Origin of the sequence: Sphingopyxis italica (assembly GCF_011926545.1) — a bacterium.
Taxonomy (GTDB): Bacteria; Pseudomonadota; Alphaproteobacteria; order Sphingomonadales; family Sphingomonadaceae; genus Sphingopyxis; species Sphingopyxis italica.
Genome location: NZ_JAATIT010000003.1, coordinates 503,112 through 560,782, shown reverse-complemented (window position 1 = coordinate 560,782; position 57,671 = coordinate 503,112). Strand labels below are relative to the sequence as shown.

The following is a 57,671-nucleotide window of genomic DNA, read 5'->3' as shown; positions in this document are numbered from 1 at the left end:
CGGCGCGAGATGGGCCAGCCCAAGGGGCGGCGGATCATCGCGATCCTGCTGCTCGAGGATCTGGCGATCGTGCCCTTGCTCGCGCTCACCGCCTTCCTCGCACCGGGCGGCGAAGCGGTGTCGATGACCGACCGCCTGGTCGCGGTCGCGATCGGCCTGGGAGCGATCACCGGGCTGATCCTCGCGGGCCGCTATCTGCTCGACCCGATGTTCCGCCTGCTCGGGCGCGCGAAGGCGCGCGAGGTGATGACCGCCGCGGCGCTGCTCGTCGTCCTTGGCGCCGCGCTGGCGATGCAGCTCGCGGGGCTGTCGATGGCGATGGGCGCCTTCCTCGCCGGCGTGCTCCTTTCCGAATCTTCCTTCCGCCATCAGCTCGAAGCCGACGTCGAACCGTTCCGCGGCGTCTTGCTCGGCCTCTTCTTCCTCGGCGTCGGCATGGCGCTCGACCTCAATATCGTCGCCGCCAACGCGGGGCTGATCGCGATTTCGGTCACCGCCTATATGACGCTGAAGATCATCGTCATCTACATCGTCGCGCGGCTGTTCAAGAGCGGCCATGCCGAAGCGGTCGAGCGCGCGGTGCTGATGGCGCAGGGCGGCGAATTCGCCTTCGTGCTCTATGCCGCGGCGGCGGGCGTCGGGATCATCGATGCGGAAAGCAACGCGACCCTGACCGCGATCATCATCGTGTCGATGGTGCTGACCCCGATCATGATCATCCTGCACGATCGCTTCATGCCGCGCGTGGAGGACACGGCGGAAGACCTCGACGTCGCCGACAATCTCAGCGCCAGCATATTGATGATCGGCTTCGGGCGCTTCGGCCAGATCGTCAGCCAGCCGCTCTTCGCCAACGGCTGCTCGATCTCGCTGATCGACACCGACACGATCGCGATCCGCGAATCCTTGGCCTTCGGTTTCAAGATTTATTACGGCGACGGCACACGGCTCGACATCCTTCACGCCGCCGGCGCACAGAAGGCGCGGATGATCATCGTCGCGACCGACGACCGCGAAACGACGCTCAAGATTGTCGAGCTGGTGAAGGCCGAGTTTCCGCATACCCCCTTGCTGGCGCGCGCGTTCGACCGCGAACATGCGATCGAGCTGGTCCACGCCAACGCCGACTATATGGTGCGCGAAACCTTCGAATCGGCGCTGGTGATGGCGGAAGAGGCGCTGCGCCGGCTCGAAGTCGACGAGGAAGCGATCGGCGACATCATGGAGGAAACGCGGCGGCGCGATCAGGAACGGTTCGATATCGAAATCTGCGGCGGCGTCTACGCCAGCCGGCATCTGATCCAGGGCAATGTCCCGGTCGAGGATCGCGATCAATATATCGTCAAGCCCGGCAGAGGGCGCTGACCGGACCTTTATCCCCCGCCCGCCGCGCTCGGCAGCCGCGACGGGGGATGAGGTTTGTTGTGCACAAGAAGAACATTAAGAGAACAAAATAGGATCGTCAACCCCTTTGTCACGCTTTTCCTTCCAGTCCTGCCCGTTGACGTAAACGTCAATCGCGACCAATGCGTAGCAAACGAAGGAAAGGGAAGATGATGGCCGAGCAACCGAAGTTCGATCTGACGGGACGCGTCGCGCTGGTAACCGGAGCGTCATCCGGGCTCGGCGCGGGCTTCGCCAGGGCGCTTGCCGCCGCGGGCGCTAAGGTCGTGCTCGCCGCTCGCCGCGCCGACAAACTCGCCGAGCAGGTCGCGGCGATCGAAGCGGCGGGCGGGCAGGCGGTCGCGGTCAGCATGGACGTCACCGACGAAGCGTCGACCAAAGCCGCCTATGACGCCGCCGAGGCCGCTTTCGGCACCGTCGATACCATTGTCGCCAACGCCGGCGTCGCGACCGAGAAGATGGCGATGGGGCTGTCGGTCGACGAGGTCGACTTTCTGCTCGCCGCCAACGTCCGCGGCGTCTTCCTGACCGCGACCGAAGGCGCCAAGCGGCTCGACAAGGCGGGCAGCCGCGAAAGGCAGAACGGCCGCATCGTCCTGATCGGGTCGATCACCGCCGAGAAGGTCTTTCCCGCGACCTCGGTCTATGGCGCGACCAAGGCGGCGGTGCGTCATTTGGGCAAGGCGCTCGCGCGCGAATGGGCGCGGCGCGGGATCAGCGTCAATGTCATCCAGCCCGGCTATTTCGAATCCGAAATGACCGCCGAATTGTTCGAAAGCGACACCGGCGCCGCGATGGTGAAGAGCTTTCCGCGCCAGCGGATGCGGCCGCCGAGTGACCTCCACGCGCCGCTGCTACTGCTCTGCTCGGATGCCGCGCTCGGCATTACGGGCAGCGTCATCACCATCGACGACGGGCAGACATTGTGAGCGAACTGCTGGTCGAACGCCGCGGCGCGGTCGAGATCGCGACGCTCAACCGGCCCGAACGCCTCAATGCGCTGAACGAGGGACTGGTCGACGAACTCAATGCCTATTTCGGCGGCCTCGCCGACCGCCCTGAGGTGCGCGTCGTGATCCTGCGCGGTGCCGGGCGCGGTTTTTGCGCCGGGCTCGACATTCAGGAAGACCGGTCGTCGGGCGAAACACCGGTGCTCCGCACGCTGCGCACCCAGACCAGCATCGGCAACATCTATCGCAAGATGCGCGCCTGTCCGCAGCCGGTCATCGCGCTCGGCCAAGGCGCGGCGTGCGGCGGCGGGCTGTCGCTGCTGCTCGCCTCCGACGTGCGTTACGCGGCGCCGTCGTTCCGTTGCAACGCCGCCTATATTCGCATCGGCCTCGGCGGCTGCGACATGGCGTCGAGCTATTTCCTGCCTCGTCTGGTCGGCGCCAGCCTCGCGTCCGAAATGATCCTGACCGGCCGCTTCATCGACGCCGAGCGCGCGCTGCGCGTGGGGCTCGTCAGCGAAATCGTCGAGGAAGAGGCATTGCTCGATCGCGGCCTCGCGCTCGCCGACGAGATGCTTGCGACCGCGCCCTATGGCCTGCGTCTTTCGAAACAGGCGCTGAACCTCAACATCGACGCGCCCAGCCTCGAGGCCGCGATGGCGATCGAGGATCGGCAGCAGGTGATCCTTTCGGCGACCGAAGATCATCGCGAGGCGCTCGCCGCCTTCCTCGAAAAACGCGCCCCGGACTATCGCGGACGATAAGGTCAAGCGATCCCGCATCGCCCATTGACTCGGCAATATATTGACATAGTAAGTGCCATATCCCGAGGGGGTGGGAGTGATGGCAGTACGCTGGAGGACCACTAGGCTGGGTCGCATAGGCGGGTCCCGGCGTGCTGCCATCATCGCTATCGCCGCCCTGATCGGCGCTTTTCCCGTGCAGGCGCAGCCCGCCAAGCCTGCGCCGGATCATCCGAACATCGTCATCCTGCTCGCCGACGACTGGGGCTTTTCCGACGTCGGTTCCTTCGGCGCCGAATTCGCGACCCCGAACATCGACGCGCTCGCCTACGCCGGGGTGCGCTTTTCGAACTTCCATGTCGCGGGGTCCTGCTCGCCGTCGCGCGCGATGCTGCAGACGGGAGTGATGAACCACCGCAACGGGCTCGGCAACATGCCCGAGACGATCCCCGACGAACATCGCGGCAAGCCCGGTTACGATACGGTGCTGAACCACCGCGTGGTGACGATCGGCGAGCTTTTGAAGGCGGCGGGTTACCGCACCTATCTCACCGGCAAATGGCACCTCGGCAGCGACGCGACGCGGCTGCCGCACGCGCGCGGCTACGACCGCGCCTTCAGCCTCGCCGACGCCGGCGCCGACAATTTCGAGCAGCGCCCGATCGAGGGCATGTACGACAAGGCGAACTGGACCGAGAACGGCAAGCCCGCGACGCTGCCCAAAAATTATTATTCGTCGCGCTTCGTCGTCCAGCGGATGATCGACTATATCGACGAGGGGCGCGCGAGCGGCAAACCCTTCCTCGCATCGATCAACTTCCTCGCCAATCATATCCCGGTGCAGGCGCCCGACAGCGACATCGCGCGCTATTCGGCGATGTACCAGGACGGCTGGACGGCGCTCCGCGAAGCGCGGGCGAAGCGCGCAGCGGCGCTCGGCATCGTCCCTGCGGGCGTGCCGATGGTCACCATGTCGACGACGCCCGACTGGCGGACGCTCGACGCCGAGGAACGCGCCGCGGCGGTGCGCGTGATGCGGGCCTATGCCGGCATGGCGACCGCGATGGACCGCGAGGTCGGCCGCCTCGTCGCGCATCTGAAAGCGGCCGGCGATTACGACAACACGATCTTCGTCTTCCTGTCGGACAATGGCGCCGAGCCGACCAATCCGTTCAGCAGCCTGCGCAACCGGCTGTTTCTGGGCATGCAATATGACCTTGCGACCGCGAATATCGGCCGGCGCGGCAGCTTTTCGGCGATCGGGCCCGGCTGGGCGAGCGCGGCGGCGTCGCCGCTATCGGGCTATAAATTCACCGCGTCCGAGGGCGGGCTGCGCGTCCCGCTGATCATCGCCTGGCCGGGCCATGCCGACATCCGCGCGGGCGGCATCAGTGACGGCCTCGCGCATGTCACCGACATCTTGCCGACGCTGACCGAGCTTGCCGGCGTATCCGGTCATGGCGGACGCTGGCGGGGCGGGGCGGTCGAGCCCGTGACGGGCCGCAGCCTCGTGCCGATGCTGAAGGGCGGCGCGGGAAGCGTCCACGGCGACGCGCCGCTCGGCTATGAACTGTCGGGCAATGCCGCGCTGTTCCGCGGCGATTACAAGCTGGTGCGCAATCTCGCGCCGACCGGCGATGGTGCGTGGCGGCTGTTCAATCTCAAGGCCGATCCCGGCGAGACGCGCGACCTCGCCGCCGCCGAGTCCGACCGCTTCAGGACGATGATGGCCGACTACCGCGCCTATGCGAAAGCGAACGGCGTGCTCGACATGCCCGCAGGTTATACCGCCGACGAACAGATCAACCGTTATGCCTTCGAACATCAGGGTAAGCCCCGTCTGATCCGCTTCGGCCTGTGGGTCGGCGCCTTCGTCCTGCTGCTGTCGGGCCTGATCTGGGCGCTCCGCCGCGGGCGCCGCGCGAAAAGCGGATAGGCATTCAGTCGACGGCGATCGCCGCCAGCTGCGCCTCGACCATCCGCACCATCACCGCGCCCGCATCCTCGGCCGACAGGCTCTGGTCATGGCGCAGCGTGCGCCAGCTGTGGAACGACAGCGCCGCGCACAGCGCCTCGACGCCGATCCGGTCGGCGCGCACGTCGGCGGGCAGCAGGCGCAGGATCAGCTCGCGCTCGAGCATCACGACGCGGCTATATTGCCCCATCAGGAACGGCGACTGATACCGCTTGATATTGGCGGCGAGGCGAAAGGGCAGCGTCGTTTCGAACACCCGCACACGCCGGGCGACGAGTTCGCGGATATTATCCCGCCAAGGCTGGGCGGGATAGGGCGCCATCACGATCGGCATCACCTCTTCGGTGATCGTCGCGGTGATCTCGGCATAAAGCGCATCCATGTCGTCGAAATGACGGAACACGGTGCGCAGCCCAATGCCCGCCTCCTCGGCGACGCGCGCCGCGCTCGGCGACAGGTCGCCTTGGGCGATCAGCTCCATCATCGCTTCGACGATGCGCCGGTGGCTCGACCGCCCGCGTTCGCGGCGGCCGTCGACCCGCGGCGGTGCAATCTCTTGCGCGCTCGATTTTTCCGACCCTGTCGCCATGGCGTTCCTGCTGGCCCGACTTGGCGCCGGGGTCAAACAATCTTGCGTATCGGCTCATATAGTGACACATATAGTGCCAATAGTTTTCGAGCATGCCGACGCCGCGATATGGGGGATGATGATGAAGAAACGATGGCTCGCCTTCTCCGCATTGCTCCTCGCCGGCGCGGGGGGATATTGGGCGTTCGAGGCGAATAAATATCGCATTCCCGGCATCCTCCAGGACTGGAAGGACCCGGTGCAGCCAAACCGCGCGATCGCGTGGCAGCAGGGGCCGGCCAAACCGCCGGAGGGAAAGCGACCCCCGAACATCATCCTGATCGTCGCCGACGACCTCGGCTATAACGACATCAGCCTGGGCGGCGGCGGGGTGGCGGGGGTCGTCAAGACGCCGAACATCGACGCGCTAGCGCGCGATGGCGTCAATTTCACCACCGCCTATGCCGCGAACGCGACCTGCTCGCCGTCGCGCGCGGCGATGATGACCGGGCGCTATCCGACGCGCTTCGGTTTCGAATATACGGCGGTCCCGGTCGAGTTCGCCGAAAATCTGGCGCATGGTGAGGGCGTCGGGCCGCACCGCGCGATCTTCCACGACGAGCTGATCACCCCCGACATTCCCGCCTATCCCGACATGGGCGTCCCCGCGAGCGAAGTGACGATCGCCGAGGCGGTGAAGGCGGCGGGCTATCACACGCTCCACATCGGCAAATGGCATCTCGGTGAAGCACGGAAACTCCAGCCGCAGGCGCAAGGCTTCGACGAAAGCCTAGCGATCCTCGCGGGCGCGGCGATGTTCCTGCCCGAAGATGACCCGGACGGCGTCAACGCCAAGCTGCCCTGGGACCCGATCGACCGCTTCATCTGGGCGAATTTGCGCCACGCGGTCACCTTCAACGGCAGCAAGCGGTTCCACCCCAAGGGGCATATGACCGACTATTTCGCCGACGAGGCGATCGAGGCGATCGAGGCGAACCGGAACCGGTCCTTCTTCCTGTATCTCGCCTTCAACGCGCCGCACACGCCGCTCCAGGCGACCAAGGCCGACTATGACAAGCTGCCGCAGATCAAGGATCACAAGACGCGCGTTTACGGCGCGATGATCGCACAGCTCGACCGGCGCATCGGCGACGTGATGGCCAAGCTGAAAGAGGCGGGGATCGACGACAACACACTTGTCATCTTCACCAGCGACAATGGCGGCGCCTGGTATAATGGCATGCCCGATCTGAACGCGCCGTTCCGCGGCTGGAAGGCGACCTTCTTCGAAGGCGGCATCCGCGCCCCGCTGTTCATGCGCTGGCCGGGCGGCATCGCGGCCGGGACGCAGCGGGCAGACGTGACCGGGCACCTCGACATTTTCGCGACGATCGCCGCGGCCGCGGGCGCGAAACTGCCGAATGACCGGACGATCGACAGCGAAAATATCCTCGCCGGACCCGCGAAGCGTCCCGCGATGTTCTGGCGCTCGGGCGATTATCGCGCGGTGCGCGCGGGCGACTGGAAATTGCAGGTGACGAAGCGACCCGAAAAGGCGCGCCTCTACAACCTTGCGGCCGATCCCACCGAGCGCCACGATCTCGCCGCGAGCGATCCGCAACGCGTCGCCGAACTCAGCGCGATGATCGAGGCGCAGAACAGGGGCATGGCGAAACCGATCTGGCCCGGCCTCGTCGAAGGACCCGTGCGCATCGACGTGCCGCTCGACGCGCCGTGGAAGGACGGTCAGGATTATATCTACTGGACCAACTGAGGCGCGCCGGGCCCGGCAGCACGGTATCAGCGAAAAGCGGACCGCGCGGCGCGTGAGGTAATTGGCGGCGCGCATCCTTTGTGGCAGGTCGGGGCATTCCTCCCCTCGCGCACTGGAGACATCATGCGAGCCCTGCTGCTTTCGATCGCCTTGCTTACAACGTCGGCGCCTGCCTTCGCACAGGATGCTGTCGTCGATACCCATGTTCATCTGCACAAGGGCGAGGCGTCGCTCGCCGAATATCGGGCGCAACTGAAAGCCGCCGGCCAGTCGGTCGACGCCTTCGGGGCGATGTGGTTCGGCGGCCCGAATCAGGCGCTCGCGGGCAATCCGGCGGACATAGCCAGTCGCAATGACGCCCTGATCGCGCTCGCCGCGAAGAACCCCGACATGATCGCGATCGCGACGGTCCACCCCTATGACGGCGACGCCGCGCTCGCCGAAGTCGACCGCGTCGCCGCAGGCGGCGTCCGCCTGCTCAAAATCCACCCGCACACGCAGAAATTCGACGCCGCCGACCCGCGCGTGCTGACGCTCGTCAAGCACGCGGGCGACAGGGGCATGATCGTCGTCATGGACAATGCCAGCATCGTCCCCAGCGATAATGAGAAGCTCTTCAACCTCGCGCTCTCGGCGCCGAAGACGAAGTTCATCTTCGGCCATATGGGCGGGCTCGGCTTCCGCTTCTGGAATATCCTCGCGCTCGCGCGCACCGCCGAAAATCTCTTCGCCGACAATATCTATTTCGACATTTCGGCGAGCGTGATCCTCGCGGCCGATTCGCCGATCGAGGAGGAATATGTCTGGACGATCCGCAACGTTGGGGTCGATCATGTGCTGATCGCGTCCGATTTCCCGCAAATCTCGCTACCCAAGACTCTTGAGGCTTTCGCGAAGCTCGACCTCACCGACGCGGAGCGCGCGAAGATCCGCTCGGGCAACGCGCGCAAGCTGCTCGGACTCTGAGCGATGCCGACTCATCTTCCCGCTCCCGCTTCTGTGGACATCGCCGGGCACGCCGTCGCGCCTATCGCGTGGGGCATGTGGCGCTTTGCCGGCGTCGATCTTGCCACCGCCCGCGCGCGTATCGACGCGGCGTTCGAGGCGGGGGTGACGCTGTTCGACACCGCCGACATCTATGGCTTCGACACGCCCGGCGGCTTCGGATCGGCCGAAACCCTGCTCGGTGACGTCTTCGCCGAAGCCCCCGGGCGTCGCGAGGCGATGGTCCTCGCGACCAAGGGCGGGATCATCCCGGGCGTGCCCTATGACAGCAGCGCGCCCTATTTGGCGTCGGCGATCGATGCCTCGCTTCGCCGCCTGCGCACCGATCGGGTCGAGCTGTGGCAGATCCACCGTCCCGACCTGCTCGCGCACCCGCAAGAAATCGCGCGCACACTCGAAGACGCGCACGCCGCGGGCAAGGTCGGAGCGATCGGCGTCTCCAACTTCACGCCGGCTCAGACGTCGGCGCTGGCCCGCTTCCTTCCCGTTCCGCTGGTCAGCCATCAAAGCGAATTTTCCCCGCTCCACCTCGCCCCGCTCTTCGACGGCCTCTTCGATCAGTCGATGGAACAGGGCATGGCCTTTCTCGCCTGGTCGCCGCTCGGCGGCGGTCGGCTCGGCGATCCGGCGGATGAGCGCGGCCGCGCGATCGCCGCGCTGCTCGACGCCAAGGCCGCCGAATATGGCGTCTCGCGCGCCGCGGCGACCTATAGCTGGGTCATGGCGCATCCCGCGCGTCCGATCCCGATCGTCGGCACGCAAAAGGTCGAACGGATCGGGGAAATCCCGCAGGCGTTCATCCCGCGCTGGACGCGCGCCGAATGGTATGCGGTGCTGCAAATCGCGATGGGAGAGCGACTGCCATAAAGGTTACGCCCGATGCTTCGCCCCAGACCCGCAATAACAAGATTTTTGAAAGAGATGCCCCGCCTCCACATCGAGACGTAGGAGAGCGGGAGGCGAGGCGAGCGCGCTTAAGCAGGGCGCGGCTTTCCGGTCAATGAACGAAGTGCGAATTGCGGGTGATCGGGCAAGACTTGTTTGCCCAGCGCGCGGTGATATGCCTTCGCGCCATGGAACGCACCGCCTCCTGTCACTGCGGCAAGCTCGTCCTCACCTGCACGGGCGATCCCGCGAAGGTGTCGCTCTGCCATTGCTTCGATTGTCAAAGGCGAACCGGATCGCTCTTCAGCGTTGCCGCCTTTTTTCCCCGCGAGCGCGTGGCATTGCCCGTCGCGGGCGCCATGGCGTTCAAGCGTCCGTCGGCCAGCGGGCGCGACGTATCCTTCCATTTCTGCCCCGATTGCGGCTCGTCGCTGTGGTGGGAACCCGAACGTCTCCCGCACCTGATCGGCGTCGCGGCGGGGGCGTTTGCCGATCGCGACTTTCCGATGCCCGAACAGGCGGTCTGGGCCGAGCAGCGCCACGCGTGGCTCGATCTGCCGCTGCCCGAGCATCTGCGCAATCCGGTAAAGACAGCCCCGGCGACTGATCGCCCTACCTAACCCGCCCAGACCTGCGCATAGAGCGCCGCCATCTCCTCGGCATCGGGCACGCGCGGATTATTCGCGGGCGATCCCGACGCCGCCGCCTGCGCGCACATCGTCGGGACCAGCGCGTCCCAGCGCGCCGCGTCGATCCCCCACGCCGCCGGCCCCGGCACCTCGAGTTCGCGGTTCAGCGCCGCGAGCTCATCGAGCAGCCGCGCCACCGCCGACTGGTCGCCCTCGGCCTCGTCGGCGACCTCCATCGCCCGCGCGCAGTCGGCATAGCGGTTGAGCGCCGCGGGCGCCGACCACGCCGTCACCGCGGGCAGCAGCATCGCGTTCGACAGCCCGTGCGGCACATGGAAATGCGCACCGATCGGCCGGCTCATCCCGTGGACCAGCGCGACCGAGCTGTTCGAAAAAGCGATTCCCGCCTGCGTCGCGCCGAGCATCATCGCCTCGCGCGCCGCCGCGTCCATCGGGTCGGCGCACACCCGCCGCAGATGGGGCGCGATCGCGCGCATCGCGAGCAGCGCCATGCCGTCGCTGAACGGGTTCGCGCGCTTTGACACATAGGCCTCGATCGCGTGCGTCAGCGAATCGATCCCGGTATCGGCGGTGAGCCGCACCGGCTTGGTAAAGGTCAGCTCGTAATCGACCAGTGCCGCGACCGGAAGATAGGCGAGCCCCGGGCACAGCATCTTTTCGTCGGTCGCCTCGTCGGTGATGATCGTGAAGCGCGTCGCTTCCGACCCCGTGCCCGCGGTCGTCGGGATCGCGATCACCGGCAGCCCCGGCGCGTCCTGCACATGCGGCGCCTTGTAATCGGCCATCGCCCCGCCGTGCCGGCCGAGCAGCGCGATCGCCTTGGCGCTGTCGAGCGGGCTGCCGCCGCCGAAGCCGACGACGCAGTCATGCTCGCCCTCGTGCAAGAACGCCACGCCGGCATCGATCGACGCCACCGTCGGGTCGGGCACGGTATCGGCGAACACCCGCGCGGCGATCCCCGCCGCCGCCAGCCCGCTTTCCAGCTCATCGACGCGCCCGCTGCTGACGAGATAGGCGTCGGTCACGATCAGCGGCCGTGACAGGCCGAGACTTGCGAGCACTTCGGGCAGCTGTTTCGACGCGCCGCCCCCGATGCGAAAGATGCGGGGCAGGGCGATGCTGGCGACACTCAAAGGACCATCTCCTTGGCGATCTGACGGCGCGCGTCAGGCGCCGCAGGATTCGCGCACAATCAGGTGCGTCGGCAAATAATCAAGATATTGTTCGGCCTGCGGGTCCATGACCTGCGACACCAGCCGGCGGCCCGCCTCCAGCGTGTCCTGCTGGATCGTCGTCAGCGCGGGAGTGCTGAGCCGCGCGAGCAGCATGTCGTCATAGCCGACGACCGACACGTCCCTGGGCACCGACAGATTGGCCTTGCGCAGCGCGCGGATCGCGCCGAGCGCGATCAGGTCGCTCGACGCGAAGATGGCGTCGGGGCAGCGCCCGCGCGCGAGAAGCTGGCCGAGCGCGCGCTCGGCCGATTCGAAACCGAAATCGACGCGCACGTCGAGCGCGGGGTCGGCATCCAGCCCATTGGCCTCGAGCGCCTCGACATAGCCCTGCCGCCGCTGCATCGCTTCGGGGTCGCTCGATCCGACGAAGGCGATCGCCTTGCGCCCCAGCCGCGCCAGATGCAGCGTCGCGCGGCGCCCGCCGAGCACATTGTCCGACCCGACCGAACGATATTTCTGCCCCGGCAGGTGCGCACCCCAGACGACGAAATTGCTGTTCGCGTCGGCAAGCTGGTTGAACCCGTCGTGGAGCATCGACTGGCCGAGGAAGATGACGCCGTTGGCGCGGCTGCTGTTCATCACGGTCAGCAAATCGTCGATGTCGCGCGGCGCGGTGTGGCTGACGGTGAAGTCGCAATCGCGCGCGCGCGCCGCTTCGCCGATGCTCGCGAGCAGTTCGAGGAAGAAGGGATGCGACAGCGGCAGCGGGCGGCCCTGCATATGCGGGGTGACGACGACGATCGAGCCTTCGGCGCCGACCGGCGCGGCGGCCATATGGCTGCGAAACGGATAATTATGCTCGCGTGCGAGCGCCCAGACCTTCTTCTTGGTATTCAGGCTGATCAGCGGATGGTCGTTGAGCGCGCGCGACACCGTCGAGATCGACACGCCGGCCATCCTTGCCAAATCTTCCAATCTCGTATTGTTGGTGCCCATAAGCTTGCCATTCATGTTCGACGCCGACATGCGTTAGCACGATTGGGGGGAGGGAATGCAAGATTTGCATGTCGATGACCCGCGTAACTGTGGCGGGAATAATGATTCGCGGCGTTTCGACCGGGCGAATTTGCATATCTGGAACATGTGCTTTGCATTGTTCGGCATCCAGATCGTCTGGGCGCTCCAGAATGCGAACACGACGCGGATATTCCAGACGCTCGGCGCCGACGTTGCCGCGCTGCCCGCGCTGTGGATCGCGGGGCCGATCACCGGGTTGATCGTCCAGCCCATCGTCGGCCACCTCAGCGACGGCTCGCGATCGCGCTTCGGCCGGCGGCGGCCCTTCCTGATCGCCGGCGGGCTGCTGACGGCGCTGGCGCTGCTGATCATGCCCAATGCGGCGACGCTGTGGGCGTCGGTCGCCGCGCTCTGGCTGCTCACCGCGTCGAACAATATCAGCATGGATCCGGCGCGCGCGCTCGTCGCGGACAATCTGCCCGAGGCGCAGCGCGCGAGGGGCTATGCGATCCAGGTCTTCTTCATCGGCGCGGGCGCGGTCTTCGCCTCGTCGCTGCCATGGATGCTCGTCAACTGGTTCGGCGTATCGGGCGCGGCGGAGCCGGGCGTCTTGCCCCCCGCGGTGCGCTACGCCTTTTACATCGGCAGTGCCTGCCTGCTGCTTTCGGTCTTCTGGACCGCGGCTTCGACCCACGAACGGCCGGCGGTCGTCGCTCCAGCAACGGAGGATGAGCCCGATAGGCCGGTCGATGCTCCGGTGGACCGGGCGAGCGGACGCCTGCTCGCGCTCGCCGGCGCGGGCTTGCTACTGGTCGCCATCCTGCTTCGCTGGCGCTGGGAAGTGTTCGTTCTCGGGGGCTCGGCGCTGATGATCGGGGTCGGACAACTCGCGGCGACATGGCGCCGGGCGCGCGGCGCCGACGCGCTGGGCCTCCTCCAGATCGGCGAGGATTATGCGCGCATGCCTCTGGCGTTGAAACGCCTCGCGCTGGTGCAATTCTTCACCTGGTTCGCGCTCTTCACGCTGTGGATCTACGCGGCGCCAACCGTCGCGAGCCGCTATTATGGGAGCAGCGACCCGGCATCCGCCGCCTATTCCGCGGCGGCCGACTGGGTCGGCATCCTGTTCGCGACCTATAATGGGGTCGCGGCGATCGGCGCGCTCGCGCTGCCGGCGCTGGCGGCGCGGATCGGCGAGCGCGCCACCTATGCTCTCTGTCTGCTATGCGGCGCGGCGGGGATGGCGGGCTTCGTGCTCGCGCCCGGCCCGGAGTGGCTGTGGATCGCGGCGGCTGGCATCGGCGTCGCCTGGGCCGCTATCTTGTCGCTGCCCTATGCGATCATCGTCAATAGCGTGCCGCCCGGAAAAGTCGGCGTCTATCTCGGCATCCACAATATCTTCCTTGTCGTGCCCCAGCTCGTCGCCGCGATCTGCCTCGGCGGCGCCGTGCAGCATCTGTTCGGCGGCCAGCCCGCGCCGGCGCTGGCGCTGGCCGCGCTTTTCCTCGGCGCCGCCGCGCTTGCCGCCCTGGCGATTCCCGCCTCGCGATCCTGACATCCGATCCGTTCGCTTCGCCGCCTTATGCAATAATTTGCATAAAGCAAATCGAGCGCAAACGTATGCGGTGCTTTCTTCCGATGCGCCTATTGAGAGCCAAAATCCCAAGTAATCCTATGATTTAAGGTCGTATAATCTCGATATCCGCCTCTCGCAAAAGACGCTTGCCATTTGTGCAACAATGCGCAAAATCATGCAAATGATGAGCGGGGAGCTTTCTCGCCGTCGGCTAAGGGAAGCCTCCGCAAAAGGGGGCGCCATGGGAAGGGGAGAGCGATGAGGCTCAAGGGATTCGTAAAATGTCGCGGGCGTATGCTGTTGGGCGCTTCGCTGCCGGTAGTGACCGCCGGCCTGTTGATGGCGTCGCCGGCGCTGGCGCAGGATGCGCCGCCCGCCGAAGACAGTGCGGCGGCGAGCGACGAGATCGTCGTCGTCGGCGTGCGCGCGGCGCTGCAGGACGCGCAGGACCGCAAGCGCGATGCGCTGACCGTCGTCGATTCGATCACCGCGACCGACATCGGGGCCTTTCCGGACAATTCGGTCGCCAGCGCGCTTCAGCGCGTTCCCGGCATCACCGTTTCGCGGCTGCAGTCGACCGACGACAGCACCCACCCTTCGGGCGAGCCCGCCGGGGTGCTGATCCGCGGGCTGACGTTTGTGCGGACCGAGATCAACGGCCGCGACAGCTTTTCGGCCGACAGCTATCGCGGGCTCAACTTCAACGACATCTCGCCCGAGCTGATGTCGCGCGTCGATGCCTATAAGAACCAGACCGCCGACATGATCGAAGGCGGGATCGCCGGCACCGTCGACCTGCGCACGCGCCTGCCGCTCGACGAGAAGGGGCTGGTCGTCGCCGCGAACGCCAAGGCGACCTATGGCGACCGCTCGGACAAGTGGAACGGCGAATTTTCGGTGCTGGTCAGCAAGACCTTCGACACCGACATCGGCCGCTTCGGCCTGATGGCCGACTATGCGCGCAGCCACCTCGTCACGCGCACCGAAAGCGTGATCATGGACAAGATCCGCACCTATTGCTCGGCGGGCGCGGTCGATGCCGAAGGCAACGGGATCGTCAATCCCGACGGCAGCGTCGCCTGTACCGCCAACCCGTTCGGCGGGACGGGCTGGGCCTATCTTCCCGACGGCATCCGCTATTCGCAGGTCGATTACGACCGCACGCGCGAGGGGATCGCGCTCGCGGGACAATATGAAAGCCCGACGGGCGATGTCCGCGCGACGGTGCAGTTCATCAAGTCGTCATACGACAATGCGTGGCTCGAAAATGTTTCGCACGCGAAGCTCGAGGGCACCTATTACGGCACCCCGGCGTTCAATCCCGTCGGATCGTCGATCCTCCGCACCCCGACCGGCAATGCGGGCTTCACCTTCGGCCCCGACGGCATGCTGCGCTCCGCGACGCTCAGTCAGGGCTATGGCAGCTGGCGCGGCAGCTTCGGCAGCGCGGCCGAGATGATCGACACCGGCTCGGCGGTGCCCGGGCTGCCGTTCGTCAATTATTGCGGCCCCGGCTCGACCTGCGCCGTTCCCGATCGCAACGGCCTTTATTTCGAGAATGAGGCGCGCAATTTCGACCATCGCGAAAGCACGCGCGATCTGTCGGCTAACCTCCAGTGGGACGTGACCGACCGGTTCAAGCTCAACTTCGATGCGCAATGGATCAAGGCCAGGACGACGAACGACGACATCCTCGTCGCGACCGCGTCGGCCGCCGATTACGAATATAGCGTCAACAAGGACGGCACACCGAACATTAAGCTGCTGCCCGGAACCAACATCAACTATGCCGACGGCGGCCTCGCCAATCCGCACAATTACTGGATGCCTTTCATCCAGGCGCATCTCGAGGACAATGACGCCGAGGAACTCGCGCTCAAGGCCGACGCCGAATATGATTTCGACGGCAATGACTGGATCGACTCGCTGAAGGTCGGCGTCCGCTACACCGACCGCAACCAGAATGTCCGCTATTCGACCTTCAACTGGACGCCGATCGCGGCGCCGTGGAACTGCAACGGGCCGGGATTCAACGTCGATAACAGCTCGGCCGCGCCCTATCCCGCCGGCTGCGGCGCGCGCGCCGATTTCAACGGATATGGCCAGGGTCTGTTCGAACCGGTCAGCCTCGGCGGCGGCTTTTATAACGGGGGCGTCTTCGACAATGGCGAACTCGTCTATCTGAGCCGCGATGCGCTGCGCGACCGCGACCGGCTGGTCGATGGCCTCCGCGGATCGAACGTCAATCCGCCAATCCTTCCCGGCTGGACCCCGATCTGCGACCGCACCGAGGCGACGGTCGGCTGCTTCACCCCGTCGGAGGTGATGGAGGTCACCGAAAAGACCAAGGCGGCCTATGCGATGCTGGGCTTCGGCGGCGACAATGCGATGCTCGGCGGGATGAACGTCCGCGGCAATATCGGCGTGCGCGTCGTGCGCACCGACATCGACAGCGTCGGCAATGTCGGCTTCCCGCAATCCTCGATCTTCACGCCGGTGCTCAACCGGCCGTGCGGGACGCCGCTGCCGCCGGGCGACGTCGTCAATCCGGCCTGTTTCCTGACGCCCGAGATTCAGGCCTTCGCCAATGGCGCGGCCGTGCCGAACAATCTGAAGGCCGATTACACGACGGTCCTGCCCAGCTTCAACGTTCGCTTGGGGCTCGACGACAATAATTTCATCCGCTTCGCCTATTCGCGGGCGATGGCGCGGCCCGACTTCGGCCTGCTCCGGAATTTCGTCGCGATCCAGACGCCGTCGTTCGATGGATCCGCCGACAGCCCGAACATCATCCGCGACGGCGCGGGCAACATCACCGGCTATAATTTCACCTTCCGCGCCGAGTCGGGCTTTGCCGGGCTGAAACCGATCCTCGCCGACCAGTTCGACCTTACCTTCGAACATTATGCCGGCAGCACCTCCTTCCACGCCGACATCTTCTATAAAAAGCTGCGCAACACCGTCGCTTATGGCGAATTCGAACGTCTCTTCACCAACAACGGGTCCGAACAGACGGTGCTGATGCGCGGACCGCGCAACGTGAAGGACGGCGGCGAGCTTTATGGCTTGGAAACGGGTTTCCAGACCTTCTTCGACTTCCTGCCCGGCCTGCTCAGCGGCCTCGGCGCGCAGGCGAACTACACTCATGTCCGGCAGAGCGGGATCAGCAATTCCAATCTGGTGACGCAGGGCGCACTCGACGGCGGCGGCACCGGCGGCTTTGGCGCCGGGCTCGACGTGTCGGGCGGCCGCGGCGTGGTGATGGACTCGCACCGTCTCGCGGGCATTTCGAAGCACACCTTCAACCTTGTCGGCCTCTACGAAAAGGGACCGGTCGCCTTTCGCGTCGCCTACAACTGGCGCTCGCGCTTCCTGACCAACAACCTCGACTGCTGCATCGGCCTGCCGGTGTTCCAGAAATCGGTCGGCTTCCTCGACGCGTCGCTCCGCATCTCGCCGACGCCGTGGCTCGAGCTGTCGGTCGAGGGTCAGAATCTGCTCAACACGACGGCGGTTTATCAGCAGCAGATCTTCGGCGACACGCCGCTGACCCCGGGGGCGAAGCCCGTCTATCGCGATGCGAACTGGGGCCGCGTCGATCGCCGCTTCCAGTTCGGGGCGCGCGTCAAATTCTGATGCCGTCGGAGCGCGGCCGGCCATGCGCCGGTCGCGCTCCGACGCCGGATAGAGGGAGGTTGGACCGGCCATGACGTCTGAGCCCTATCGCATCGTCATTTTGGGCGGCGGCACCGCGGGCTGGATGTGCGCGGCGGGCCTCGCGGGCCTGCTGGCGGCGGCCGATTACGACATCACCCTGATCGAAAGCGACGAGATCGGCACCGTCGGCGTCGGCGAGGCGACGCTGCCGCATATCAAGAGCTTCAACGACAGGCTCGGCATCGACGAGGCCGAGTTCATGCGCGCGACGCGCGGCACGATCAAGATCGGCATCGAGTTCGTCGACTGGCTGCGGCCCGGCGCGCGCTACATTCATCCGTTCGGCACCTTCGGCGATCGCTGGGCGAGCGCCGATTTCCAGCATCACTGGGCGCGCGCGCGGCTCGCGGGCACCGACGGCCGCTCGCTACAGGATTACAGCTTCGCGGTCGCCGCGGCGCGCGCCAACGGCTTCGAACATCCGAACGACGACCCGAAATCGATCCGCTCGACCTACAGCTATGCCTATCATTTCGACGCCGGGCTCTATGCCGCCTATTTGCGCAAATGGGCGACGGCGCGCGGCATCCGCCGCATGGAGGGCAAGGTCCTCGATGTCGTGCGCGATACCCAAAGCGGCGATGTCGCGAGCCTGACGCTGGCTTCGGGCGACGAGGTCGCGGGCGATCTCTTCATAGACTGCTCGGGCTTCCGCTCGCTCCTTCTTGGCCAGACGATGGGCGTGCCGTGGCTCGACTGGAGCGCGTGGCTCCCCTGCGACCGCGCGCTGGCGGTGCCGTGCGCGAGCGTCGCGCCGCTCACCCCCTATACGCGCGCGACGGCGCAGCGCGGCGGCTGGACCTGGCGCATCCCGCTTCAGCACCGGATCGGCAACGGCCATGTCTTTTCCAGCGCCTTCTGCGGCGAAGAAGAAGCGCGCCGGACCCTGCTCGACGCGCTCGACGGCGCGGCGCTCGACGAGCCGCGGCTGCTGCGCTTCCAGGCCGGACGCCGCGCGGCGGGCTGGGCGGGCAATGTCGTCGCAATGGGGCTCGCGAGCGGCTTTCTCGAACCGCTCGAATCGACGAGCATCTTCCTGATCCAGGCCGCGACGACCGACCTCGCCGGACTGGTGCCGCGGCGCGGCGAGCGCGTCGACCCGCGCATGGTGCGCGAATTCAACCGCCTGTTCGAAATCCACCACGACCGCATCCGCGATTTTCTGGTGTTCCACTACACCGCCAATGAGCGCATCGGCGAACCGCTGTGGGACCATGTGCGGACGATGCCGCTCCCCGACAGCCTCGCGCACAAGCTCGCGCTGTTTCGCGAAAGCGCGGTCGCGCCCGATTACAAGCTTGGCCTTTTCTCGCGCGACAGCTGGCTGTCGGTGCTCGAGGGGCAGGGCGTTCTGCCGTCGGCGGCGAGTCCGCTAACTCGTCGCCTGCCGGCGGCAGACTTGCAGGCGCGGCTCGACGATCTTGCGATGCGGATCGCGGTCAACGCCGCCGACATGACGCCGCATGCCGATTTCATCGCGGGCTATTGCGCGTCGGAGGCGGCGAGCCCGCCCGCGGCGAGCGCGGCATGAGCGGCGCGCGGGGCATCACGCTGGTCGGCCGCGATGCGCCGCTGTGGCTTGCCGCGGCGGCGCTGCGGCGCGCGCTGGGGCCCGCGGGTGTCGCGGTGCGCGCGGTGGAATTGCCAGCGGAAGCGGGGGCGGCGGACCTTTATCCGACGCTGCCCGCGATCGAGGCGCTGCACAATCAGATCGGCATCGACGAGGCGGCCTTGCTGCGGAACACGCGCGGGGCGTTCACGCTCGGGCAGAATTTCGTCGATGCGAGCGGCGCGGGACGGCCGTCCTTCCTACACAGCTATGGCGCCCATGGGACGGCGATCGACGGCGGCGATTTCTTCCCGCATTGGGTCAGGGCGCGCCATCACGGCCTCGGCGTCGGGCTCGACGATTTCTCGCTGACCGCGAGCGCGGCGCTCGGCGGGCGGCTGTTCTTCCCCGACACCGACAGCGAGGTCTACGGCCGCAGCGATTACGGCTATCATCTGCCCGCCGCCGCTTACGCCAAGAGCCTGCAGGCGATCGCGCGGCATCTGGGTGTCGAACTCTTCGAGGCGGCGAACATCACCGTCGAGCGTGGCGACGGGATCGCGGCGCTGTTGCTCGACGACGGTAGGCGGATCGAAAGCGCGCTGTTCGCCGATCTGACGCGCGAACGTCTGCTGTCTGGCGGCGATGGTTTCGAGGCGTGGGACACGCCCGGCGACCGGGTGCTGCGCGCGCTGGCGCCGCGCCCCGCCGCGCTGCCCGCCTATGCCGAAATTCGCGCGAGCGAGGGCGGATGGACCGGACTGTTCCCCAGCCTGACGCATATCCACATCCAGCATGTCTTTTCGCACGCCTTGACCACCGACGAAGCGGCGCTGAAAGCGGCGGAAAAGATCGTCGGCCTGCCGCTCGGAGGGGTGACGATCCGCCCGTTCGCGGCGGGCGTCGCGGCGGAGCCATGGGGGGGCAATGTTATCGCCCTCGGCGATGCGGCGTGCGTTTTCGATCCGGTCCACGGGTTCGCGTTGCACGGACTGCAACTCGCTATCGTGCATCTGCTTGCCGCCTATCCCGCCGACGGCGCCGGCTATGAAGCACGGCGCGCCGAATATAATCGCGTCCTGCGCTCGCATTTCGCGCGCGTCGCCGATTTCCAGACGGCGCACCATGCGCTTCAGCGCTATTCGGGCGCCTTCTGGGACGCGGCGCGCGCGCTGCCGGTGCCCGACGAACTGACGCACCGGATCGACCTCTTCACCGCACGCGGCGAACTTCCGCCGCTCGAGGATGAGAGCCTGCCGCCCGACAGCTGGCGCGCGCTGCTCGTCGGGCACGGGATCATCCCCCAAAGCTGGCGTCCCGCCGCCGACCGGCTGCCCCCCGAAGAGGTGAAGGCGCATTTCCGCAAGATGCTCGGTTTCGTGCGCGAAGCGGTGCTGCGCCAGCCGACGCACGACGCCTGTCTCGCGCGCATCCTGCAGCCTGCGCATGACTGAACCCGCGCGCCTCGATCGCGTCGTGGTCGCTTGTTCGCCGCTCGCCCCCCTGCCGCGCATCGCGGCGCGCGCCGCACCCGCACCCGCCGACTTCGCCGCGCTCGTCACGGCTGGCATTCCCGTCGTCATCAAGGGGCTGATCGACGACTGGGTCGCGCTGGCGGCCGGGCGCCATTCGCCCGGCCGCCTCAACGCCTATCTGGCGGGCCTGGATCGCGGGACGCCGGTGCCGGTGATGGAGGCACCCGCGCGGGCGCGCGGACGTTTCGCCTATCGCGCCGACATGCGCGAATTCACCTTCACCAAGCGCCACGCGCCGCTGCGGAGCACGCTGGCGCGGATCGAAGGATTGATCGGACAAGACAATGTGCCGACGATTGCGATCCAGATGCTGACGCTCGCCGACGCGCTGCCCGATTTCGTCCGCCAGAACCCGATGCCGCTGCTGCCCGCCGACGTCGGGCCGAAGCTGTGGCTCGGCGGCGCGGTGAAGACGCAGACGCACAACGACCGCGACCATGGTCTCGCCTGCGTGATCGCGGGGCGGCGGCGTTTCACCCTGTTCCCGCCCGATCAGGTCGCGAACCTCTATATCGGGCCGCTCGACAATCCGCCGCCCTTGTCGCTCGTCGATCCGGAGGACCCCGATTTCGGACGATTTCCGCGCTTTCGCGATGCGCTCGCCGCCGCGCGCGTCGCGACGCTCGATCCCGGCGATGCGATCTTCATCCCCCGATATTGGTGGCATCATGTCGCCTCGCTCGATCCCTATAATGCGATGGTCAATTATTGGTGGGGCGATGCGGCGACGGGTGTCGAAAGCCCGAACACCATCTTCCTCGCCGCGCTGCTCGCGCTCAAGCAACTGCCGCCGGGCGAGCGCGCCTATTGGCGGGCGATGTTCGATACGCATGTGTTCGGCGATCCCGACGTGTCGGCGGCGCATATCCCGGCGGCGCTGCGCGGTGCGCTCGGTCCGATGCGCCCCGACGAGCACGCCGCGTTGCGGCGGCAGCTGACCGCCGCTTTCCGGGCATAACGATCTTCCCCCCAGTATGAGAGACGCGATGAACCTGAAGACGCTTCCCCTGTTCGGCCTGTCGATGCTCGCCATGGCTTCGCCTGCGGCGGCGCGCGAATGTGCGCAGTCCCCCGGCAAGATACTCGAGCTGTGCGTATCGGTCGAAAATGGCGAGGCGCGCTATCGGGTGACGCGTGGCGGCGTGACGGTCATCGCGCCGTCGCGGCTCGGGCTGCGCTTCGCGGGAGAAGCCGATCCGCGCTTCGCGGGCCTCGGCACCGCCAGGCGAAGCTCGGTCGATACGACATGGGAACAGCCGTGGGGCGAGCAAAGGCTGATCCGCGACCGTCACAATCAGCTGTCGGTGACGCTCGCCGGCGACACGCCGCTCAACCGGGCGGTCGGGGTGACCTTCCGCCTCTTCGACGACGGCTTCGGCTTCCGTTATGATTATGGCGCGATCCCCGCCGGGCAGGCGGTGTCGGTGGTCGCCGACCACAGCCAGTTCCGCACCGTCGGCGCGTATCAGGCCTGGTGGTACGAGGGGCTGGGGCAGGAACGCGACGAATATCTCTATAAACAGACCGACGCGCGGCGGATCACGCTCGCCGAAACCCCGCTGACGCTGAAGGGTGACAACGGCCTCTATCTCAGCTTCCACGAAGCGGCGCTGGTCGATTTCCCGTCGATGCTGCTGCAAGGCGATGGCGCGGGCACCTATAATGCCTGGCTGATGCCCTGGCCTGACGGCATACTCGCGAAAAAGACGGGGCCGTTTACGACGCCGTGGCGCACCGTCCTCGTCGGCGAAACCCCTGGTGCGCTCGCCGACAGCCGGATCACGCTCAACCTCAACGAGCCGAGCAAGGTTTCGGGCATCGGCCAATGGTTCAAGCCCGGCAAATATGTCGGCATCTGGTGGGAAATGCACCTCGAGAAATCGACCTGGGGCAGCGGCCCCAAGCATGGCGCGAACACCGCCAACGTGAAGCGATACATCGACTTCGCCGCCCAATATGGATTCGACGGCGTGCTCGTCGAGGGGTGGAATAAGGGTTGGGACGGCGACTGGATCGCCAATGGCGACAAGTTCAGCTTCACCCGCGCCTATCCCGATTTCGACCTTGCGGAGATCACGCGCTACGGCAAGGCGAAGGGGGTCAAGCTGATCGGCCATCATGAAACCGGCGGCGGGGTCGAAAATTATGCGCGGCAGCTGGACGCCGCGCTGAAACTCTACGCCGACCACGGCGTGTCGTTGATCAAGACCGGCTATGTCCGCCACAGCGGGACGATCAAGGATGGGGCTGGCGGGATGCAATGGTTCGCGGGCCAATATATGGTGCGCCACCATCTCGACGTCGTGAAGCGCGCCGCGGAGCATCGCATCGCGATCAACACGCACGAGCCGGTGAAGGACACCGGGCTGCGCCGCACCTGGCCCAATTGGGTAAGCCGCGAGGGCGCGCGCGGGCAAGAATTCAACGCCTGGGGCAATCCGACCAATCCGCCCGAACATATGACGATCCTGCCCTTCACGCGGATGCTCGGCGGGCCGATGGATTATACGCCCGGCATCTTCGACATCGCACGCGGCGGCACCGAGCTGACGCGGCGGGTGCAATCGACGCTCGCGACCCAGCTCGCCGAATATGTCGTCATCTATTCGCCGATCCAGATGGCGGCCGACCTCCCCGAAAATTACGAAGCGCGGCCGGACGCGTTCCGGTTCATCCGCGACGTGCCCGCCGACTGGGAGCGATCGCACACGCTCCAGGGCGCGATCGGCGACTATATCGTCGTCGCGCGACAGCAGCGCGGCGGCGGCGACTGGTATCTCGGCGCGATCGGAGACGAAGAGGCGCGCGAGCTTCGGCAGCCGCTGGCCTTCCTCGCGCCGGGTGCGCGCTACGAGGCGCAGATCTATGCCGACGGTCCCGGCGCCGATTATCGCAGCAATCCGGGCGCGCTGACGATCGAGAAGCGGCAGGTCACCCGCGCCGACACGCTGACGCTAAGCCTCGCCCCCGGCGGCGGGACCGCCATCCGGTTTCGCCGCGTCGAATAGGATCAGGACCTAGAACGGAAAGAAGAACTGGATGGCCATGATCGCCACCACGCAGGTGATGATATTGAGCGGCAGGCCGATGCGCACGAAGTCGAGATAGCGATAGCCGCCCATCTGATAGACGATGACATTGGTCTGATAGCCGAAGGGCGTGGCGAAGGCGGCGCTCGCCGCCATCATCACCGCGACGAGGAAGGGCCGCGGGCTGACGCCGAGACTGTCGGCGAGCGCCACCGCGACGGGCGTGATGAGCACCGCGACGGTCGCGTTGGACAAAAGTTCGGTGAGGATCATCGTCAGGAGATAAAGGATGATGAGCGCGATCAGCGGGTTGAGGCCGTGAACGCTGTTGATGAGCAGCTCGGATGCTTCGGCCGCGAGCCCGCTCTGCTCCATCGCGATGCCGATCACCACCATGCCCGCGATCAGGATCAGGATTTCGGGCCTCAGCCCGCTATAGGCCTCGTCGGCGCTGATCACGCGCAGCAGGATCAGCAAGACGGCGCCCGCGAAGGCGGTCGCCGCGATCGGTGCCACGCCCATCGTCGCGAGCGCGACCGCCGCGACGAATGTCACGAGCGCGATCGCGGCCTTCAGCGGCTGGAGCGGGCGTTTCACCTCGAACAGGCGGGCATCGCCGATCTGTGCACTGCCGATATGCGCTTGATCGATCTCGGCCGGCGCGCCCTCGCGTTCCTCGGCCGCGTAACGCCCGCCGAGCAGCCGGCCGCTCACCAGAAAAAGGTAGAGCCCGCCGGCGAGCGCCATCGGAATGCCGACGGGCGTGATTTCGAAAATGCCGAAACGCGGCTGCCCCGCGACGCTCGCCATGTCGTCGACGAGCAGGTTGGTCGACGTGCCGATCAGGGTGCAGCAGCCGGTGAGGATGGTGACGTAGGACAGCGGGATCAGGAAACGCTTGGGTGAAAGTCCCAGCGAGGTGGATACGTCGCGAATCACCGGCGCGCCGAGGACGACGATCGGCGTCGAGTTGAGAAAGCAGGATACCGAGCCGATCATCGAGAGCAGCAGCCAGATACCGCCGGTGCCGAGCCGCCGGCACATCGCGACCGCCGATGCGATGGCGCGGTCGAGCAGCCCGGCGAGTTCGAGCGCATAGGCGATGACGAACAGCGACGCGAGGGCGATGATCGCCGGACTGGCGAAAGCGCTCTGCACCTCGACCGGCCGCACGACCCCCGTCATCAGCAGCACCGCCGCGCCGGTCAGCGCGACGACATCGGCTCGCACCTTGTCCCAGATGAGCGCCGCGACCACTGCGGCGAGGACGAACAAGGTCAGGATCTGGTCCACCGACATCGATCCTGCGTCATGCGGCATCGCTCCCAAGTCAATGTCCAACGACAAAAAAATTTTGCTTGGGGTCTGGAGGATGCGCGCGGATTTGCTATCGAGGGACGATGCAGGAACCCAGCGTCAGAACCAGCCGGCTCGCCATCGCCGGCGGACTCGCCGCAATTCTCGTCGTCGGCGGTGGCGGCTTCTTTCTCGGCCGGACGACCGCGCCGGTGCCCCCGGCGCCCGTGCCCGTCGTCGTTCCGGCGCCCACCCCGGCGCCCGTCCCCGAAACGCCCAAAGACCTCGGACGCGGCGACCTCATCGCGCTCACGCAGCGTGCGGCGGATGCTTTCGCGTCGGGCGAGGCCATGCCAAAGGCGGTGGCCGACGCTGCCGGGCGCCGTTTCGAACTGCTGCTGCCGTTCGGATGCGGGGGGCCGAGCGAGGCCGAAACCAGCCTGCCTATGCAGTGGCGCTATGACGAAGCGGAGGGGACGCTGCGCGTGTCGGTCAAGCCGACGATGTGGAGCAAGGCCGACTGGAATCTCGACAACCGGGCGACCACCGGCGCCGCCGAAGGCTTCTGGATCACGCGGCCCTGGTCGAGCAGCGGCGCCTGCCCGCCGCGCGCGGGACAGGCCTTCTCGCGCGGCGTCGAACCGCTCACTTTACCTGGGCAGACGCTCGCCATCGCTCAATTCTTCGAAGGCGATGCGGATCGCGACGGGCGCCGCAACGGGCGGCCGTTCGAAACGGTGACGCGCGTCGCCGCCGATAAATTCGACGGTTCGCGGGGATTCCGTCTGCGTATTGCGGGCCGGATCGAAGCCATCGCCGGGAATGCGCCGATCCGCTGCATCCAGCCCGCCGGGGCCGAGCAGCGCCCGATCTGCGTCATCGGCGCGCGTATCGACACCGTTCGGCTCGAAAACCCGACGAGCGAGGAGGTCCTCGCGACCTGGACGATCGGGCGTTCGGGCCAATAGCCCTTTCGCCGGACCGGCGACGCTGAGTCAAAACGCGCTGCCGTCCCGCCAGCGGGAAGGGTCTATGGATGCTCGGGAATCAGCAGGCTCGACCCCGTCGTGCGCCCGGCTTCGAGGTCGGTGTGCGCGCGTGCCGCATCCTCCAGCGAATAACGCTGGCCCACGGTGATCTTCACCGCGCCGCCCTCGATCATCTCGAACACGCGCGCGGCGCCCGCGGCGCGCTCGCCGGGAAGGTGGTAATAGTCGAACAGGGTCGGACGGGTGACGAACTGCGATCCATGTTGCGCCAGGATGCCCAGGTTCACGCCGGTCACCGGGCCACCGGCATTGCCGTAGCTGACGATGAGCCCGCGCCGCGCGGTCGCTTTGAGCGAGGTCGCCCACGTCGCCATGCCGATGCCGTCGAAGGTGACAGGGACGCCTTGGCCGTCGGTGATTTCGCGGACGTGCGCGGCGACATCGTCCTGCTTGTAGCGGATGACATGGTCGGCGCCGGCTTCGCGCGCGGCGTGCTCCTTCGCTTCGGTGCTGACCGTGCCGATCACCGTCGCACCAATCGCCTTCAGCCACTGGACGAGGATCAGCCCGACCCCGCCCGCCGCGGCGTGGACGAGCACGGTCGTGCCCGCTTCGACCCTGGCGCAGCGGTCGACGAGCGCCTCGACCGTGCAGGCCTTGAGCAGCGCGGCGGCGGCGGTTTCATCGTCGATGCCGGGCGGCAGCTTGAACAGCGAGGATGCGGGGACGAGCCGTGCCGACGCATAGGCATTACGCTGCGGCCCGAAGGTCGCGACCCGGTCGCCGGGCTGGAGGCCGTGAACGTCGGCGCCGATCGCGATCACCTCGCCGGCGGCTTCGACGCCCAGCCCGCCGGGGAGGTCGATCGGATAGGTCCCATCACGGTGATAGGTGTCGAGATAGTTGAGCCCGACCGCACTCTGGCGGACGAGCACCTCGCCGGGGCCGGGATCGCCGAGCGTCACCTCGCGCCAGTCGATGACCTCGGGTCCGCCCTGGCTTTCGATAAAGGCTTCGATCGCTTGCATGCGCCGCTCTCCTGCTCTCCGGTCCATCTGGTGGACCGGAGAGAAGAGCGCAAGGTCGGTGCGATGAAAGCCCCTCCTCTAAAGAGGAAGGGATGGTTCGCTACTTGCTCGGACGACGCGGGCTGCGCTGGCCGTACGGCTTGGGCTTGTAGCGGTCGTTGCCACCCGGGCCGCCCGGGCCACGCGGGCCCGAACGATCACCGAAACCACGATCGCCGCCGGGCGCCCGGCCGAGCGTGTTGCGCGGAGCGCCGTCGCGCGGGCCCTTATCGCGGCGCGGCGGATAGGTGGGGCCGTCGGGCGCGGGGGTGATCGACACGCCGCTATCGTCCTCGCCATCCTGATTTGCGGTCCGCACCACCGCCTCGGCGAAGCGGTCGGCGATCGCGCGCGGGATGTTGAACATCGTTTCCTTGGGACCGATGCGGATCGCGCCGATTTCGTTCTTGCTCACATGGCCGCGGCGGCAGAGCAAAGGCAGGATCCAGCGCGGGTCGGCGTTCTGGTGGCGGCCGATGTTGAGGCGGAACCAGACGCTGTCCTCGAAGCCGTCGCGGCGTTCGCCGCCGCGTTCCGGCCGCTCGAAACGCTCGCCGCGCTCGGGGCGGCCGGCGGCGTCGCGGCCGCGCGGACCGTTGTCGAGCAGATCCTCGGGCGGCGGCATCAGCGCGCGGTGCGCCTGAACGAGCGATGCGGCAATGTCTTCGGGCGTGCGCTCGGCCATCAGGCGCTGCGCGAGTTCGATATCTTCGGCTTCATGCTCGACCGGCGTCAGCAATTTCTCCATCAATCGTTCCTGGTCGCGCGCGCGCACATCGGCGGCGGTCGGCGCATCCATCCATTCGGCGTTGATCCGCGCGCCGCGCAGCATGCCGTCGACGCGGCGGCGGCGCGGATAGGGGACGATGATGACTGCGGTGCCCTTTTTGCCCGCGCGGCCGGTGCGGCCCGAACGGTGCTGGAGCGCCTCGGCGTCGCGCGGGATTTCGACATGGATGACGAGGCTGAGCGTCGGCAGGTCGATGCCGCGCGCGGCGACGTCGGTCGCGACGCAGACCTTTGCGCGGCGGTCGCGCAGCGCCTGCAGCGCCTGGTTGCGCTCGTTCTGGCTATGCTCGCCCGACAAGGCAACCGCGGAGAAACCACGCTCGACCAGGCTGGCGTGAAGGCGGCGCACATTGTCGCGCGTCGCGCAGAACAGCATCGCGGTTTCGGCGTCGTGCAGGCGGAGCAGGTTGACGACCGCGCCCTCGATGTCGGCGGGCGCGACGGTCACCGCCTGATAGGCGATGTCGCCATGGCCGCGGTCTTCGCCGACGGTCGAGATGCGAAGCGCATCCTGCTGGTAACGCTTGGCGAGCTGGACGATCGGCTTCGGGAGCGTCGCCGAGAACAGCAAGGTACGGCGGGTTTCGGGGGTGCCGTCGAGGATTTCCTCGAGATCGTCGCGAAAGCCCATGTCGAGCATTTCGTCGGCTTCGTCGAGCACGGCGACGCGCAGCGCGCTGAGGTCGAGCGCGCCGCGCTCGAGGTGATCGCGCAGGCGTCCCGGCGTGCCGACGACGATCTGCACGCCCTGGCCGAGGGCGCGGCGTTCCTTGCTGGCGTCCATGCCGCCGACGCAGGTCGCGATGCGCGCGCCGGCCTTGCCGTAAAGCCAGCTCAGTTCGCGGCTGACCTGCAGCGCGAGTTCGCGCGTCGGGGCGACGATCAGCGCGAGCGGCGAGGTCGCGAAGGGCAGGCGGCCGTCCTCGATCAGCTCGTCGGCCATCGCGAGGCCGAAGGCGACGGTTTTGCCCGAGCCGGTCTGGGCGGAGACGAGCAGGTCGCGGCCCTTGGCCTCGGCCTCGGTCACATGCGTCTGCACGGGGGTGAGCGCTTCATAGCCGCGCGCGGTAAGGGCGTCCGAAAGGACGGGAGAAAGATTTTCGAAAGGCATTTTGTTCTTCTTATCCTGGAACGGCAAAGGCGCCGTGGTTTCGTTCTTCGCCGCCCGGGATTCGGCCCGGGTCTATCGCCTGAGTCCGAAAAAATTGGGTCGTGGATGCTGAAACATGTTCAGCATGACGATGAATTATATGGGTTTTTCCTAAAGGGCTTGACCCGCAGCATATCCGCTGGCCCAGGCCCATTGAAAATTATAGCCGCCCAGCCACCCGGTGACGTCCACGGCTTCGCCGACCGCATACAGGCCGGGAACGCTTTTGGCCATCATTGTTTGCGATGACAGGTTTGCGGTCGAAATTCCCCCGACGGTGACCTCGGCCTTGGCGAAGCCTTCGGTGCCATTGGGATGGAAGGGCCAGCGTTTGAGCTGTGCTTCGGCCTCGGCGAGCTTGCGATCACTCTGCGCGCCGAGTTCGCCCGCCAGCGCGAGGCGTTCGGCCAGCGTCTGGGCGAGGCGATCGGGGAGCGCGAGCGCCGCGGCGAGCGTCGCGCGCGGGCGCGCGCGCTTGGCTTCGAGCAGCCAGCCGGGCGCGGCATCGGGGAGGAAGTCGATCGTCAACGGCTCGCCGTGGCGCCAATAGCTGCTCACCTGAAGGATCGCGGGGCCGGACAGGCCCTTGTGCGTGAAGAGCGCGGCTTCGCGGAAAGCCGTTTTTCCCGCGCGCGCGCCGACCGGGGTCGCGACGCCGCTGAGGTCGCGGAACAGCACATCACCGCCGCCGAGCGTCAACGGAACGAGCGCCGGGCGCGGCTCGACGACCTTCAGCCCGAACCGGCGCGCAAGATCATAGGCGAAGCCGCTCGCGCCCATCTTGGGGATCGACGGACCGCCGGTCGCGATGACGAGATTGGGGGCGGTGAAGTTCTGGTCGCCGAAGGCTACGCCGAATGCGCCATCGGCGTGCGTCACCTCGCGCACCGGCTGGCCGCAGCGGACATCGACGCCGCCCTTTGCGCATTCGCCCAGCAGCATCGCGACCACCTGTTTCGCCGAGCCGTCGCAGAAAAGCTGGCCGAGCGTCTTTTCATGATGCGCGATACCGTAGCCGTCCACGAGGGCGATGAAATCGGCGGGCGTATAGCGCGCGAGCGCCGATTTGGCGAAATGCGGGTTCGCCGAGATATAGCGGTCGGGCGCGGTGTGAATGTTGGTGAAATTGCACCGCCCGCCGCCCGAGATCAGAATCTTCTTCCCGACCTGCTCGGCGTGATCGAGCAGCAGAACGCGCCGCCCCCTTTGCCCCGCGACCGCGGCGCACATCAGCCCGGCCGCGCCGGCACCCAGCACGATGGCGTCATAATCGGGAGCGGTCATGGAAGTTTCAGTGCAACTTCGCGATCGAGAGGCCCTCGGCCTTGGCGCGGACTTTCACCGATTCCTCGCTGCGCGTCAGCGCCTTGGCGATCGCTTTCAATGCCATGCCCTTTTTGGCGAGCGTGTGGAGCTTGTCGATCTCGGCCGCGGTCCACGGCTGCTTGTGACGCTCGAACTTGTCCTTCATGCCATGACCTCCCGATCGGCGGCGGCGGCAAGGATTTCGATCGCATCCTCGCGCCCCTGAAATGCCACCATGTCACCAGCCTCGGTGCCCATCAAGGCGCGGCCGAGCGGCGCGGTGAAGGCGATACGGCCCGCGGCGGGGTCGGCCTCGTCATGGCCGACGATCGTGACGGCGCGCTCGGTGCCGTTCAGCGCATAGCGGACGCGGCTGCCGATGCAGGCGACATCGCCCGAGGCCGGTGCCTGCACGTCGGCGGTCGCCTGGCGGGTATGGAAATAGCGCAGCCGGCGCTGGAGTTTCTTACGAGCTTCCTCGTCGGTTTCGGCGGCGATGGCCGCCTGGAGGCGCACGACCTCCTCGCCGAGCAGGCGAAGGCCGCGCGGGGTGACGAGATTCGGCCCGACCGGGATCGGCAGTTCATACTCGGGCTCTTTATGTTCGTCGTCGCTCTCGCGGCGAAAGGCTACGCTCATCGTCTCTTTCCTGAAAGATGCGCGCCTCTGGCCCACGAAGGTGGCGACAAGATGGCGGCTTGCACTGGACAATGGCGGCGGGCGTGTGTTACGTAAATAACACACGAAGGAGATTTTGCGATGCGTAACTGGACGATGGCGGCACTGCCGCTGGCTCTCGCGATGACCGTCACGGCGTGCAGCGCCGAAGTGACGAGCGACGGCAGAAATGACAAACGCACGGTCGACGCCGGGCCGTTGACGACGCAGAGCTTCGACGTCTCGGGCTTCACCGGCGTCAAGGTCGCGGGGCCCGACGACGTCACCATTCGCCGCGGCGATGCCTTTTCGATCACCGCCAAGGGGCCGAAAGCCGTAATCGACGAGCTCGAAATCGAACTCGACGGCGACATGCTGTCGATCGGGCGCAAGAATTCGGGTTTCAGCTTCCGGGGCGACGACAATGATGTCGAGATCGCGATCACCATGCCGGCGCTTCGCGCCGTGCGGCTGACCGGATCGGGCGAGATCGACGCCGATGCGGTCGACGGCGACACGGTCGAGGCGGTCGTGACCGGATCGGGCGACCTCAAGGTCGCGGCACTGAACGGCAAGAGCGCCAAAGTCACCGTGTCGGGGTCGGGCGATATCGAGGTCGGCGGCGGCACGATCGGGTCGGGCAATTTCGACGTGACCGGATCGGGCAATATCGCGGCGGGCGGGCTCGCCGCGACGACGCTCGACGTGTCGATCACCGGATCGGGCGACGTCGATGCGAAGGCAAGCGGCAGCGCCGACATTTCGATTCTGGGTTCCGGCGATGCGACGATCGGGGGCGGCGGCAAATGCTCGACGCGCACGATGGGATCGGGCACCGCGACCTGCAACTGACGCGGCTATGGTGCTGCCGGGCCGAAAAGACTAGGGCGGCAGCATGACCAGCGCCCTGCCATCCATCGCAAGGGGGGTCGCCGTCGCGGCGGCCGCCCTGTCGCTCGCCAGCCCCGCGTCGGCGGCCGAGAAACGCTTCGGCCTTACCAGCTTCGAGGCGATCGAAGTGACCGCCGATGTTTTGGTCGAGGTGGTGACGCGCGCGCCCGTCAGCGCGGTGGCGACGGGGCCGCAGGATGCGCTCGACCGGCTGAGCCTCGAAGCGCGCGACGGCAAGCTGGTGATCGGCCAGCGCCAGTTCGCCGGCGATGAAAAGCGCCGGGGGCCGCGCGGACCGGTGACGATCCGGGTGAACGCGGCGCATCTGAACAGCGCGACGCTGGCCGGGGCCGGCTCGCTCCGGATCGACAAGCTGAAGGGACAGCGCGCGATGGTCGGCCTGCGCGGTCCCGGGGAATTGACCGTCGGCGAGATCGCGGCCGACCGGTTGCAGGTGGCGATGATCGGCAACGGCACGATGACGCTCGGCGGCGCCGCCAAGACCGCGCGGATGACGCTGTCGGGCGCGGGCGCGCTCGATGCCGGCGCGCTGGCGGTGGGCGAACTGATCAGCGACAGCGAGGGCGCGGGCGACCACATCCTGCACGCGGTCAAGAGCGCCGCGGTCACCGCGCGCGGGATCGGCAAGGTCGTCGTGCTCGGGCGGCCGGTTTGCACGGTGCGCAATGTCGGCAGCGGATCGGTGACCTGCGGGGCGGGGAAATAGCTTCGGTTGGAGGGGCAGGTTTCGAGCGGTTGCCGCCATCCTTTTCATCGTCATCCCGGCGAAGGCCGGGATCTCACCCTAACGGTTTTACGCACCGGCGAGATCCCGGCCCCTTCGACTGCCTTGCAGACGCTCAGGACAGGCTTCGCCGGGATGACGAATAAGCTAATGTCGTCAATCCACCCCAAAGCGGACCCCGAAGCTCAATGCCCCGCCGTGCCCAGCCCGTCGATCTTCTTCGACTGGCGCACGATCAGGCCGGGGAACCAGCGCGCGAGGCGCGACAGCCGCCTGGCCATCTTGCCGACGGGCATATGGACGCGGTCGCCATGCACCGCGTCCCACGCCGCGCGCGCGACATCCTCGACCGGCGAAATCTCGAACCCGCTGGCCGACAGGCGGGTGCGCGCGGGTTCGTTGCTGTCGGCGCTGACCTGATCGAGCAGCGGCGTGTCGATGAAGCCGGGCATCAGCGAGCGCACCTTGATGCCGTGCTTGGCGAATTCTATCTCCAGCGCCTCGGTCAGCCCGCGGACCGCGAACTTCGTCGCCGAATAGACCGCGAGGCCCGCGACGCCATAGAAGCCCGACGCCGATCCGGTGTTGAGGATCGCCGATCCCGGCGTCGCCCCCAGCAGCGGTAGCGCCGCATAAATGCCGTTGACGACCCCACCGAAATTGATCGCGATCAGCCGGTCGGCCTCTTGCGGATCCATATCCATATATTGCCCGCCCGACCCGATGCCGGCGTTGTTGAAGAGGACGTCGAGGCGGCCGCCGCTCGCTTTGGCGAACTCGTCGAGCGCGGCCCGCCACTGGTCGCGGTCGCGCACGTCCATCACATGGCGCGAGGACGCGCCTTCGGGGAGCAATGCCGCGGTCTCGTCGATCCCGGCGCGGTTGACGTCGGCGATGCCGACGAACCAGCCTTGCCCCGCGAAATGGCGCGCGACCGCGCGGCCGATGCCCGATCCGCCCCCGGTGATGAAAATCGCTTTCCGTGCCATCCGGCCCCTCCTTACATCGATGTCAATGAGACATGATGCGAAGTCGGCGCCGCGGTCAAGCGGCAATCGCGGCTTGGCAAGATCGGGCGGCGCTCGCTAAGAGGGCGGGGATGACCCGCGGCTTTCGCTTGATCCTCCTGTCGCTGTTGATGCTGTGCGCGGGCCTTTCCGCCCCGGCGCGCGCCGACGTGGTCGTGAGCTTTTACAGCCATGATTTCGGTGATCGTTTCCCGCACGCCTTCATCGTGATGAAGGGGACGCTCGACGCGACGGGAGAGGTCGTCGACGTCAATTACGGTTTTACCGCGACATCGGTCAGCCCCGCGATCCTCTTCGGATCGGTGAAGGGCAAGGTCGAATCTTCGAAGGCGGACTATATCGCCAAGAGCGACCGCCAGTTCGACGTGACGATCGACGATGCGACCTATGGCCGGGTTTTGGCGAAGGTCGCCGAATGGCGCGACCGCGAACAGCCGAGCTACAGCCTCAACAAACGCAACTGCGTTCATTTCGTGATGGAACTGGCCGAAACCGTCGGCCTGAAGGTCAATCGAAAAAGCAAATTGTTCAAGAAGCCCAAAAGCTTCCTGATCGAAGTGAAGGGCCTGAATCCGGGGCTGGAATCAGCCGAATAAGCCATTTCGTCATCCCGGCGAAGGCCGGGATCTCGCCGGTGCGTTAACCTGACAGGGTGAGATCCCGGCCCCTTCGACTGCCTTGCAGGCGCTCAGGACAGGCTTCGCCCGGATGACGAGATGGGGTGGCAACCGCCCCTAGACGCCGCCCCGCTTTCACCCTATGTTCAGGGAACGGGGCGCAATATTCCACGCTCCGGACGTATATAGGGGCGATTCTTGCGGTTATTGCTGACCCTTTTGGCATTGCTGACCGGCCTGGCGACCGCCGACCGGGCGGTGGCTGCGCCCGCCACGCCGGCGGCGATGGGGGCACTGGTTTTGCTGGCCGAAACGGCGGGCAAGGCCGAAGCGAGCGAGAGCGAGCGCCGCCCCACCACCACGACTCCGCCGCGACGTACGTCGAGCGGCAGCGGCAAGCCGCGCAAGGCGGCTCCGCCGTACCTTCCCGGCCTGCTTACCGGTAGCGACCGCGCGCTCGAATAGCGTGGCGATGTCTGCGCCCTCCCGAGGCGCCGCCCCGCGATAGGGGCTCGTTTCCTGTATTTTCGCGGCCACAATGCCGCCATTTCATTCTGATCCCAAGGAAAAACCCATGTTTGCTGGCCTTGCCAAGAGCCTGTTCGGCTCGTCCAACGACCGTTATGTCGCTTCGATCCGCAAGATCGTCGACAAGATCAACGCGTTCGAGCCCGCGATGCAGGCGCTCGACGACGCCGGTCTCCAGGCGCAGACGCAGAGATTCCGCGACCGGCTCGCCGCCGGCGAGACGCTCGACGACATCCTTCCCGAAGCCTTTGCCACGGTGCGCGAAGCGGCGGTCCGCACGCTCGGCATGCGCCATTTCGACGTGCAGATGGTCGGCGGCGTCGTCCTTCACCGCGGCGAGATCGCCGAAATGGCGACGGGCGAGGGCAAGACGCTGATGGCGACGCTGCCCTGTTACCTCAACGCGCTCGAGGGCAAGGGCGTCCATGTCGTGACGGTCAACGACTATCTCGCGACGCGCGACGCCGAATGGATGGGCACCGTCTACGGCTTCCTCGGCCTGACGACCGGAATCATCGTCCCCAACCTCAACGAAATGCAGCGCCGCGACGCCTATAACAGCGACATCACCTATGCGACGAATAACGAGCTGGGCTTCGATTATCTCCGCGACAATATGAAGTTCGACCGCCAGCAGATGGTCCACCGCGAATTCAACTTCGGCATCGTCGACGAGGTCGATTCGATCCTGATCGACGAAGCGCGCACCCCGCTGATCATCTCGGGCCCGACCGACGACAAGTCCGAGCTTTATATCCGCGTCAACGAGGTCGTCCATCATTTGACCGAGGATGATTATGAGAAGGATGAAAAGTCCAAATCGATCAACCTGACCGAAGACGGCACCGAGCATGTCGAGCGGCTGCTCGAAGCGGCCGGGCTGCTTCAGGGCAACAATCTCTACGACATCGAAAACACGCAGGTCGTTCATCACGTCAACCAGGCGTTGAAAGCGATCCAGATGTTCCGCATCGACACCGACTATATCGTCAAGGACGGCAAGGTCGTGATCATCGACGAGTTCACCGGCCGCATGATGGACGGGCGCCGCTGGTCCGACGGCTTGCATCAGGCGGTCGAGGCGAAGGAGGGCGTGCAGATCGAGCCCGAGAACCAGACGCTGGCATCGATCACCTTCCAGAATTATTTCCGCATGTATCCGAAGCTTTCGGGCATGACCGGCACCGCGGCGACCGAAGCCGCCGAATTCTTCGACATCTACAAGATGAATGTCGTCAACATTCCAACCAACCGCCCGATCGCGCGCGTGGACGACGAAGACGAGTTTTACAAGAATATCACCGACAAGTTCGGCGCGATCGCCAAGACGATCCGCGAGGCGAACGAGCGCGGCCAGCCGGTGCTCGTCGGCACCGTGTCGATCGAAAAGTCCGAGTTGCTGTCGTCCTTTCTTGAAAAGGACGGCGTTCCGCACAGCGTCCTCAACGCGCGCTTCCACGAGAGCGAAGCGCATATCGTCGCGCAGGCGGGACGCACCGGCGCGGTGACGATCGCGACGAACATGGCGGGCCGCGGCACCGACATCAAACTCGGCGGCAACGAAGAATTCCGCATCGACGACGAGTTGAAGGACCTGCCCGAAGGCCCCGAGCGCGACGCGGGTATCGCGCGGATCAAGGCCGAGGTCGAAGCCGAGCGCGAGGCGGTGTTGGCCGCCGGCGGGCTGTTCGTGCTGGCGACCGAACGCCACGAAAGCCGCCGCATCGACAACCAGCTGCGCGGCCGTTCGGGGCGTCAGGGCGACCCCGGCCTGTCGAAATTCTACCTCTGCCTCGACGACGATCTGCTGCGCATCTTCGGCCCCGACACGCTCTTTTCCAAGATGATGAACAAGAATCTGGAGGACGGCGAGGCGATCGGGTCGAAATGGCTGTCGAAGGCGATCGAGACCGCGCAGAAGAAGGTCGAAGCGCGCAACTACGACATCCGCAAGCAGGTCGTCGAATATGACAATGTCATGAACGACCAGCGCAAGGTCATCTACGAACAACGCGGCGAGATCATCGACAGCGAGACGGTCGACGAGGTGATGACCGCGATGCGCGCCGAGACGGTCAACTCGATCATCGCCGACGCGTGCCCCCCGGGCAGCTATCCCGAACAATGGGATGTCGAGGCGATGAAGGAACGCGTCGCCAACATCCTCGACCTGTCGCCGCCGATCGATGAATGGATGCAGGAGGATGCGGTCGATGCCGAAATCTTCGAAGAGCGCATCCAGCAGGCGGCCGACGCGGTCGCCGCCGAGAAGGCCGGTCTCGTCGATGCGGAGACGTGGAAGGGGATCGAAAAGTCGGTCTTGCTCCAGACGCTCGACCATCATTGGAAGGAGCATCTCTCGACCCTCGACGCGCTGCGTCAGGTCGTGTTCCTGCGCGCCTATGCGCAGAAGCAGCCGATCAACGAATATAAGCAGGAAGCCTTCGCGCTGTTCGAGCGCATGTTGTCGAATATCCGCGAGGACGTGACGCGCACCGTTGCGCGCATCGACCTGCGCTTCGAAGAGCCCGAGCCGATGCCGCTCCCCGACCTGCCCGATTTCCTGACGACGCACATCGATCCGTTCACCGGCGAGGACAATAGCGGCGACATCGACGCGGGCGCGCTGGGCGTGATCGCGAACACGCTGCCGCCGATGCAGGTGCCGAGGCCCGATCTGCCCGAGGGCGAAAATCCCTATGCCGCGCTGGAGATCAGCCGCAACGCGCCGTGTCCCTGCGGGTCGGGACGCAAGTACAAGCACTGCCACGGGGCGATTTGACGCAATCCATCCCTCCCTTTCAGGGGAGGCAGCGAGGCTTGCCAGCTTGCTGGCTTAGTCGCAGCGGGTGGGGGTCATCGGCCTTACGCAAGGCCGATGACCCCCACCCCAACCCCTCCCCTGAAGGGGAGGGGCTAGATGGTCGCAACCCCCTGATGTTACCGTATCAATCGGCCCCACAAGCCTGCTTGCCAAGGTGCGCGGGCGCGATTAGCATCGCCTTCATAAGCTTGAGGGCCGCGTAGCCAGACAAGCGACGCAGCAGGCAGGAACTATGGGGCCGCGGACGCCCTAAGCATCGCGGCCGGACCGGTGGCGTGTTGCGTGGAAAGGGCTGGCGCATTCATTTTTTCGACGAGATGACCGGACAGGGGGGCGAGGTCCGGTCGCCCTATCGCGAATATTCGGACTGGTTCGGCCGCGAGGATACGGCGCGCATCCAGCGCAAGACGCAGCAGGCGGAGGCGTTTTTCCGCACCACCGGCATCACCTTCAACGTCTATGGCGAGGATGAAGCCGACGAGCGGCTGATCCCCTTCGATGTCGTGCCGCGGATCATCGCGGCGAGCGAATGGCGGCGGCTGTCGCGCGGGATCGAACAGCGCGTGCGCGCATTGAACGCCTTCCTCCACGACATCTATCACCGGCAGGAGATTTTGCGCGCCGGCCGCGTGCCGGTCGAGCTGATCTCGCGCAACGAGGCCTTTCTGCCGATGATGATGGGCATGGACCCGCCGGGCGGGGTCTATACGCATATCAGCGGCATCGATATCGTCCGGACCGGCGCCGACGAATATTATGTGCTCGAGGATAATGCGCGGACGCCCTCGGGCGTGTCCTACATGCTCGAGAATCGCGAGACGATGCTCCAGATGTTCCCCGAGCTGTTCGCGAAGATTTCGGTGCGCGAAGTCGGCGACTATCCGCTCAACCTCCTGAAGTCGCTCGCGGCCTGCGCGCCGCCCGCCTGCAACGGCACGCCGACGGTCGCGGTGCTGACGCCCGGCATCCACAACAGCGCCTATTTCGAGCACAGCTTTCTCGCCGACCAGATGGGCGCCGAACTGGTCGAGGGGCACGACCTTCGCGTCGTCGATGGCCGCGTCGCGATGCGCACGACGCAGGGCTATACCCCGATCGACGTCCTCTATCGCCGCGTCGACGACGACTTCCTCGATCCCCTGAACTTCCGGCCGGACTCGGTGCTCGGGGTGCCGGGGATTTGGGACGTCTATCGCGCCGGCGCGATCACGATCGCCAACGCGCCGGGCACGGGCATCGCCGACGACAAGGCGCTTTACAGCTATATGCCCGACATCATCGAATTCTATACGGGCGAGAAGGCGTTGCTGCCCAATGTGCCGACGTGGCGCTGTTCGGAACCCGAGCATCTGCGCGAGGTGCTCGACCGGCTGCCCGAACTGGTGGTGAAGGAAGTGCACGGGTCGGGCGGATATGGGATGCTTGTCGGCCCCGCGGCGAGCAAGAAGGAGATCGCGGCCTTCCGTGCCAAGCTGGAGGCGAACCCGCGCAATTATATCGCGCAGCCGACGCTGTCGCTCTCGACGGTGCCGATCTTCACCAAGGCGGGGCTCGCGCCGCGGCATGTGGATTTGCGTCCCTTCGTGCTGATGTCGCCGCAGGGGATCAAGATCACGCCCGGCGGGCTGACGCGCGTCGCGATGCGCAAGGGGTCGCTGGTGGTCAATTCGAGCCAGGGCGGCGGGACCAAAGACACCTGGGTCCTGGAGGACTGACGGCGATGCTGGGGAAAACCGCCGGCAGCCTCTACTGGATGGCGCGCTATCTCGAACGGAGCGAGAATAATGCGCGGCTGATCGACGCGGGGTTTCGCATCGCGCTGACGCGGTCGAGCACCGCGCGGTCGGAATGGCGGTCGGTGCTCGTCACCGCGGGGCAGGATTTCGCGTTCCGGCAGGCGCATGGCGAGGATTATATCTCGCAACGCGTCGTCGATTTCCTGCTGCGCGATCCCGCCAATCCGTCGAGCATCCTGTCGGTGGTCAAGCGCGCGCGCGACAATGCGCGCACCGCGCGCACCTATATGACCCGCGAGGTGTGGGAGGCGGTCAATACGAGTTGGATGACGCTCGGCGCGCTGCTCAAGCGGCAGGTGCGCGAGGATGATTTGCCCGATGTGCTCGCGGCGATCCGGCGGCAGAGCGCGCAGGTCGGCGGGACCTTTTCGGGTACGATGCTGCGCAACGACGGCTATAATTTCGCACGGCTCGGCACCTTCCTCGAACGCGCCGACAACACCGCGCGCATCCTCGACGTCAAATATTATCTGCTGCTGCCGTCGGTCGCGCATATCGGCAGCTCGATCGACAATGTGCAGTGGGAGACGATCCTGCGCTCGGTGTCGGCGCACCGCGCCTATCACTGGCTCTATGGGACCGAGATCAGCGCGCTGAAAATCGCCGAATTTCTGATCCTCTACAAGCAGATGCCGCGCAGCCTCGCTTTCTGCTGCGATCAGATGAACGACAATCTCGGGCTGCTCCAGCGCAGTTATGGCGAGGAGGCCGAGGCGGTGCGAATGGGCACGGCGATCAGCCGCGACCGGCTCTCGCGCCCGATCGCGTCGATCTTTGACGGCGGGCTGCACGAGTTCATAACCGACTTCCTCCGCGCCAATGCCGCGCTCGCGCGGCAGATCGAGCGCGATTACCGTTTTGTGGAGTGACTATGCGCCTGCGCGTCGAACACATCACCCATTATCGGTACGACAGCCCGGTCCGCTACGCGCTGCAGCAGGTCAAGCTGACGCCAAAGGAACGGCCGGGACAGCAGCTGATCCACGACTGGACGATCGAGATCGAGGGCGGCGCGCAGCAGCTTCATTATACCGATCATCATGGCAATGGCGTCGATCTGATCGCGGTAAACGGCGGGACGAGCGAACTCGTCATCCGCTGCACCGGCGAAGTCGAGCTGATCACATGGGATGGCGTGATCGGACCGCACCGCGGCGCGATGCCGCTCTGGACCTTCCTGCGGCCCACCCCGCTGACGCGCGCGGGACGCGGGGTGCGCTCACTGACCGCCGAACTCGGCCGCGATTTCGCGAACGACATCGAGCGGGCGCATGCGCTGTCGGCGCTGATCCTCGACAAGCTCCCTTACCGGATCGGGGTCACCGACGCCGAGACGACAGTCGAGCAGGCGCTCGCCGGCGAGGGCGGCGTGTGCCAGGACCATGCGCATATCTTCATCGCCGCGATGCGTCATCTGGGGCATCCGGCGCGCTATGTCTCGGGCTATCTGATGATGAACGACCGGACGCGTCAGGATGCGACGCACGGCTGGGCCGAGGCGCATTTCGAGCATATCGGCTGGATCGGGTTCGATATCAGCAACGGCCACTCGCCCGACCGGCGTTATATTCGCGTCGCGACCGGGCTCGATTATCGCGATGCGGCCCCGGTTCGCGGCATGCGCTATGGTGCGGCGCAGGAAAATCTGGTTGTCCAATTGCAGGTCCAGCAATAAGCGGGCCGGACGATCAGGACTTTCCGGGCGGGGAATACGGGATTCGATGACTTATTGCGTCGGCATGCGGTTGAACAAGGGACTGGTGTTCATGTCGGACACCCGCACAAATGCGGGCGTCGACGACATTTCGCAGGTCCGCAAGATGCGCAGCTGGCACGTGCCGGGCGAGCGCGTGATCACCCTGATGTCGGCGGGCAATCTGGCGACGACGCAAGCCGTGGTGAGCCTGCTCGACGAGCGCACCAAGGCGCCCGAGGAGCGGCATCCGTCGATCCTGGCGGCGCCGTCGATGTTCGCGGTCGCGACGATCGTCGGCGAAACGCTGCGCAACATCGTGATGCGCCACAACGACGAGGGCCAATCCGCGGCGGATTCGCTGTTCCGCGCCTCGCTGATCGTCGGCGGGCAGATCAAGGGTGCCGAACCGCGGCTGTTCCTGATCTATCCCGAAGGCAATTTCATCGAGGCGGGGGAGGATAATCCCTTTTTTCAGATCGGCGAGACCAAATATGGCCGGCCGATCATCGTGCGATCCTATGATCCCGCGATGTCGTTCGAGGATTCGGTGAAACTGCTCTGCGTCTCGTTCGATTCGACGATCCGGGCGAATGCGGGGGTGGACCTGCCGATCGACCTGAAAATCCATGAGCGCGACGACTTCACCACAGTGCGCGAGCGCCGCTTCGAGCGCAACGACCCCTATTTCGAAAGCGTCGCGAACGGCTGGGCCGAGGCGCTGGGGATCGCGCTGGCCGAACTGCCGGACTTTCATTTCTAAGTTCCCCTCCCGCTTGCGGGAGGGGCTAGGGGAGGGCTTGTAGCTCTCTCAATACTTCGGTTCGGGGACAGGCCCTCCCCCGACCCCTCCCATAAATGGGAGGGGGGAAGATCAGCGATTCTTCCGCCCTTCGATCAGTCCTTCGACCAGGCTCGGGTCGGCGAGCGTCGAGGTGTCGCCCAATGATCCGAAATCATTCTCGGCGATCTTGCGCAGGATGCGCCGCATGATTTTGCCGCTTCGCGTCTTGGGCAGGCCCGGGGTCAGGTGGATATGGTCGGGGGTCGCGATCGGGCCGATTTCCTTGCGGACCTGCTGCTTGAGCGCCGCGACGATTTCGTCGGTCGGCTCGACCCCGGCATTCAATGTGACATAGGCGTAGATGCCCTGACCCTTGATATCGTGCGGGAAGCCGACGACGGCGGCCTCGGCGACATCCTCGTGGAGGACGAGCGCGCTTTCGACCTCGGCGGTGCCCATGCGGTGACCCGACACGTTGATCACATCGTCGACGCGGCCGGTGATCCGCCAGTAACCGTCGGAGTCGCGGCGGCAGCCGTCGCCGGTGAAATATTTGCCCTTGTAGGTCGAGAAATAGGTCTCGGCGAAGCGCTGGTGATCGCCATAGATCGTCCGCGCCTGTCCGGGCCAGCTGTGCGTGATGCAGAGATTGCCCTCGGACGCGCCGCCGGTCTGTTCGTCGACGAGCACGGCGCCCTCGGCATCGACCAATTGCGGGCGGATGCCGAAGAAGGGCTTGCCGGCGCTGCCCGGCTGCATCGCGTGCGCGCCGGGCAGGGTGGTGATCATGATCCCGCCGGTCTCGGTCTGCCACCAGGTGTCGACGACGGGAACGCGGCCCTTGCCGACGATCTGGTGATACCAGCGCCACGCCTCGGGATTGATCGGCTCGCCGACGCTGCCGAGCAGGCGGAGCGACGACAGGTCGTGCCGCGTCACATAATCGTCGCCCTCGCGCATCAGCGCGCGGATCGCGGTCGGGGCGGTGTAGAGGATGTTGACCTTATGCTTGTCGACGACCTGCCAGAAGCGATCGTGGTCGGGATAATTGGGCACCCCCTCGAACATCAGGGTGGTCGCGCCATTCTGGAGCGGGCCGTAGACGACATAGGAGTGTCCGGTGACCCAGCCGATGTCGGCGCTGCACCAGAAAATCTCGCCCGGGCGATAGTCGAAGCCATAATAGAAGGTGCTTGCGGTCCACACGCTGTAGCCGCCGACGGTGTGGAGGACGCCCTTGGGTTTGCCGGTCGAGCCGGAGGTGTAGAGGATGAAGAGCGGGTCCTCGGCATTCATCGGCTCGCACGGGCAGGTGTCGCCGACATCCGCCGACAGCGCGTCGTACCAATGATCGCGGCCTTCCTTCATGCTCACGTCGCCGCCGGTGTGGGCGATGACGAGCACCGCCTTCACATCGACGCGCTCGAGCGCCTTGTCGACATTGGCTTTCAGAGGAACTCTCTTGCCGCCGCGCAGCCCCTCGTCGGCGCAGATCACCCAGTCGCTGCCGCAATCCTCGATGCGGCCGTGGATCGCCTCGGGCGAGAAGCCGCCGAAGACGACGCTGTGCACCGCGCCGATGCGTGCGCAGGCGAGCATCGCGACCGCGCCTTCGGGGATCATCGGCATGTAGATGGTGACACGGTCGCCCTTCTGGACGCCCATCTTCTTCAGCGTATTCGCGAAGCGGATGACGTCGGCAAGCAGCGCTTTGTAGCTGATATGCCGCGTCTCGCCGTCGGGGGCGTCGGGTTCGAAAATGATCGCGGTGCGGTCGCCATGGCCCGCAGCGACATGGCGGTCGACGGCGTTGTGGCAGAGGTTGAGGACGCCATCTTCATACCATTTGATCTCGACGGGATCGTAGGACCAGTTTGCGATCTTCGTCGGCGGGGTGATCCAGTCGAGACGCTTCGCCTGCTCGGCCCAGAACGCGTCGGGATCGTCGATGCTTTGCGCGTAGAGCCCGTCGTAATCGGCGGCGCTGCAATGCGTGTTCGCCGCGGCATCGGCCGGAACGGGGACAAAGGGTTCTGACGGCGACAATTCGGACACGGACGACTCTCCCAATCGGCATTGCATTGTTCGCCCGCTGCGATAACCCGCGAGCCACAAACTGCAAGGGCGCGTCGGCGCCAATGAAGGGACAGATGATGACGGCATTGGGCCAAGAGGTCGCGCGGTTGCTCGATGGACTCGGCGTGGACCGCACGCTGTGGACCGACGGATCGATGCCGTCGGTGACGCCGTTGACGGGCGAACAACTGGCGATGGTGCAGGTGGTTGATGGCGCCGCGATCGACGCGCAGCTCGACGCCGCGACCGCGGCTTTTCGCGCGTGGCGCCATGTCCCCGCGCCGCGGCGGGGCGAACTCGTCCGCCTGTGGGGCGAGGAATTGCGCGCGGCGAAGGACGATCTGGCGAAGCTGGTGACGATCGAGGCGGGCAAAATCCCGTCCGAAGGCGCGGGCGAGGTGCAGGAGATGATCGACATCTGCGACTTCGCGGTCGGGCTGTCGCGCCAACTCTACGGGCTGACGATCGCGACCGAGCGGTCGGGGCACCGGATGATGGAGGTCTGGCATCCGCTTGGGCCCGTCGGGGTGATTTCGGCGTTCAACTTTCCCGTTGCCGTGTGGGCGTGGAACGCGGCGCTCGCGCTGGTGTGCGGCAACAGCGTGGTTTGGAAGCCGTCGGAAAAGACACCGCTGACCGCCTTGGCGACGCAGGCGATTTTCGAGCGTGCGGTGGCGCGGTTCGGCGACGCGCCCGCGGGGCTGGCACAGTTGCTGATCGGCGGGCGCGAAGCCGGCGAGGCGCTGGTCGACGACAAGCGCGTCGCGCTGGTGTCGGCGACCGGCTCGACGCGGATGGGCCGCGCGGTCGCGCCGCGGCTGGCGCAGCGTTTCGCGCGCGCGATCCTCGAACTTGGCGGCAACAATGGCGTGATCGTCGCGCCCTCGGCCGACCTCGACCTCGCACTGCGCGGCGTCGCGTTCGGCGCGATGGGGACCGCGGGGCAGCGCTGCACGACGACGCGGCGCCTATTCCTGCACGACAGCATCTACGACGGGTTCGTCGCCAAGCTGAAGGCAGCTTATGCGAGCGTCGGCGTCGGCAATCCGCTGGAGGGCGAGGTGCTCGTCGGTCCGCTGATCGACCGCGCGGCCTATGAGATGATGCAGGACGCGCTCGCGGCCGCCAAGGCGGCGGGCGGTGTCGTTCACGGCGGCGAGCGCGTTGGCGAAGGCGCGAGCTTTTATGTGAAGCCGGCGCTCGTCGAGATGCCGGGGCAGGTCGGCCCGGTGCTCGAAGAGACCTTTGCGCCGATCCTCTATGTCATGCGCTATTACGACCTCGACGCGGTGATCGAGTTGCATAACGACGTCGCGGCTGGCCTGTCGTCGGCGATCTTCACCACCGACATGCGCGAGGCCGAGCGCTTCTTGGTCGCAAGCGATTGCGGGATCGCGAACGTTAATTTGGGGACGAGCGGCGCCGAGATCGGCGGGGCGTTTGGCGGCGAGAAGGAGACCGGCGGCGGGCGCGAGTCGGGTTCGGACAGCTGGAAGGCCTATATGCGCCGCGCGACCAATACGCTGAATTATTCGGACGTGCTGCCGCTGGCGCAGGGGGTTTCGTTCGACATTTGACCAGTTCCCCTCCCGCTTGCGGGAGGGGCTAGGGGAGGGCATGTGACGCTCCCGCGCCGTCGCGTCGAAACAGGCCCTCCCCCGACCCCTCCCATGAATGGGAGGGGAGATCAGGCTGCGCGCCAGCCGAAACCTTCATCGATTGGCACGATCTGGCCGGTTGTCCCAACCGGCTCAGCCTTGCCATCGGTCAGGAACGCCAGCATTACTGCATCGCTGACATCGACATGCGCGAGCGTGCGCTTGTCTGCGGGCGTGCGCGCCACGACCACACCGGCTTTCGGCGCCCCATCACGGCCATAAAACACCGTATAGCTCTCGATCGTCGCCGGCCCCGCATAATCCTCGATCAGCTCGGGGACCGGCTCGCGCTTCGCTTCGGCTTCGGCCTGATAGTCGAAATCCTGTGGGAAGCTCGCGGCGGCAATCGGCTTGTTGCCCAGCACGATGCAATGATTGTCGGTCGCGAAGCCGCCATTGGCGAAGAGGAACCCGTAGCGGCCCTCGTGGCGCAATTTTTCGACCATCGAGACGACAGCATGGCTCATATAATTGGCGATCGGCCCGCCGCCGAAGGTGAGGCCGCCGAACACCGTCGCGGGGCGGTCCCACGGCCAGCCGAGGATGCGCCGCGCCATCTTGGGCACGCAGGGGAAGCAGCTGTAAAGCTCGACAAAATCGAAATCCTTGGCGGTCATTGCGTTCAGTTCGAGCGTGCGGGTGATCGAGGTTTCCATACTGACGCTGCCGTCGTAGCGGTCGCGGTGGAGGATGCTTGGCGGCTCCTTTGCCGCCGCGCCCATGCCGATATGGATCAGGCGATCTTCGGGGATGCCGCGGCGCCATGCCTCGGCCAGGCTCGCGACGATGAAGCCCGCGCCCTGGTTTACCGACGAATTGGCGACCATCAGTTTCGAATAGGGGAAAGCGATCGGGCGGTTGCGCTCGTCGACCTTGAGGATGTCCTCGGGGCTTGCGGGCTTGCGGATCCATGCACCGTCGTTGGCGGCGGCGACGTCGGAAAAGCGCGACCAGATTTCGGCGCTTTCGAACTGCGCATCCTCGAGGCTTTCGCCCCACGCGGCGCGTGTCGCATTTTCGTAGAGCGGATAGACATCGACCGGCGCGGCGAGGCCGTGCTTCTGGGCGTAATTGGGCTCGCGTCGTGTCGCGACCTTGCGGATCGCATTATAGCTCTTGTCCTCGCCGCTCGCGGCCTTGGCAGCGCGGCCGGCGGCGGTGCGCAGCGCCTCGCCGCCGACGATCGCGGCGAGCTTGACCTCGCCCGCGCCAATGCGGTTCGCGGCCTCGTTGAGCAGCCGGACGGGCGTGTCGCCGTGAGGCGCGGCGGACTGGTAATTGATCGCGGGATTGGCACCGATCGCGGCGGCGAGCGGCTCGCAGAGCTTGCCGAGGCTGTGGAAGCTGATCTGATCGACGATCGCGAGGCTGTCGAGATCGGCGAGGAGCCCGCCGCCCGCATCTGCGTCGGCAATCTTCAATGCCTCGACCATCAGGCCGAGCGAGTCGAGGCCTTGATCGGGGTCTTCAGGCCGGTCGTTGATCTGCCCGACCCCGATGATGACGGGAATGCGTTCGGGATCGGACGTTTTTGTCCCTTGGGTCATCGTCAGCGCGCTTTCCACTCGGGCTTGCGCTTCTGCGCGAAGGCAAGCGGGCCTTCGCGGGCATCCTCGCTGCGCATCAGCACGCCGCGTTCGCGCGTGTTATGCTCCCAAAAGGGCGCGTCGGCGGCGATGCGGCCGTCCTCTATGCCGAGCGCGACGCGCTTCGACGCCTGCACCGACAGCGGGGCATTGGCAGCTATCTTTTCGGCGAGCGCGAGCGCGGTGGGCATGAGCTCGGCAAGCGGGACGACATGATTGACCAGCCCGAATTCGGCGGCGCGCGCGGCGGGGATCGGGTCGCCGGTCAGCATATATTCCATCGCGAGCTTCTTCGGCAGTTGCTGCGCGAGGCGGAAGGCGCCGCCCGCCGCGGCGAACAGCCCGACCTTGACTTCGGGCAGGCCGAATTGGGCGTGGTCCGCGGCGACGATGATGTCGCTCATCAGCGCGATCTCGCAGCCGCCGCCAAAGGCGAAGCCGTTGACCGCGGCGATGATCGGCTTCGAGATCGGGTGCGAAACCATCCCCGCGAAACCCCATGCCTGCTGCGCCGGATCGTCGGGATAGAGGCTTTCGCCGCGCGACAGCGCGACGAGGTCGGCGCCGGCGCAGAAGCTCTTGTCGCCCGCGCCGGTGATGACGACGGCGCGGATTTCGGAATCCGTCTCGGCCTCTTCGAGCGCGGTGCCGATGCCGATGTGGACCGCGGCATTGACGGCGTTGCGCGCCTCGGGCCGGTTGATCGTGACGATCAGGATATGGCCGCGCTGTTCGGCGAGGATGGTGGTGTCGGTCATCGCGAATCTCTCCCTTTCGGGCGAGTATCGCGATGACTTAACGTTTACGTCAACTGCTAAGAGCGTGAGGCGTGTCTCAGATCGACTGCCCGGTCTTCGCCCAGTCGGCGAGGAAGCCTTCGATGCCCTTTTCGGTCAGGATATGCTTGAACAGCCCCTTGATCACCGACGGCGGCGCGGTCATCACGTCGGCGCCGATCTTCGCGGCTTCGAGCACATGGATGCCGTGGCGGACGCTCGCGACGAGGATCTCGGTCTCATAGCCATAATTGTCGTAGATCAGCCGGATGTCGGAGATGAGCTGCATGCCGTCAAAGCCATTGTCGTCGTGGCGGCCGACGAAGGGCGAGACGAAGGTCGCGCCGGCCTTCGCGGCGAGTAGCGCCTGCGCCGCCGAGAAACAGAGCGTGACATTGACCATCGTGCCGTCGCTGGTCAGCGCCTTGCACGTCTTGAGCCCGTCGATCGTCAGCGGCACCTTGATGCAGACATTGTCGGCGATCTTGCGGAGGATTTCGGCCTCCTTCATCATCGTTGCATGGTCGAGCGCGACGACTTCGGCCGATACGGGGCCGGTGGTGAGCGCGCAGATTTCGCGGGTCACGTCCTTGAAGTCGCGGCCCGACTTGGCGATCAGCGACGGGTTGGTGGTGACGCCGTCGAGCAGGCCGGTCGCGGCGAGTTCCTGGATGTCGGCGATTTCGGCGGTGTCGGCGAAGAATTTCATGGGATGGGCTTTCTTGTGCGAGGCGATTCGGATTTGACGACCCCCTAGAACAACGCGGGCCAAAACTGAACCGTCGGCTTCGATGAAAGCGCTAGCGTTCGTCCTTTGTTCCGGTTAAGCGCCGGGCATGGCCAAAGCGAAACGTCAATATGTCTGCCAGAACTGCGGCTCCGCCACCTATCGCTGGCAGGGGCAGTGCGCCGACTGCGGCGAGTGGAACACGCTGGTCGAGGAAGCCGGCGAGACGGTGTTTTCGGCGAAGCACGATCTTAGCCGCGGGGGGCGGACGCTCGCGCTCGAAACGCTCGACGCCGACAGCAAGATGCCCGAGCGCATGCTCTGCGGGATCGCCGAGTTCGACCGGGCGCTGGGCGGCGGGTTCGTCGCGGGGTCGGCGACGCTGATCGGCGGCGATCCGGGAATCGGCAAGTCGACCTTGCTGCTCCAAGCGGCGGGACGGCTGGCGAAGGCGGGCAAGTCGGTCGTCTATATCAGCGGTGAGGAGGCCGCGGCGCAGGTGCGGCTCCGCGCGCAGCGACTGGGGCTCGGCAATGCGCCGGTCGCGCTCGCGAGCGCGACCTCGGTGCGCGACATCCTTGCGACGCTCGACGGCCGCGACGCCGATTTCGTCGTGATCGATTCGATCCAGACGATGCACAGCGACCTGATCGACAGTGCCCCCGGAACGGTGAGCCAGGTCCGCGCGAGCGCGCAGGAATTGATCCGCTATGCCAAGGACAGCGACGCCGCGATCGTGCTGGTCGGCCATGTGACCAAGGACGGCACGATCGCGGGACCGCGCGTGCTCGAACATATGGTCGACACGGTGCTGGCGTTCGAGGGGGAGCGCAGCCACCAGTATCGCATCCTGCGCGCCGTGAAGAATCGCTTCGGCGGCACCGACGAGATCGGGGTGTTCGCGATGGGCGAGGAAGGGTTGGGCGAGGTGAGCAACCCGTCGAGCCTGTTCCTGACCGACCGCAGCCGCGACGTGCCGGGATCGGTGGTCTTTCCCGCATTGGAGGGCACGCGCCCGGTGCTCGTCGAAGTGCAGGCGCTCACCGTGCGCCTCGCGAGCGGAGCGACGCCTCGCAGGGCCGTCGTGGGCTGGGACAGCGGGCGCCTCGCGATGGTGCTTGCGGTGCTGGAGGCGCGCTGCGGGCTGCAGATGGGCGCCGCCGAAGTCTATCTCAACATCGCGGGCGGCTATCGGCTCACCGATCCCGCCGCCGATCTCGCGGTCGCCGCCGCGCTGATCTCGGCGTTCAGCGAGCGGCCGGTCCCCGCGGATGCGATCGTCTTCGGCGAACTGTCGCTGTCGGGCGAGGTGCGGCAAGTCGCGCACGATGGGCTGCGCCTGCGCGAAGCGGCGAAGCTCGGTTTTTCGCGCGGTTGGGGGCCACAAGGAATGAAAGGGGTCGGCGGGATTTCGGTCACCGGCTTCGCCCGGCTCGGCGAACTCGTTGACCTGATGCTCGGTCGCGACTAGCGACCGCAAAATGGGAAGTCTGACGGCTCTGGATATCGTCGTGCTGGTGCTGGTCGGCGGCGGCGCGGTGCTCGGTTTTTCGCGCGGCCTCGTGCAGGAAGTGACGCTGCTGCTGGCGTGGGTCCTCGCGATCGCGGCAGTGCGCTTCTTTCATCCGCTTGTCACCGACCTGCTCGTGGGCTGGGTCGGGACCGAGGGGGGCGCGGCGATGCTGGCGTTCGTGCTGTTGTTCGGCGGCGTGTTTGTGCTCGCCAAATGGGGATCGCGCGCGATGGGGCAGCGCAGCCGCGCGTCGCTCGTCGGCGGGTTCGACCGCGGGCTCGGTGCGGGGTTCGGCGCGGTGAAGGGGCTGCTGATCGCGACGATCGGCTTCATGGTCGTGACTTTGCTCTACGACATCGGCTACGGGAATGCGCAGCGTCCGGCCTGGATGACGGGCAGCCGCACCTATCCGGCGCTCAACGCGACGAGCGCGGCGATGAGCAAGGTGATCGCCGAGCGGCGGGCCGAAGCGCGCGAGGCCGAGGCCGCGAAGGACGACGCACCATGAGCGCGCCGCTGTACAATCGCGACATATTGGCGCTCGCGGTCGCGACCGCCGACTATCTGCCGCTCGCTGATGCGCGTCTCCGCGCCAGCAAGCGCGCCCCGCTGTGCGGAAGCGCGATCATCCTCGATCTCGACACCGACGATACGGGCCTTGTGACGCGCGTCGGCCTGCACGTCGAAGCCTGCGCGCTTGGCCAAGCGTCGGCGGCGCTGCTCGCGCGCCATGCGCCGGGATTGGGGCTCGCCGAAATCCGCGCCGCGCGGGGCGCCATCGCGGGCTGGTTCGCGGGCGAGGGCGATCGGCCCGACTGGCCGGGCTTCGATCTGCTCGCCCCCGCGCGCGACTATCCCGCGCGTCAGGGGGCGATCCTGCTGCCCTTCGATGCCGCGGTCGCGGCGCTCGAGGAGCGGGCGGCGGCGTGACGCTGCTCGCGCTCACGGCGGCCGCCTCCGAAGCGGCCGAGAGGGCTACCGACACCGCGCTGATCGAAGGCGCGATCCTGCTCGGGGTTGCGACCTTGTTCGTGCTGATCTTCCGCCGGCTCGGCCTTGGCGCCGTGCTCGGTTACCTGATCGCGGGCGCGATCGTCGGGCCGCACGGACTAGGGCTTGTCGGTGGCGGCGAATCGAAGCTGGCCTTTGCCGAGCTTGGCATCGCTTTCCTGCTCTTCCTCGTCGGGCTCGAATTGTCGCCCGGTCGGCTGTGGCAGATGCGGCGCGCGATCTTCGGGCTCGGCATGGTTCAGGTCGTGGTGACGGGGCTGGTGCTGACCGCGCTCATCCATCTGACGCTCGGGTTCAGTCCCGCGGCTTCGCTCGCGCTCGGCCTGCCGCTCGCGCTGTCGTCGACCGCGCAGGTGCTGCCGGGGCTCAAAAGCTCGGGCCGGATCAACTCGCCCTTCGGCGAAAAGGCCTTTTCGATCCTGCTGTTCCAGGATCTGGCGATCGTCCCGATGATCACCATCGTCGCCGTGCTGTCGCGGGCGCCGGCCGATCCTTCCGCGCCGTCGGGGTGGCAGATGGCCTTCTTCACGTTGTGGGCGATCGTCGTGCTGGTTCTTGCCGGCCGCTTCGTCGTCAATCCGTTGCTCCGGATCATCGGACGTTATGGCGAGCGCGAATTGTTCGTCGTCGTCGGCCTGCTTACCGTTCTCGCCAGCGCGGCGTTGATGCACAGCCTGCACGTCTCGCCAGCGCTCGGCGCTTTCGTTGCGGGCGTGATGCTCGCGGACTCGCCCTACCGGCACGAGATCGAATCGGACATCGAGCCCTTCCGCCTGATCCTGCTTGGCCTCTTCTTCCTCGCGGTCGGCATGGTGCTCGACATCGGTGCGGTTATCGAGCGCCCGTTGCTGGTGCTCGCGCTCGCGGCGGGATTGGTCGCCGTCAAATTTTCGGTCCTCGCCTTGATCATCCGCCTCTTCGGCAAGCCCTGGAAAGCGGCGCTGGGGCTTGGCTTGCTCCTGAGCCAGGGCGGCGAGTTCGGTTTCCTCCTTTTTGCGCAAGCGACCGACGCGTTGCTCATCCAGCCCGAAGCGGCGAGCCTGTTCAGTGCCGTCGTCACCTTGTCGATGATTTCGACGCCCTTTCTGATGCTGTTCGCACGCAATCTGGAATTCGCGCCCGAAACCGACCAGCCGGCGCTCGACGACCCGGCCGATGCGCCGCGCGGGTCGGCGATCGTCGTCGGTTATGGGCGCTTTGGTCAGATCGTCTCGCAGATGTTGCACGGCGTCGCCTGCTCGGTCACGCTGATCGACAAGAAGCCGAGCCAGATCGAGCTGTCGAGCCGCTTCGACACCAAGGTTTATTTCGGCGACGGGTTGCGGATCGACCTGCTCCGCCGGGCGGGGGCCGAGGAAGCGCGGCTGATCATCTTCTGCATGGATGATGCGTCGGTCGACGCCGAAGCGATGAGACCGATCGTTGAGGCCTTCCCGAACGCGAAGATATTGATGCGCGTGTTCGACAGGCGACAATTGCTCGCGATCGACGGATCCGGTGTCGATGGCGTCATCCGCGAGGTGTTTGAAAGCTCGATCGCGATGGGGCTGACGGCGTTGCGCCACCTTGATGTCGACCCGGCTGAGATGGACGACGTCGAGGCGACCCTGCGCCATCTCGACGATACGCGGCTGCAGGTGCAGCTCGACGAGGGCGACCTGTCGGCGGGAATGGACCATCGCTTCAAGCCGGGCGGCGGGCGCGAGGCCGACAGCGTGCTCGAAAAATTCCGCCGCAAGCGGCAAGCGGCGAAAGCGGCCCGCGAAGAGAATGAGGCGGCGGGACTGACGAGCGAGAGCTAGCCGTTCCTATGCGGCACGCTGTCCGTCGAGGAACGCCGCCACCCTATCGAGGCCAAATTTGTCGGTGACGAAGCTCTGCCCGATGCCGCGGGTGAGGATGAGCGGCAGCTTGCCGCCGCGCACCTTCTTGTCGTGCGCCATATGCGCGGCGAGTTCAGCGCCGCCTATGTTCACGCCCGCGCTCGCCAGGCTATGCGGCAGGTCGAGGCTGGCGAGGTGGTCGCGCACGCGCATCGCGTCTTCGGTGCGGCAGAGGCCGTTAGCGGCCGAGAATTGGTGCGCGAGGACCATGCCCGCCGCGACCGCCTCGCCGTGCAGCAGCCGGTCCGAATAGCCCGTCTCGGCCTCAAGCGCATGGCCGAAGCTGTGGCCGAGGTTGAGCAGGGCGCGGATATCCTGCGTCTCGCGCTCGTCGGCGGCGACGATGCGCGCCTTGGCGGCGACACTGTGCGCGATCGCCTTGTGACGGGCAACACTGTCGCCGGCGAGCAAGGCCGCGCCGTTCGCTTCGCACCAGGCGAAAAAGTCCGCGTCGTCGATCAGCCCATATTTGACGACCTCGGCATAGCCGGCGCCGAGCTCGCGGCGCGGCAGCGTTTCGAGCGTCGTCGGGTCGATCACGACCATCGCCGGCTGATGAAAGGCGCCGATCAGGTTCTTGCCCGCGCGCACGTTGATCGCGGTCTTGCCGCCGACGCTGCTGTCGACTTGCGCCAACAAGGTGGTCGGGACCTGGATGAAGTTGCAGCCGCGCTTGACGATGCTGCACGCGAAACCGACGAGGTCGCCGATCACCCCGCCCCCCAGTGCGATGACATGGTCGCCGCGCTCGACGCCTTCGCCGATCAGCCATTCGGTCAGGCGCGCGAGGCCGGCCCAGCTCTTCGTGCCTTCGCCGGGCTCGAGCACGAAGGAGGAAATGGAGATATTCTCCATCGCGAGCGAGGTGCCGAGCGGAATCAGATAATGGTCGGCGACATGCGCGTCGGTGACGATCATCGTCCGCGGGCGCTTCAGCAGCGGCGCGACATGCTCGCCGATTTTGCGGATCAGCCCGTCGCCGATCAGGATCGGATAGCTGCGAGCGCCCAGCTCGACCGTCAGCGTTTCCATAGCGGATCTTCCCACTTTGATAGGGCCTCCAATATCGCGCGCACCGTATGATCGTGCGGCGTGCTCGCCGAACTGACGCGCAAGGGCGCCTCGGCATAGATGGGATTGCGGACCGCCGCCAGTTCGCGAAGCACCTCGCCGGGGTCGCGGTCCTTCAACAGCGGGCGGTGGCTGCGGCGACCGACGCGCTCGACGAGGGTCGGGATGTCGGCGTCGAGCCAGACGCAGACGCTGTCCTTCAGGATCAGCGCGCGCGTTTCCTCGTTGATGAAGGCGCCGCCGCCGGTCGCGAGCACCATCGGCTTTTCGGCGAGCAGGCGCGCGATCACGCGACGCTCGCCATCGCGGAAATGCGCCTCGCCAAAGCGCGAAAAAATGTCGGAAATCGTCATGCCGGCGGCGCGCTCGATCTCGTCGTCGGCGTCGGCAAAGCGCATGCCCAGCCGCTGCGCGAGGCGGCGGCCGATCGTAGATTTGCCCGACCCCATCAACCCGACGAGCACGATCGACCGGTCGCGGATCGACGCGGGGATGGCAGCAGCCGGGCTTTTCGGGTTTCGCGACATGGTGCGCGCGGCTATACCGCCCGTGCGGCGCGGAACAATGGTTTTGCGCGATACCGGACGAACGGCGGGCTGCGGCGTCATGACCGATCAGGCCGGAATGATTGAGGTGAATGTGACCGACAAGATTGCCGAAGGCGCGGCGCGATGAAAAAAAACACGCTGTCGTTGACGCTGGGCCTGTCGGCCACCGCGCTCGCCGCCATATTGGTGCTGCCTGTGATCGCACAGGAATCGCTGTTGCCCGAAGGGTTCGGCACGCCCCCCGACACGCCCGCCCCGAAATCCTCACCGACGCCGTCACCCGCCGCGACGCCCACGCCGGGTTCGGCGCCGACGAACGGCGCCGTGCCGCCGCCGGTCACGCCGACGCTCGATACCACCACGGTCGGCGCAGCGGATGAAGAGGGCGAGGAAGAGGAAGAGGTCGAATCGGGCGGGCTGAAATATGATCTGCCGCCCGGCGCGCGCCGCCTGCTCACCCGCATCGGGCCGCTCACCCCCGAAACCGGGGGGCTTGCCCCCGACGCGTTCGGGGTTCGCGGGCAATATGCCGCGGCGATCATGCGCAAGACGAGCGGTCAGTTCGCCTCACGCTGGGGCCAGATATTGCTTCGCCGCGCCCTCGCATCGGCGATCGATACGCCCGACACCATCAACGGCGCGGACCTGGCCGCCGAGCGCGCGTCGCTGCTGCTTCGCATGGGCGAATCGACCACCGCGCGCCGGATCGTCCAGTCGGTCGATTATGACCGCGCGAGCCCGCGCCTCGTCGCCGCGGCGCAGCAAGTCTATCTCGCCACCGCCGATCCGGCGGGCATGTGCCCCTATGTGCCGGCGGGGCTCGCGCATGGCGATCAGCAAACGTGGCGCCTTTCGGCCGCGATTTGCGCGGGCCTGTCGGGCGAGGCCGGACCGGCCGGCTGGGCGATCGGCCGCGTGCGGTCGAGCGGCAAGATTTCGAACTTCGACGTTCTGCTCGCCGAACGCGTGCTTGGGGCGACCGGCGCGGGCCGGCGTTCGACGACGATCGAATGGGACAATATCGACCGGCTGACGAGCTGGCGTTTCGGCATGGCCACCGCGACCGCGATTCCGGTTCCCGAAACGCTGCGGACCGTCGCGCCCTATTATATGAAGGGCTGGATGGTTCTCGCGCCGATGACCGACATGGCGGACCGCATCGCCGCAGCGCCCGAGGCGGCGGCGCGGGGGGTGCTGTCGAACGAGGCCTATGTGTCGCTGCTCAGCGCCGCGGCGAGCGAGGAAGAGCCCGGCGAAACGCTCGCGGCGCAGACAGAGCAGCTTCGCGGCGCCTTTCGTCTCGCCACCGGCGCCGAACGTTATGCCGCGATGGAGCAGCTGTGGGCGGCGGGCGGAAACACCGCGCAAACCTATGCCGCGATGGTCGCGACCGCGCGCGCCGCCGCCGCGCTTTCACCCAGCACCGATACCGGCGGCGATCCGTGGCAACTGTTGGGGTCGATGCTCGCGGGCGGTTATGACGCGAATGCGCTCGCCTGGGTTCCAAGCGTGTCGGTGGGCAGCCGCGCGTGGGGCGTGCTCGCGGTCGGTTCGCCGCGGGCGCTCAGCGGCACGAGCGCGGGCGCGGTCGAGCGGTTTTCGGACGATGACGACAGCGTAGACACGCTGCGCTCGAAATTCCTGCTCGCGGGTCTCGCGGGTCTCGGGCGGCTCGATGCGAACGCCGCGGCCTCGGCGGCGAGCGACCTCAGTGTCGACCTGGGCAAGCAGACGCGCTGGTCGCGGGCGATCATGGCGGCGGCCGAGCGGCGAGAGCCGGGCATGGTGGCGCTGCTCGCGGCGACGGGTATGCAGGGCGAATGGTCGAAAGTGCCGCCCTACCATCTCTATTATATCGTCCGCGCGCTGCGCGACGTCGGCCTCGAAGCCGAAGCGCGGATGATCGCGGCCGAAGCCTTGGTGCGTGTCTGACGGCGCGTTAATCGGCCGCTTTCTGGAAATGATGGCGGCCGAGCGCGGGGCGTCGCGCAACACGCTCGCCGCCTATCGCCGCGATCTCGAACAGGCGGTCGAGTGGATCAAAGGCCCGCTCGGCGACGCCGATGCTTCGACTTTGCGCAAATTGATGGCCGATTATCAGCCGCTTGCCGCGAGCAGCGCGGCGCGCAAATTGTCGGCGCTGCGGCAGTTCTACGCTTTCCTGCTGGACGAGGGCGAGCGGGCGGACAATCCGGCGCTCGACATAGCGCGGCCCGCAACGCGGCGGCCGTTGCCGCGCATCCTGACCCACGCCGATGTCGAACGGCTGTTCGAGCAAGCGGGTGAAGAAGCCGCTGGGGAAGCGCCGTCGGCAAACGCCGTACGCATGCTGCTGCTGCTCGAACTTCTCTATGGGTCGGGTCTCCGCGCGAGCGAACTCGTGTCGCTTCCGCGCCGCGCCGTGGCGGGCGAACGCGAATATCTGATCGTCCGCGGCAAGGGCGACAAGGAACGGCTGGTGCCTTTGTCGCAGCGCGCACGCGCGGCATTCGATCGCTGGCTGCCGCTGCTCGTCGACGGGTCACCCTGGCTCTTCCCGTCGGGCAAGGCGCATATCTCGCGCGTGCGGCTGTTCCAGATGCTGCGCGAACTCGCGGCGCGCGCCGGGATCGACCCGACCGCGATCAGCCCGCATGTGCTGCGCCACGCCTTTGCGACGCACCTGCTCGAAGGCGGCGCCGATCTGCGCGCGCTGCAATTGATGCTCGGCCACGCCGACATCGCGACCACCGAAATTTACACGCATGTCGATAGCCGCCGCCTCGTCGAGCTGGTCAACAAGCGTCACCCGCTTGCTCGCATGGATGGCGTTGACCTTGACACATCATCGTCCTAGCGACTCCGCATGACAGCCTTTCTGGACTTCGAAAAACAGGTCGCCGCGCTCGATCGACAGATCGCCGAACTGCGCGAAATGGGCGACGACCCGTCGCTCAACATCGACAATGACATCGCGCGGCTGGAGGACAAGTCCTCGAAACTGCTGCGCGAAATCTATGGCAAGCTGACGCCGTGGCAAAAGACGCAGGTCGCGCGCCATCCCGACCGGCCGCATTTCAAACATTATGTCGCGGGGCTGTTCGACGACTGGATGCCGCTGGCGGGCGACCG

The 57,671-nt window shown here is 66.4% G+C and carries 48 protein-coding genes (2 of these 48 cut by a window edge); 32 read left to right on the top strand and 16 right to left on the bottom strand.

Going from position 1 to position 57,671, the window contains the following annotated elements; all coding sequences use genetic code 11:
• The 4 genes from GGR90_RS13975 to GGR90_RS13960 all read left to right on the top strand — a co-directional run.
• Nucleotides 1–1,365 carry the 3' portion of a monovalent cation:proton antiporter-2 (CPA2) family protein gene (locus GGR90_RS13975; RefSeq protein ID WP_167922046.1) on the top strand. It extends 444 nt beyond the left edge of the window, so the window shows 1,365 of its 1,809 coding nt (coding positions 445–1,809); its start codon lies off the left edge, out of view; the stop codon is at nt 1,363–1,365.
• A gap of 191 nt (nt 1,366–1,556) precedes the next feature.
• On the top strand, nt 1,557–2,333 hold the full coding sequence (locus GGR90_RS13970; RefSeq protein WP_167922045.1) for an SDR family NAD(P)-dependent oxidoreductase: 777 nt from the start codon (nt 1,557–1,559) through the stop codon (nt 2,331–2,333).
• Nucleotides 2,327–3,118, top strand: a complete 792-nt coding sequence (locus GGR90_RS13965) for an enoyl-CoA hydratase/isomerase family protein (protein ID WP_167922161.1) — start codon at nt 2,327–2,329, stop codon at nt 3,116–3,118. Before GGR90_RS13970 ends, GGR90_RS13965 begins: the two co-directional genes overlap by 7 nt.
• A 175-nt stretch (nt 3,119–3,293) precedes the next feature.
• A complete protein-coding gene (locus GGR90_RS13960) occupies nt 3,294–5,033 on the top strand; it encodes an arylsulfatase (protein WP_342449942.1) in 1,740 nt (579 codons plus the stop codon).
• A 4-nt stretch (nt 5,034–5,037) separates the two neighbouring features.
• Here GGR90_RS13960 and GGR90_RS13955 read toward each other — a convergent pair whose 3' ends face one another.
• A complete protein-coding gene (locus GGR90_RS13955; RefSeq protein ID WP_245198671.1) occupies nt 5,038–5,661 on the bottom strand; it encodes a TetR/AcrR family transcriptional regulator in 624 nt (207 codons plus the stop codon).
• A gap of 121 nt (nt 5,662–5,782) precedes the next feature.
• Here GGR90_RS13955 and GGR90_RS13950 point away from each other — a divergent pair, with 121 nt between their 5' ends.
• The 4 genes from GGR90_RS13950 (at nt 5,783) to GGR90_RS13935 (ending at nt 9,924) form a co-directional block, all read left to right on the top strand.
• Nucleotides 5,783–7,414 (top strand): sulfatase-like hydrolase/transferase, encoded by a 1,632-nt coding sequence (locus tag GGR90_RS13950; protein ID WP_167922043.1) that lies wholly within the window; start codon nt 5,783–5,785, stop codon nt 7,412–7,414.
• A gap of 123 nt (nt 7,415–7,537) precedes the next feature.
• Nucleotides 7,538–8,380 carry an amidohydrolase family protein gene (locus GGR90_RS13945; protein WP_167922042.1) on the top strand — a complete coding sequence of 281 codons (843 nt, stop codon included), beginning with the start codon at nt 7,538–7,540 and terminating at the stop codon, nt 8,378–8,380.
• Nucleotides 8,381–8,383: 3 nt separating this feature from the next.
• A complete protein-coding gene (locus tag GGR90_RS13940) occupies nt 8,384–9,286 on the top strand; it encodes an aldo/keto reductase (RefSeq protein WP_483414528.1) in 903 nt (300 codons plus the stop codon).
• Between the two features lie 206 nt (nt 9,287–9,492).
• A complete protein-coding gene (locus GGR90_RS13935; protein ID WP_167922040.1) occupies nt 9,493–9,924 on the top strand; it encodes a GFA family protein in 432 nt (143 codons plus the stop codon).
• On the opposite strand, the gene GGR90_RS13930 is transcribed toward GGR90_RS13935, so the two are convergent.
• A complete protein-coding gene (locus tag GGR90_RS13930) occupies nt 9,921–11,087 on the bottom strand; it encodes an iron-containing alcohol dehydrogenase (protein ID WP_167922039.1) in 1,167 nt (388 codons plus the stop codon). The genes GGR90_RS13935 and GGR90_RS13930 overlap by 4 nt on opposite strands.
• Nucleotides 11,088–11,120: 33 nt before the next feature.
• On the bottom strand, nt 11,121–12,125 hold the full coding sequence (locus tag GGR90_RS13925) for a LacI family DNA-binding transcriptional regulator (protein ID WP_167922159.1): 1,005 nt from the start codon (nt 12,123–12,125) through the stop codon (nt 11,121–11,123).
• 145 nt (nt 12,126–12,270) lie between these two features.
• Here GGR90_RS13925 and GGR90_RS13920 point away from each other — a divergent pair, with 145 nt between their 5' ends.
• From GGR90_RS13920 to GGR90_RS13895, 6 genes are all read left to right on the top strand, one after another.
• A complete protein-coding gene (locus tag GGR90_RS13920; RefSeq protein ID WP_167922038.1) occupies nt 12,271–13,701 on the top strand; it encodes an MFS transporter in 1,431 nt (476 codons plus the stop codon).
• Nucleotides 13,702–14,022: 321 nt separating this feature from the next.
• Nucleotides 14,023–17,358 (top strand): TonB-dependent receptor, encoded by a 3,336-nt coding sequence (locus GGR90_RS13915; RefSeq protein WP_245198668.1) that lies wholly within the window; start codon nt 14,023–14,025, stop codon nt 17,356–17,358.
• Between the two features lie 70 nt (nt 17,359–17,428).
• Nucleotides 17,429–18,970: a tryptophan halogenase family protein gene (locus GGR90_RS13910; protein ID WP_167922036.1), complete on the top strand. Its 1,542-nt coding sequence runs from the start codon at nt 17,429–17,431 to the stop codon at nt 18,968–18,970.
• Nucleotides 18,967–20,442: a tryptophan 7-halogenase gene (locus tag GGR90_RS13905; RefSeq protein WP_167922035.1), complete on the top strand. Its 1,476-nt coding sequence runs from the start codon at nt 18,967–18,969 to the stop codon at nt 20,440–20,442. Before GGR90_RS13910 ends, GGR90_RS13905 begins: the two co-directional genes overlap by 4 nt.
• Nucleotides 20,435–21,481 (top strand): cupin-like domain-containing protein, encoded by a 1,047-nt coding sequence (locus GGR90_RS13900; protein WP_167922034.1) that lies wholly within the window; start codon nt 20,435–20,437, stop codon nt 21,479–21,481. The genes GGR90_RS13905 and GGR90_RS13900 overlap by 8 nt, the downstream gene beginning before the upstream one ends.
• Before the next feature lie 28 nt (nt 21,482–21,509).
• Nucleotides 21,510–23,531, top strand: a complete 2,022-nt coding sequence (locus GGR90_RS13895; RefSeq protein WP_167922033.1) for a glycoside hydrolase family 97 protein — start codon at nt 21,510–21,512, stop codon at nt 23,529–23,531.
• 9 nt (nt 23,532–23,540) lie between these two features.
• Here the strand turns inward: GGR90_RS13895 and GGR90_RS13890 are convergent, their stop codons facing one another.
• Nucleotides 23,541–24,872 carry an SLC13 family permease gene (locus tag GGR90_RS13890; protein WP_167922032.1) on the bottom strand — a complete coding sequence of 444 codons (1,332 nt, stop codon included), beginning with the start codon at nt 24,870–24,872 and terminating at the stop codon, nt 23,541–23,543.
• Between the two features lie 80 nt (nt 24,873–24,952).
• Between GGR90_RS13890 and GGR90_RS13885 the strand changes: the two genes are divergently transcribed.
• Nucleotides 24,953–25,816 (top strand): hypothetical protein, encoded by an 864-nt coding sequence (locus tag GGR90_RS13885; RefSeq protein WP_167922031.1) that lies wholly within the window; start codon nt 24,953–24,955, stop codon nt 25,814–25,816.
• A 62-nt stretch (nt 25,817–25,878) separates the two neighbouring features.
• On the opposite strand, the gene GGR90_RS13880 is transcribed toward GGR90_RS13885, so the two are convergent.
• The 5 genes from GGR90_RS13880 to GGR90_RS13860 all read right to left on the bottom strand — a co-directional run bounded on the left by GGR90_RS13880 (nt 25,879) and on the right by GGR90_RS13860 (nt 30,787).
• Nucleotides 25,879–26,865: a quinone oxidoreductase family protein gene (locus GGR90_RS13880; protein ID WP_167922030.1), complete on the bottom strand. Its 987-nt coding sequence runs from the start codon at nt 26,863–26,865 to the stop codon at nt 25,879–25,881.
• A gap of 100 nt (nt 26,866–26,965) precedes the next feature.
• Nucleotides 26,966–28,804: a DEAD/DEAH box helicase gene (locus tag GGR90_RS13875; RefSeq protein WP_167922029.1), complete on the bottom strand. Its 1,839-nt coding sequence runs from the start codon at nt 28,802–28,804 to the stop codon at nt 26,966–26,968.
• Nucleotides 28,805–28,954: 150 nt separating this feature from the next.
• Entirely contained in the window at nt 28,955–30,127 is a 1,173-nt protein-coding gene (locus GGR90_RS13870; RefSeq protein ID WP_167922028.1) for a BaiN/RdsA family NAD(P)/FAD-dependent oxidoreductase, read from the bottom strand.
• Between the two features lie 7 nt (nt 30,128–30,134).
• Nucleotides 30,135–30,314, bottom strand: a complete 180-nt coding sequence (locus GGR90_RS13865) for a hypothetical protein (RefSeq protein ID WP_167922027.1) — start codon at nt 30,312–30,314, stop codon at nt 30,135–30,137.
• A complete protein-coding gene (locus GGR90_RS13860) occupies nt 30,311–30,787 on the bottom strand; it encodes a GreA/GreB family elongation factor (protein WP_167922026.1) in 477 nt (158 codons plus the stop codon). Before GGR90_RS13860 ends, GGR90_RS13865 begins: the two co-directional genes overlap by 4 nt.
• A 120-nt stretch (nt 30,788–30,907) precedes the next feature.
• Here GGR90_RS13860 and GGR90_RS13855 point away from each other — a divergent pair, with 120 nt between their 5' ends.
• Both GGR90_RS13855 and GGR90_RS13850 read left to right on the top strand, forming a co-directional pair.
• Nucleotides 30,908–31,657 carry a head GIN domain-containing protein gene (locus GGR90_RS13855; protein WP_167922025.1) on the top strand — a complete coding sequence of 250 codons (750 nt, stop codon included), beginning with the start codon at nt 30,908–30,910 and terminating at the stop codon, nt 31,655–31,657.
• A 43-nt stretch (nt 31,658–31,700) separates the two neighbouring features.
• A complete protein-coding gene (locus GGR90_RS13850; RefSeq protein ID WP_167922024.1) occupies nt 31,701–32,423 on the top strand; it encodes a head GIN domain-containing protein in 723 nt (240 codons plus the stop codon).
• A gap of 203 nt (nt 32,424–32,626) precedes the next feature.
• Here the strand turns inward: GGR90_RS13850 and GGR90_RS13845 are convergent, their stop codons facing one another.
• A complete protein-coding gene (locus tag GGR90_RS13845) occupies nt 32,627–33,430 on the bottom strand; it encodes an SDR family oxidoreductase (protein ID WP_167922023.1) in 804 nt (267 codons plus the stop codon).
• A gap of 110 nt (nt 33,431–33,540) precedes the next feature.
• On the opposite strand from GGR90_RS13845, the gene GGR90_RS13840 reads away from it, so the two are divergent.
• The 7 genes from GGR90_RS13840 to GGR90_RS13810 all read left to right on the top strand — a co-directional run bounded on the left by GGR90_RS13840 (nt 33,541) and on the right by GGR90_RS13810 (nt 41,690).
• Entirely contained in the window at nt 33,541–34,065 is a 525-nt protein-coding gene (locus GGR90_RS13840) for a hypothetical protein (protein WP_167922022.1), read from the top strand.
• Nucleotides 34,066–34,284: 219 nt separating this feature from the next.
• Nucleotides 34,285–34,551 (top strand): hypothetical protein, encoded by a 267-nt coding sequence (locus tag GGR90_RS13835; protein ID WP_245198663.1) that lies wholly within the window; start codon nt 34,285–34,287, stop codon nt 34,549–34,551.
• 109 nt (nt 34,552–34,660) lie between these two features.
• On the top strand, nt 34,661–37,396 hold the full coding sequence (secA, locus tag GGR90_RS13830) for a preprotein translocase subunit SecA (protein WP_167922021.1): 2,736 nt from the start codon (nt 34,661–34,663) through the stop codon (nt 37,394–37,396).
• A gap of 359 nt (nt 37,397–37,755) precedes the next feature.
• Nucleotides 37,756–39,153 carry a circularly permuted type 2 ATP-grasp protein gene (locus GGR90_RS13825; protein ID WP_209023754.1) on the top strand — a complete coding sequence of 466 codons (1,398 nt, stop codon included), beginning with the start codon at nt 37,756–37,758 and terminating at the stop codon, nt 39,151–39,153.
• Between the two features lie 5 nt (nt 39,154–39,158).
• On the top strand, nt 39,159–40,103 hold the full coding sequence (locus tag GGR90_RS13820) for an alpha-E domain-containing protein (RefSeq protein WP_167922020.1): 945 nt from the start codon (nt 39,159–39,161) through the stop codon (nt 40,101–40,103).
• Nucleotides 40,104–40,105: 2 nt separating this feature from the next.
• Complete coding sequence (locus GGR90_RS13815; RefSeq protein WP_167922019.1) at nt 40,106–40,909, top strand: transglutaminase family protein; 804 nt, start codon at nt 40,106–40,108, stop codon at nt 40,907–40,909.
• A 46-nt stretch (nt 40,910–40,955) separates the two neighbouring features.
• Nucleotides 40,956–41,690, top strand: coding sequence for a proteasome-type protease (locus GGR90_RS13810; protein ID WP_167922018.1), 735 nt, complete (start codon nt 40,956–40,958; stop codon nt 41,688–41,690).
• Between the two features lie 111 nt (nt 41,691–41,801).
• Here GGR90_RS13810 and acs read toward each other — a convergent pair whose 3' ends face one another.
• Nucleotides 41,802–43,766, bottom strand: a complete 1,965-nt coding sequence (gene acs, locus GGR90_RS13805; RefSeq protein WP_167922017.1) for an acetate--CoA ligase — start codon at nt 43,764–43,766, stop codon at nt 41,802–41,804.
• A 95-nt stretch (nt 43,767–43,861) separates the two neighbouring features.
• Here acs and amaB point away from each other — a divergent pair, with 95 nt between their 5' ends.
• Nucleotides 43,862–45,364 (top strand): L-piperidine-6-carboxylate dehydrogenase, encoded by a 1,503-nt coding sequence (gene amaB / locus GGR90_RS13800; RefSeq protein WP_381449591.1) that lies wholly within the window; start codon nt 43,862–43,864, stop codon nt 45,362–45,364.
• A gap of 110 nt (nt 45,365–45,474) precedes the next feature.
• On the opposite strand, the gene GGR90_RS13795 is transcribed toward amaB, so the two are convergent.
• The 3 genes from GGR90_RS13795 to fsa form a co-directional block, all read right to left on the bottom strand.
• Complete coding sequence (locus tag GGR90_RS13795) at nt 45,475–46,992, bottom strand: acetyl-CoA acetyltransferase (RefSeq protein WP_167922015.1); 1,518 nt, start codon at nt 46,990–46,992, stop codon at nt 45,475–45,477.
• 2 nt (nt 46,993–46,994) lie between these two features.
• Nucleotides 46,995–47,789, bottom strand: coding sequence for an enoyl-CoA hydratase-related protein (locus GGR90_RS13790; RefSeq protein ID WP_167922014.1), 795 nt, complete (start codon nt 47,787–47,789; stop codon nt 46,995–46,997).
• Nucleotides 47,790–47,865: 76 nt separating this feature from the next.
• Entirely contained in the window at nt 47,866–48,516 is a 651-nt protein-coding gene (gene fsa / locus GGR90_RS13785; RefSeq protein ID WP_167922013.1) for a fructose-6-phosphate aldolase, read from the bottom strand.
• Between the two features lie 127 nt (nt 48,517–48,643).
• Here fsa and radA point away from each other — a divergent pair, with 127 nt between their 5' ends.
• Genes radA through GGR90_RS13765 form a run of 4 tightly spaced genes read left to right on the top strand, consistent with a single transcriptional unit; the run spans nt 48,644 to nt 52,860 of the window.
• Entirely contained in the window at nt 48,644–50,005 is a 1,362-nt protein-coding gene (gene radA / locus GGR90_RS13780) for a DNA repair protein RadA (protein ID WP_167922012.1), read from the top strand.
• A 10-nt stretch (nt 50,006–50,015) separates the two neighbouring features.
• Complete coding sequence (locus GGR90_RS13775) at nt 50,016–50,555, top strand: CvpA family protein (protein WP_209023751.1); 540 nt, start codon at nt 50,016–50,018, stop codon at nt 50,553–50,555.
• Entirely contained in the window at nt 50,552–50,977 is a 426-nt protein-coding gene (locus GGR90_RS13770; RefSeq protein ID WP_167922011.1) for an iron-sulfur cluster assembly scaffold protein, read from the top strand. The genes GGR90_RS13775 and GGR90_RS13770 overlap by 4 nt, the downstream gene beginning before the upstream one ends.
• A 2-nt stretch (nt 50,978–50,979) precedes the next feature.
• Nucleotides 50,980–52,860, top strand: a complete 1,881-nt coding sequence (locus GGR90_RS13765) for a cation:proton antiporter domain-containing protein (RefSeq protein WP_167922155.1) — start codon at nt 50,980–50,982, stop codon at nt 52,858–52,860.
• A gap of 6 nt (nt 52,861–52,866) precedes the next feature.
• Here the strand turns inward: GGR90_RS13765 and aroB are convergent, their stop codons facing one another.
• On the bottom strand, nt 52,867–53,973 hold the full coding sequence (gene aroB / locus GGR90_RS13760) for a 3-dehydroquinate synthase (protein ID WP_167922010.1): 1,107 nt from the start codon (nt 53,971–53,973) through the stop codon (nt 52,867–52,869).
• Nucleotides 53,961–54,539 carry a shikimate kinase gene (locus GGR90_RS13755; protein ID WP_167922009.1) on the bottom strand — a complete coding sequence of 193 codons (579 nt, stop codon included), beginning with the start codon at nt 54,537–54,539 and terminating at the stop codon, nt 53,961–53,963. The genes aroB and GGR90_RS13755 overlap by 13 nt, the downstream gene beginning before the upstream one ends.
• Before the next feature lie 144 nt (nt 54,540–54,683).
• Between GGR90_RS13755 and GGR90_RS13750 the strand changes: the two genes are divergently transcribed.
• The 3 genes in view from GGR90_RS13750 to GGR90_RS13740 are tightly spaced (at most 9 nt apart) and all read left to right on the top strand, a layout consistent with a single transcriptional unit that may run on beyond the window.
• The gene (locus GGR90_RS13750) at nt 54,684–56,492 is read left to right on the top strand and encodes a hypothetical protein (RefSeq protein WP_167922008.1); all 1,809 of its coding nucleotides are present in this window, start codon (nt 54,684–54,686) and stop codon (nt 56,490–56,492) included.
• The gene (locus tag GGR90_RS13745) at nt 56,485–57,396 is read left to right on the top strand and encodes a tyrosine recombinase (protein WP_167922007.1); all 912 of its coding nucleotides are present in this window, start codon (nt 56,485–56,487) and stop codon (nt 57,394–57,396) included. The genes GGR90_RS13750 and GGR90_RS13745 overlap by 8 nt, the downstream gene beginning before the upstream one ends.
• Before the next feature lie 9 nt (nt 57,397–57,405).
• On the top strand, nt 57,406–57,671 hold the start of the coding sequence (locus GGR90_RS13740) for an acetyl-CoA carboxylase carboxyltransferase subunit alpha (RefSeq protein WP_167922006.1). It continues 682 nt past the right edge of the window; 266 of the gene's 948 nt are visible here — the first part of the coding sequence; its start codon is at nt 57,406–57,408; its stop codon lies off the right edge, out of view.

Bases quoted from the DNA above. Each gene is read 5' to 3' on its own strand.
- GGR90_RS13970 (WP_167922045.1), top strand. From the start codon at position 1,557: ATGGCCGAGCAACCGAAGTTCGATCTGACGGGACGCGTCGCGCTGGTA.
- GGR90_RS13955 (WP_245198671.1), bottom strand. From the start codon at position 5,661: ATGGCGACAGGGTCGGAAAAATCGAGCGCGCAAGAGATTGCACCGCCG.
- GGR90_RS13950 (WP_167922043.1), top strand. From the start codon at position 5,783: ATGAAGAAACGATGGCTCGCCTTCTCCGCATTGCTCCTCGCCGGCGCG.
- GGR90_RS13945 (WP_167922042.1), top strand. From the start codon at position 7,538: ATGCGAGCCCTGCTGCTTTCGATCGCCTTGCTTACAACGTCGGCGCCT.
- GGR90_RS13940 (WP_483414528.1), top strand. From the start codon at position 8,384: ATGCCGACTCATCTTCCCGCTCCCGCTTCTGTGGACATCGCCGGGCAC.
- GGR90_RS13935 (WP_167922040.1), top strand. From the start codon at position 9,493: ATGGAACGCACCGCCTCCTGTCACTGCGGCAAGCTCGTCCTCACCTGC.
- GGR90_RS13925 (WP_167922159.1), bottom strand. From the start codon at position 12,125: ATGGGCACCAACAATACGAGATTGGAAGATTTGGCAAGGATGGCCGGC.
- GGR90_RS13920 (WP_167922038.1), top strand. From the start codon at position 12,271: ATGTGCTTTGCATTGTTCGGCATCCAGATCGTCTGGGCGCTCCAGAAT.
- GGR90_RS13910 (WP_167922036.1), top strand. From the start codon at position 17,429: ATGACGTCTGAGCCCTATCGCATCGTCATTTTGGGCGGCGGCACCGCG.
- GGR90_RS13905 (WP_167922035.1), top strand. From the start codon at position 18,967: ATGAGCGGCGCGCGGGGCATCACGCTGGTCGGCCGCGATGCGCCGCTG.
- GGR90_RS13900 (WP_167922034.1), top strand. From the start codon at position 20,435: ATGACTGAACCCGCGCGCCTCGATCGCGTCGTGGTCGCTTGTTCGCCG.
- GGR90_RS13895 (WP_167922033.1), top strand. From the start codon at position 21,510: ATGAACCTGAAGACGCTTCCCCTGTTCGGCCTGTCGATGCTCGCCATG.
- GGR90_RS13890 (WP_167922032.1), bottom strand. From the start codon at position 24,872: ATGCCGCATGACGCAGGATCGATGTCGGTGGACCAGATCCTGACCTTG.
- GGR90_RS13885 (WP_167922031.1), top strand. From the start codon at position 24,953: ATGCAGGAACCCAGCGTCAGAACCAGCCGGCTCGCCATCGCCGGCGGA.
- GGR90_RS13880 (WP_167922030.1), bottom strand. From the start codon at position 26,865: ATGCAAGCGATCGAAGCCTTTATCGAAAGCCAGGGCGGACCCGAGGTC.
- GGR90_RS13875 (WP_167922029.1), bottom strand. From the start codon at position 28,804: ATGCCTTTCGAAAATCTTTCTCCCGTCCTTTCGGACGCCCTTACCGCG.
- GGR90_RS13870 (WP_167922028.1), bottom strand. From the start codon at position 30,127: ATGACCGCTCCCGATTATGACGCCATCGTGCTGGGTGCCGGCGCGGCC.
- GGR90_RS13865 (WP_167922027.1), bottom strand. From the start codon at position 30,314: ATGAAGGACAAGTTCGAGCGTCACAAGCAGCCGTGGACCGCGGCCGAG.
- GGR90_RS13860 (WP_167922026.1), bottom strand. From the start codon at position 30,787: ATGAGCGTAGCCTTTCGCCGCGAGAGCGACGACGAACATAAAGAGCCC.
- GGR90_RS13855 (WP_167922025.1), top strand. From the start codon at position 30,908: ATGCGTAACTGGACGATGGCGGCACTGCCGCTGGCTCTCGCGATGACC.
- GGR90_RS13850 (WP_167922024.1), top strand. From the start codon at position 31,701: ATGACCAGCGCCCTGCCATCCATCGCAAGGGGGGTCGCCGTCGCGGCG.
- GGR90_RS13845 (WP_167922023.1), bottom strand. From the start codon at position 33,430: ATGGCACGGAAAGCGATTTTCATCACCGGGGGCGGATCGGGCATCGGC.
- GGR90_RS13840 (WP_167922022.1), top strand. From the start codon at position 33,541: ATGACCCGCGGCTTTCGCTTGATCCTCCTGTCGCTGTTGATGCTGTGC.
- secA (WP_167922021.1), top strand. From the start codon at position 34,661: ATGTTTGCTGGCCTTGCCAAGAGCCTGTTCGGCTCGTCCAACGACCGT.
- GGR90_RS13825 (WP_209023754.1), top strand. From the start codon at position 37,756: ATGACCGGACAGGGGGGCGAGGTCCGGTCGCCCTATCGCGAATATTCG.
- GGR90_RS13820 (WP_167922020.1), top strand. From the start codon at position 39,159: ATGCTGGGGAAAACCGCCGGCAGCCTCTACTGGATGGCGCGCTATCTC.
- GGR90_RS13815 (WP_167922019.1), top strand. From the start codon at position 40,106: ATGCGCCTGCGCGTCGAACACATCACCCATTATCGGTACGACAGCCCG.
- GGR90_RS13810 (WP_167922018.1), top strand. From the start codon at position 40,956: ATGACTTATTGCGTCGGCATGCGGTTGAACAAGGGACTGGTGTTCATG.
- amaB (WP_381449591.1), top strand. From the start codon at position 43,862: ATGATGACGGCATTGGGCCAAGAGGTCGCGCGGTTGCTCGATGGACTC.
- GGR90_RS13795 (WP_167922015.1), bottom strand. From the start codon at position 46,992: ATGACCCAAGGGACAAAAACGTCCGATCCCGAACGCATTCCCGTCATC.
- GGR90_RS13790 (WP_167922014.1), bottom strand. From the start codon at position 47,789: ATGACCGACACCACCATCCTCGCCGAACAGCGCGGCCATATCCTGATC.
- fsa (WP_167922013.1), bottom strand. From the start codon at position 48,516: ATGAAATTCTTCGCCGACACCGCCGAAATCGCCGACATCCAGGAACTC.
- radA (WP_167922012.1), top strand. From the start codon at position 48,644: ATGGCCAAAGCGAAACGTCAATATGTCTGCCAGAACTGCGGCTCCGCC.
- GGR90_RS13775 (WP_209023751.1), top strand. From the start codon at position 50,016: ATGGGAAGTCTGACGGCTCTGGATATCGTCGTGCTGGTGCTGGTCGGC.
- GGR90_RS13770 (WP_167922011.1), top strand. From the start codon at position 50,552: ATGAGCGCGCCGCTGTACAATCGCGACATATTGGCGCTCGCGGTCGCG.
- aroB (WP_167922010.1), bottom strand. From the start codon at position 53,973: ATGGAAACGCTGACGGTCGAGCTGGGCGCTCGCAGCTATCCGATCCTG.
- GGR90_RS13755 (WP_167922009.1), bottom strand. From the start codon at position 54,539: ATGTCGCGAAACCCGAAAAGCCCGGCTGCTGCCATCCCCGCGTCGATC.
- GGR90_RS13750 (WP_167922008.1), top strand. From the start codon at position 54,684: ATGAAAAAAAACACGCTGTCGTTGACGCTGGGCCTGTCGGCCACCGCG.